This window comes from Paenibacillus polygoni, assembly GCF_030263935.1.
GTDB lineage: Bacteria > Bacillota > Bacilli > Paenibacillales > Paenibacillaceae > Paenibacillus > Paenibacillus polygoni.
The window spans coordinates 200,001-257,671 of sequence record NZ_CP127162.1; the positions used below are offsets into that span (position 1 = coordinate 200,001).

A 57,671-nucleotide genomic window follows, 5' to 3' on the forward strand; every position below is an offset into this window, starting at 1 on the left:
AGGCTTATCTCCCCCAAGAGTCCACATCGACGGGGAGGTTTGGCACCTCGATGTCGGCTCATCGCATCCTGGGGCTGAAGTAGGTCCCAAGGGTTGGGCTGTTCGCCCATTAAAGCGGTACGCGAGCTGGGTTCAGAACGTCGTGAGACAGTTCGGTCCCTATCTGTCGTGGGCGTAGGAAATTTGAGAGGAGCTGTCCTTAGTACGAGAGGACCGGGATGGACATACCGCTGGTGTACCAGTTGTTCCGCCAGGAGCATCGCTGGGTAGCTATGTATGGAAGGGATAAGCGCTGAAAGCATCTAAGCGCGAAGCCCACCTCAAGATGAGATTTCCCAACTAGTAAGACCCCTTGAAGACGACGAGGTAGATAGGCTGGGGGTGGAAGTGCAGCAATGCATGGAGCTGACCAGTACTAATCGGTCGAGGGCTTATCCTACAAGCTTTCTGAAGGAAAGCTACTTCGGAAGCATAAGCTAATTAAATCGCAAAGATTGTTTCGTATCTAGTTTTCAGGGAGCAAATCCTTGAATACCGCATTTGTAAAAATGCTCGTTTGGTGGCGATAGCGGAGGGGTTCCACACGTACCCATCCCGAACACGACCGTTAAGCCCTCCAGCGCCGATGGTACTTGGACCGCAGGGTCCTGGGAGAGTAGGACGTCGCCAAGCGAAAACCCTTTTGGGTTATTTTTTTTGCCCTAATGGGTTTGATTAACGATGAGGGCCCTTAGCTCAGCTGGTTAGAGCGCACCCCTGATAAGGGTGAGGTCGGTGGTTCGAGTCCACTAGGGCCCACCATGTAACTTTATAATTCGATTATGGGGCCATAGCTCAGCTGGGAGAGCGCCTGCCTTGCACGCAGGAGGTCAGCGGTTCGATCCCGCTTGGCTCCACCACTATTCCCTGATAGCTCAGTTGGTAGAGCACTCGACTGTTAATCGAGTTGTCACAGGTTCGAGCCCTGTTCGGGGAGCCACTTTTGGAGAAGTGTCCGAGCTGGCCGAAGGAGCACGATTGGAAATCGTGTAGGCGTCACAAGCGTCTCGAGGGTTCGAATCCCTCTTTCTCCGTTGCGAACTTTTTGGAATATTTAATACAGCAAGGCCCGTTGGTCAAGGGGTTAAGACACCTCCCTTTCACGGAGGTAACAGGGGTTCGAATCCCCTACGGGTCACTTTATATGGAGATTTAGCTCAGCTGGGAGAGCATCTGCCTTACAAGCAGAGGGTCGGGGGTTCGATCCCCTCAATCTCCACCATATAACTATCGCGGGATGGAGCAGCTCGGTAGCTTGCTTAGCTCATAACCCGAAGGTTGCAGGTGCAAATCTTGCCTCGCAATTGTAAACCTTGGAACTGTGGTGTAGAGGCCTAACATGCCTGCCTGTCACGCAGGAGATCGCGGGTTCGAATCCCGTCAGTTCCGCCACTTTTATCTTAACTTCAGTAAAATGGAGTACGATATATCGTAATCAATTAGCCGGTGTAGCTCAACTGGTAGAGCAACTGACTTGTAATCAGTAGGTTGGGGGTTCAAGTCCTCTCGCCGGCACCAGTTTTCATTATGGAGAATTAGCAAAGTGGCCCAAATGTATTAGACTGTAAATCTGCTCTTTTATGGGTTCGGTAGTTCAATGCCATCTTCCTTTACCAGTTTCTTAGGGGCATAGTTTAAAGGTAGAACAGCGGTCTCCAAAACCGTTAGTGTGGGTTCAATTCCTGCTGCCCCTGCCATAATCTTATTTGTTTCAGTAAAAGATAAGATGGCGGTCGTGGCGAAGGGGTTAACGCACCGGATTGTGGCTCCGGCATTCGTGGGTTCAAGTCCCATCGATCGCCCATTTATACACCTTATCACTGTTGGGGATTAGCCAAGCGGTAAGGCAACGGACTTTGACTCCGTCATGCATAGGTTCAAATCCTATATCCCCAGCCATTTTAGTAAGAGCCATTAGCTCAGTTGGTAGAGCACCTGACTTTTAATCAGGGTGTCGAAGGTTCGAGCCCTTCATGGCTCACCATATATTTACATGCGCGTGTGGCGGAATTGGCAGACGCACTAGACTTAGGATCTAGCGTCTTTGACGTGGGGGTTCGAGTCCCTTCACGCGCATCCTTTAATTGCGGACGTGGCTCAGCGGTAGAGCATCGCCTTGCCAAGGCGAGGGTCGCGGGTTCGATTCCCGTCGTCCGCTTTTATATATATGCGCCCTTAGCTCAGCTGGATAGAGCGTTTGACTACGAATCAAAAGGTCAGGAGTTCGAATCTCTTAGGGCGCGCCATTTTAATTAAATAAGCCGGTGTGGCGGAATTGGCAGACGCGCGCGACTCAAAATCGTGAGGGAAACCGTGGGGGTTCGAGTCCCTTCACCGGCATAATATATATTACGGGATGTAGCTCAGCTTGGTAGAGCACCTGGTTTGGGACCAGGGGGTCGCATGTTCAAATCGTGTCATCCCGATACTTAATATGCGGGTGTAGTTCAATGGTAGAACTTCAGCCTTCCAAGCTGATAGCGTGGGTTCGATTCCCATCACCCGCTCCAATATTTTATTCAAGTCTAGTTATATAACTAGGCTTTTTTTTGTATATAAAGATAGAAGTTTCGATGTTTTGATTATCTATTTTAGGGACTAGAAGCATAAGGATCTTACATGACGCGCTCTATGAAGGTGCGGGGATTTTAGTGTTTGATTCTCTGGTACACTGTCTTACATCTGAATAGACGAAGTTGCTACCAATTACGGGAGAGGATTTACTTTTGATATTTCAGTAGTTGGGAGTCATAAGAATACAAAATTAATGAACTAGGCGAACTTTCTTAAGAAAAAGGGATGCTCGCTTTGTTTTTAACATCCATATCAGACATCATTTGTATTTGCTTAGGTTTTAAAACTACACTATAATATTAGGCTAATCTACACATAGTCAGGAGGAAACAATGGAATTTATCAGAAATCAGTTAGACGGATATGGAATGAGCGAAGCTGCGGTTGGTTATCTTTCCAACTTGACCATGGCTGTATTTATAGCGTTGGTCTGCATTCTAGCTAATTTTTTAACCAAAAAAATCGTGCTGAAGACGATTATTCATATCATTAATAACAATCGGTATACATGGGACAATATTATTTTGGAGAAAAAAGTGTTTCATAAGCTGTCGCATCTCGTGCCAGCCATCATTATCTATTCTTCTGCACCCATCTTTCCGTCATATGAAATTTTGATTAAAAAGCTGGCAATCATTTATATGATTATCGTAACCACTATGGTGTTTAGTGCGCTACTTAATGCTGTTGAAGCGATATATCGTACATTTGAGGTTTCTAAGATCAGACCGATCAAAGGATACATTCAGGTGGCAAAGATCTTACTATACATCATCGCTACCATTTTAGTGATATCTAGCCTCATTGGTCAGAATCCTTTGATCATTCTCAGCGGGTTTGGTGCCTTATCGGCTGTTCTGATGTTAGTTTTTAAGGACTCCATCTTAGGTCTCGTGGCAGGCGTGCAATTATCCTCGAATGATATGGTACGTGTAGGCGACTGGATTGAAATGCCTAAGTATGATGCGAACGGTGACGTAATTGATATTACACTCAATACGGTAATGGTCATGAACTTTGATAAGACAATCACGATGATTCCGAGCTACGCCCTTATTTCAGACTCATTCAAAAATTGGAGAGGCATGCAAGCATCCGGTGGCAGAAGGATTAAGCGAAGTATTAATATTGATACAAGCAGTATTTCTTTTTGTACAGAGGAAATGATTGAGGAACTTCAGAAGATACACTATCTCACTGATTATGTCACGACGAGATTAAATGAAATTAATATTTATAATATGGAACACGAGATTAATACGGAGAGCAAGGTGAACGGTAGGCAGCTTACGAATATAGGTATATTCCGAGAATACATTCATCAATATCTGAGGAATCACCCTAAAATTCACAAGGATATGACACTAATTGTTAGACAGTTAGCTCCTGGCGATAACGGGCTGCCGCTGGAAATTTACGCGTTTAGCAACGATACCAACTGGGCGGTGTATGAATCAGTTCAGGCTGATATCTTCGATCATATCTTTGCAGTTGCGCCGACCTTTGGGCTTCGTGCCTTCCAAAATCCTACGGGCCATGATATCGTTCATTTAAAAGAAAGTAAAGAATATTCGCGAGAATACTCAAGCTATAATTAGGGAGTTGTTGAAGCAAGATCTGGCTTTATTGAATACTAATTTCATTCGCAATGGCTATATACAGTTTGATGTCGATAATTTAAAACCACCTCAGAGGTGGTTTTTTCGTTTTTATAGAGCATCTTATCAGTGATAAACGAGAATCACTTAAGTGTGATCTCGGCTTGGGTTAAATCGTTATAATTTATAGTGCTTACCGAATTAATAATTTTAACAATTTCACTAGGGGATTCAGGTAAATCATTTTCTAACCATGTTTGAACAATGGCAATACAGCCGCAAACAATGTATCTCATATAATAATGGGAATAAGACTTACTAAATTCCTCAGAAATCTGTTCAAGATCAGCTTTACTCGCTATAACAATAAGTTTATCTAGCAGCTTATTGTCCCTCTGTCTGCAGAATAAAATCTTACACAAAGCCCTGTTTTCTGAGATTAATTCAAGTACATTCAATAGTAGTGAATCTGAATACTCGTTCACAGGCGTTTCATCAATATATTTCACGATTTTATGGAATAGCTCATCTTCCATCGTCTGGAGCAAATCATGTGGATCTTTGTAATGTGCATAAAACGTTCCTCTATTCACATCTGCTCTTTTACATATATCAGTAACCGTAATCTGGTGAATTTCTTTCTCTTCAAGCAGGGTAAGGATACTGTCTTTAATAGCCTTCTTCGTGTACACAACTCTTCGATTCCCTTTAATGCCTACCATAACGAATCTCCTTATAAAAATTTGAAATTATCTAACTAAATCAATTTCATAACTCATTAAAAGGTATTATGAACTTGATCTAACTCTGCAATTGTTATCAATTGAACAAACTTGTTCAATATGTTCATTTCATAACACAAAGAAAATATGTGGTCGTTGTTATTGGATTTTTGCTAATTTATAATATTAACGTACTATTAAACAAACAAGTTGTCTATTTAATGACGATATGAATTGAATACTCATTAATTCGGTAGCATATAAAACAAGCCTGGCAGCTAATGGAGGAATACAATGTCATATATCAAAATTCAGGATGTATATAAAAAATATAAAGTAGGAGATACCGTAGTTGTCGCTAATAATGGGATCTCTTTTTCTATCGAAAAGGGAGAATTCGTTGTTATATTAGGTCCAAGCGGAGCGGGAAAGTCAACGGTACTTAATATCCTTGGAGGAATGGACAGCTGTGATTCAGGAGAAATCATCGTGGACGGGCTTACTATATCTACATTTAATAATAAGCAGCTTACGAAATATAGAAGAGATGATGTAGGTTTTGTATTTCAGTTTTATAATTTGGTACAAAACTTAACAGCCAAGGAAAACGTAGAACTTGCTACACAAATCACCAAGAATGCGTTAGATGTAGATCAAACGCTTGAACTAGTAGGTCTTGATCATAGAAAAGATAATTTCCCATCACAGTTATCTGGGGGTGAGCAGCAAAGAGTATCGATTGCAAGAGCTGTAGCCAAAAATCCTAAATTATTGCTTTGTGATGAGCCAACGGGTGCTCTCGATTACAATACTGGAAAGCAGGTCTTACAAACCCTTCAAGATACATGCAGGAAAATGGGAACAACCGTTATCGTGATCACGCATAACTCGGCAATTGCACAGATGGCAGATCGAGTGATTAAAATCAATGATGCGAAGGTTCGAAGTGTAGAAGTGAATAAGAATCCGATTCCCATTGAAAATATTGAGTGGTAGGGGTACATGATGAAACTTAAGTCATATACGAAATTAACGATTAGAGAAATTTTATCTTCTAAGGCCAGATTCATTTCGATATTGATCATTATTCTTTTAGGAGTTGCTTTTTATTCAGGTATAAAGTCGTCAGGACCCGATATGAACAAGGCGATTAATCATCTTTTTAATGAATATCATTTGATGGATAGTAAAGTTGTTTCGAATTTTGGATTAGATGATGATGATATTGATGTGCTTAGAAATGATGATCGCATTTTGGATTTTTACGCTGCGCATAACATAGATGTAAATCTTACAAACGCCAGTAATGTAGTTAGATTCATGGAATACGATAAGGAAAGTAATATCAATGATTTTATTATTGTAGAAGGTCGACTACCTGAGAACAGTGGGGAAATTGCATTAGATGAAGAAGCTTTAAAACTCAATAAGGACATACAGATCGGACAAGAATATACAATCAAGACTGACGATGAAACAATGAAGAATTTTAAGGAGTCAACGTTCACGGTCGTAGGTATTGTAAGAAGCCCAATGTATATTGAAAAAGGATCTAGAGGCATTACATCTGTGGGAAAAGGAAGTATTGATTACTTTGCCGTACTGAACCGTTCTGATCTAACCATGGATGTATACACTGAGCTATATGTAAGATTTAAAAATGTACAAGGCCTTGATGGATATAGTGATGAGTATCAAGATGTAATGGATGAAAATACTGAATATCTTGAAAAACTATTCGCTGCCAGAAAGGAAGAAAGAATAGAAGAATTAAAGGCAGCATTGCAAAAACAATTTTCTCAAAGTACGGGGAATATAAATCAATCGAATCAAATGAATCAACCATCTACAAATGAACTGGCACAGAGTACGATGGATGTAGATCAGTTAACGTATTATGTATCCGATCGAACGGATAACCCGGGGTATTTAGGATATAAAGATTCCATTCATAGTTTAGATAGTATTGCTTCCGTGTTACCGGTGTTTTTCTTTCTATTAGCAGTAATGATCTGTTTAACAACGATGACGAGAATGGTCGAAGAAAATAGAACCGAGATTGGTACGTTAAAAGCTTTAGGATATGGCAATTTTGAAATAGCGAAGAAATATATGATTTATGCGTCTTTAGCAAGTATTTTAGGAGCTGTGTTAGGAATACTCATTGGAGCGAGTATACTCCCAGGCATTATCAGTAATGCACATGAAAGTTTATATAGCCTACCTAAAGTCAGCATTGTTTATTATCCGTCCTATATCGCTCAATCGCTGTTCATCTCTATATTATGTACGGTAGGAGCTAGTTTATTTGTCTTAAGAGTTGAATTAAGAAATAAGCCAGCTAATCTAATGAAGGTAAAAGCTCCGAAGGTGGGTAAAAAGATACTCTTAGAGAGAGTCACGCCGATATGGAGAAGATTCAATTTTAATTATAAGGTGACATTTCGAAATATTTTTAGATATAAACAACGTATGTTGATGACGATCTTCGGTATATCAGGTTGTATGGCGCTACTTGTTACCGGATTTGGACTTAAAGATTCAAATATAGGTATGGTTGACAGGCAGTTTGGACAGTTGTGGAATTATGAGGCGATGGTCATTCTAGGTGACGATTCTACAGATGAAGAAATGAAAGAATATGATAGTACACTGAATATGTTAACTGGATATGAAGATAAGTTAGATCTGCACCAAGAAGCTGTTGTATTTAGTAAGGAAGATGTGAATAATCAAGAAGCTACCTTGTATGTGCCGCAATCTACAGAACACATAGATGACTATATCATTTTGGGTAATCGTGAATCTGGAGATAAGTATAAATTATCAGATGATGGTGTCGTGATAACCGAAAAATTAGCCAAACTCCTAGACGTTTCTGTTGGAGATACGGTATCGATGACAGATGATGATAATCATACGTATGACACTCGGGTAGATGCGATCGCTGAAAACTACGTTAAACATTATATCTATATGTCACCTGCGTATTATGAAAAGGTATTTGAAAAGAAGCCTGTATATCAAACGCAGCTACTCAATTTCAATCGAGATCTAGCTGATGAAGATGAGATCTCCTCTAAGCTGATGGATCATGAAAATGTGATAAATGTGACGTTAACATCCAACATTCAAGAAGCTAGCGAAGACTCTGTTGCAAATATGAACCTAGTGATGATCGTCATCATTATTTCTGCTGGATGCTTGGCCTTTGTGGTTCTATATAATCTGAACAACATCAATGTATCAGAGCGTATAAGGGAATTATCTACCATAAAAGTGCTAGGGTTCTATGACAATGAGGTAACGATGTATATCGTAAGAGAAAATGTCATACTTACCTTATTAGGAGTGTTTACGGGGTCGTTTTTGGGAAATGGATTACACATGTTTATCATTTATACAGCAGAAACAGATACGATGATGATGTATCCGGATGTATCTATTCTTAGTCATATCTTATCTGCAGCAATAACAATATTCTTTTCAACTATCGTTATGATGATCATGCATGCGAAGCTCAAAAAAGTGAACATGATTGATGCATTAAAATCTAACGAATAGTGTAGAGTACGAATATTATCAATTCAATTTGCCTATCATAAAGAGATAACTCGCAAACTATGTGAGTTATCTCTTATCTTTTGTATTCAGATTTAACCATCCCAAACTTCCATAAATAGTAGAATCTACTTCGTTAAATCCTTACGTATTTTATCTCTCATAGACAATCCATTCTGAAGAAGACAATCAGACTGATCTTAGCGGTAGCCGATTGTGGTGCGTCGGCCTTGGTGACATCATACCTGTAACTGCACCCGTAGAAGCTTGCGTTGTTGTTATCTTTGGACAGGTGTTCGACTCCCGCCAACTTCATTTTGCGTTTGATGAAGTTTTAGAGGGGATTTCGGTTAGGAAGCCGTCAATATAACGACTAACTAGTGTAAGAGGCCAAGATCTTCGTTGTTGCCTTCCTAACTTTCTAATTAATGTATACGGAATTGTTTTTGGTCCTTTACTTGAAAGCTACACTATGATGGGCCTATTTTAGTGTGAAGTCTATCACCGCGGATATTCTCCAGGCTTTTCCTCGTTAAGAAAGATCGCTCGCCTTAATTGGATAGTGGTCTTTTGTGTTTTTACTATATCTAAGCTAATTTTGCTCTAAGCACCTAGATCTTTGGCATTATATTAGATAGTAATTTCCTGTATAGTAGTTATAATAATTTATAGGTAAAAATTGGGTTGTTATATATGAGGAAACATTTTCGAAAATAAAATAATTGAACAGGGGAGATAGTGTTGGCTAGAAGAAGTGGTTTAATGGCTACAATAGCAAGAGAAGCTGCAAGACAGGCAAGAATAAGTGAGGCAGAGAGGAAAAGATATGAACGCGAACAAATTAGAATTGCAAAAGAACAGCAAAGACAACATATTCAAAATGAAAAGGATGCAAAATTACGTTATATAGAAAGCAGAATAGAGGAAACAGATGATCTGAATTATGAGCTTGCTGAACGTATTAAAGATTTATACGGTATATTAGATCACACGTTACAAGTGAATGATATGGTTTCTTTTAACTCTTTGAAGATTAACGAAAAGTTTAGAGATTTCATCGTGCCTACTAGTATTTCTGTTCCGTTAACTAAACCTCAACTAGATGATTATATTAATAAGATAAAGTCCCCAAATCTTTTTACAAAGTTAATCCCTGGTTTTGAAAAGAAATATCAGAGTGCATTAATTGAAGCAAAACAACAATACGAGAATGGCCTTGTTCTGTACGAGGCAAAAGAAAATGAAAGATTAGTTGCAAAGGACAGGTTAAAGTCAGAATACGATCAAGAAAAGTATATGTTTGAGATAAAAGTTAGAGATAGAAATCTAGAAATCGATGCCTTTGAGGAAAGTTATCGAAATGGTGAAAGAGAAGCAATTATTGATTATAATGCTATGGTACTTGAACGTTCTGAATACCCTGCTGGATTTCCTCAAATTTTTCGATTAGCATATATATCAGATTCTAAAGAACTAGTGATTGATTACGAGCTTCCAAATAAGGATATTGTCCCAACAACGATGGAATATAGATATGTTAAAACAAAAGATGAGATAAGTGAGAAATTCAGAAAAATTCAAGAGATTAAAAATATGTATTCAGATGTTGTAGCGGGTGTGACCCTTCGAACCATTCATGAGGTATTAGAGGCAGATCAGGGGAATGTTATAGATGTTGTGGTTTTTAGTGCGTATGTGCATTCGGTCGATCCTGCTACGGGTAAAGATAGTATGCCGTACCTCATTTCAATTAGGGTTACGAAAGAAAAATTTGAGGGGCTTGATTTAAATCGCGTGGAAAAATCAGTATGTTTAAGGAATTTGGGAGCACAGGTATCTCCTCGACCCACTGAATTGCAAGCTGTAAAACCAATTTTGGAGTTTGATATGGTTGACAAACGTTTTGTTGAACATGAAGATATGCTTGGATCATTGCAAGGGCTTCCTAATTTAATGGAACTAAACCCATATGAGTTTGAGATGTTAGTTACAGATTTGTTCGCAAGAATGGGATTAGATGCAAAATTGACCCGTTCATCAAAAGATGGTGGTGTTGATTGCGTTGCCTTCGATACCCGGCCTATAGTGGGCGGTAAAGTAGTTATTCAGGCAAAACGTTATAAAAATACTGTAGGTGTTTCAGCTGTAAGAGACTTGTACGGGACAATGTTAAATGAGGGAGCAAACAAAGGAATTTTAGTTACAACAAAAAGTTATGGTCCAGATGCCTATGAATTTGCAAAAGATAAGCCGATTGAGTTAATTGATGGCGGAGGATTACTCTACTTGTTAGAAAAGAATGGAATTAATGCACGAATCATTTTTGAATGATGTAACTACGATAAAATCAGAGGACAGGATCTAGAAAGAAATTGTCGTTCGTACCAAAGTGGTTATCGGTTGAAATGTCCAGAATCGCCGTCCTCCGCAAAATGTATGTCGTAATTCAGTTGCTTGCTGATTTCAAAGCAGGTGTTAAAAATGAGAAGAAATTTCTGGATTCTGGTGAAAGATAAATCATTAGATAAGATTGTGGATTTTGTTTTATCGAAGCACCTTCCGTAAACGGTTGGTGTTTTTTATTTTAATGATATCTTTCGTAAGGTTAAAGGGTCTTTAACTATTCAAAAAATATCCTGATTAATGAAAAATAATCTGTACTTAGTTTTGAGTTTCTCGTTTTGTTTTGCCATCGTGAGTGATTATAGAGGAGGTTGATCCGTCATATGATAACAGAAGTTTCAATCTTACGCATTCAATCGGTCTATTCTATTGATAATCACAATATTACTGCCACCGTTTTACATTAAGAACCTATAATAATAAAATTTGATTATGTACTTAAGCAATGAAGAGTGTTAGATATTTATTGATTCTGCTGCATCACGTCTTAAAAAATTGAAACACGCGAATAAAGAAGAGAGTCAGATTTGGTCATAGCCCCGTCAAGTAGACATTAAAAAAAGAGGATTTTCCATTTACGCGGCGACTTTTTCCCGGAATTCGATTGGGGAGAGGTCGCCGAGTTTGTTTTGGAAACGTTCCTTATTGTAAAATGAAATATACTCCGTAATTTGGCTTCTTGCTTGTTCCAGATTATTAGGCTTTTCCAAATACAGCTTTTCCGTCTTTAAGTGGGAAAAGAACGACTCGATACAAGCATTGTCATAGCAGTTTCCACGTCGGGAATGACTCCCTGTCAACTGCTTCTCTTCAAGCAACTTAGCATAGCTTTTCGAGGTATACTGAAACCCTTGGTCCGAATGGAGCAAAGAGGGTCCATCTTTTAGTTGCTGCACAGTGTCCATAACGAGTTTTAGGTCATTGCGCTCGGAGAGTTCCCAGGCTACTATTTCGTTGTTATATAAATCCATTACAGCCGAGAGATAAGCAAATTCATGCCCAATCCGGACATATGTAATATCTGTCACAAGCTTCTGCACAGGAGCAGTCGCAGAGAATTCCCGATTTAAGACATTAGGGAACAAGGCCGATGGTTTGCGGCCACAAAACGGACGTTTCTTGCGAATAACAGAACGAATCTGAAGTTCTCTCATTAAGCGACGGACCTTCTTGTGATTCACAACGAAGCCTTCTTTTCCTAAAGCAGTACGCATTCGCTTGTAACCGAAATACGGACGAATTCGATGAATGCTCAAGATGTGTGCCTTTAGATCTGCATCACGATTTGCTCGTTTCTCTCGATGAACTAAATTCTTCTTCCATTTATAGTAGCCTGCACGTGATATTTCAGCGATTCTACATAGCCAAACTACGGGAGCCACTTTGCTTATTTCTCGAATGGACTGGCACCGGGCTTCGAAATCCAGCTTCCCTCCCCGTGCAAGTTTGGATTTAGCTTTTTTAGATATTCTACCTGCGCTTTCAGATATGCATTTTCTTCTTCCGCACTACTAAAATGCTTCTTCGCCCAACGTCCCCGGTAATCCTCAAACCCCTCACCATTTTGGCATTTACGAACCCATGTGATAATCTGGCTCTCACTTTTGATTCCAAACTTCTCCATGATTCGACTGTACGTCCACCCTTCTTCTACTCGCAAACGGACAGCCTCTTTCTTCGTTTCTTCACTATATCGATTAAAAGTTTGACCTTTCTTCGCTGACATAACAAAAATCCCCTCCGGTTTTCCAGTGTTTGAGTTCATTGTAACATGTTCTCTTTTTTCACTGTCTACCATGAGGGGATAATACCAATTTGAACGAGCAACGGTATGTTTTTTTGAAAAAATCCAAAAAGTTAGGGACCGAATATCCCAGCTTAATGCATGTACCTATTATACATGACACATGAGGAAGGACTATAAGTGGTACACTAGGAGCCTGACAAGTGATTTTTATGGTCTTTAATAACCCTTCCAATCAAGACAATCGAATAAGTACATTAATCATATATTTAAATGATGTAGAAGAATCGATATTCCAAACAACTGCGACGCTATTATATTTTTTTGTAAGCATTCTACTTTTGGTGACATTAGACTATTTTCATTCTTGTAGTTGACTATACTATTAAATTCGATTAAACTAAATATGTAATCGGTTACATGAAATTAGGAAGGATGCTTTTAGTGGCTACTATTAAACAGGTTGCAGAAAGAGCTGGAGTTTCTGTTGCGACAGTTTCTCGAGTCTTGAATGACAATGGGTATGTACAATTAGATACTAGAAAAAAAGTGGAAGAGGCGATCGATCAGCTTGGGTATATCCCTAATGAAGTGGCGCGTTCTTTATATAAAAAAGAATCCCGTTTTATTGGTTTGCTGCTGCCGGATATTACAAACCCCTTTTTTCCAGAGATGGCTCGTGGTGTTGAGGATGAGCTTCAGGAAGAAGGATTCTATTTGCTTTTTGGTAACAGTGATGAGAGCTTAGAACGAGAGCTAAAGTATATTCAAACTTTTGTACAAAATAATGTGGTCGGTCTTATATCTGCAACAAACTTAGCAGATAAAGCCAATTACGATAATTTACCCATACCAACCGTGTTTTTGGACCGTGGTTCCCAAAGCGAATATTCTGTTTACTCCGATGGTGTAGAAGGCGGCAGAATAGCGGCCAGTGAAATGATTAAGCGAGGCAGCCGTAAAATAACAGTTCTCAAAGGTCCGGCGCATGTCATGCCGGTTCAAGAGCGTTTTCAAGGAACTATTGAAGTTTTAGTCCAAGCCAATGTCGATTTTCAAGTGATTTCGTTGGAGTCTCTTTCTTTCCAAGAAGGAATGAGACGAGCATATGAAATTTTTGAGAAGTTTCCTGAGACAGATGGAATTATTGCAAGTAATGATACGACAGCTACAGCCATACTGCATGAAGCTTTGAGTCGTGGGAAATCTATTCCCGATGAGGTCCAAATTATTGGATTTGACGATATTCAGCAAAGCAGCCTGGTGTTTCCATCCTTATCTACGATTAGACAACCGATTTATGATATGGGAAGAGAAGCGGCTAAATTACTAATAAAATTAATTAAGAAGCAAGCGGTTGAACAACCGCATATTAAATTAGATGTATCATACGTAAATCGCAATACAACTAGGAAGGTGAAATAAACGTGGTGAATGTAACGGTTATTGGAAGTTCTTCTATGGACTTCGTTGTAACGACACGGGTACGTCCAGGTGTAGGAGAGACAGTCATGGGTGAATCCTTTAAGGTTGTTCCCGGAGGGAAAGGAGCAAATCAAGCAGTGGCTGCAGCACGATTGGGAGCTAATGTTTCTATGATTGGCTGCGTCGGCGATGACTATTATGGTCAAGTTATTCTGGATAATTTCGAAAAGAATGGTGTTGTGACTCGTAATGTGAAACCGGTTACAGGTGTGCCAAGCGGAACAGCTCATATTATGATAACGGATGGCGATAACAACATTGTGGTAGTGAAGGGAGCAAATAATCATGTCACACCTGCTACTATCGAAAAAGCTTTGGAGGTAATCCAGACATCAGATATTGTTCTTATTCAGCATGAGATTCCGATGGAGACAGTAGAATATGTCAGCCAAATGTGCGAAAAATATGGTGTACCATTACTTTTAAATCCAGCACCGGCTGCGCCGTTGTCGGAAGATATTTTGAGCAGAGTAACATTTTTGACACCTAATGAACATGAAGCAGCTGAATTATTTAAAGAGAAACATTTATCGGAAGTATTGAAGCATTATCCGAATAAGTTATTTATCACAGAAGGGAAAAACGGCGTTCGCTATTTTAATGGAAATGAAGAGGTAGTAGTCCCTGCTTATCCAGTTGAAGCAGTTGATACGACTGGAGCTGGAGATACATTTAATGCGGCATTTGCTGTAGCCCTAGCAGAAGGAAAAGAAACTATAGAAGCATTGAAATTTGCAAATCGCGCTGCTTCTTTATCAGTAACAAAATTCGGTGCTCAAGGAGGAATGCCTAAACGCGAGCAATTAGAAGAGTATCTTAATTAGGTAAGGGTTAAGGGTTAACAGGACAGAGTATAATAGAGGTGTTTATGTTAGAAATCAGATGTATCAATGTGTAACCGATTACACATTCTTGTCAATCTCATTTTAAAATCTTGAGGAGGAACATTACCATGAGAAAAATTCCAATTATTATTGACACAGATCCAGGTATTGATGATGCAGCAGCGATTGGTTTGGCTTTTCATAGAGACGAATTAGACGTGAAATTAATAACTACAGTAGCCGGAAATGTTGATATTACTAATATCACAGCGAATGCCCTGAAGCTTGTATCTTTCTTTGATCAAGATGTTCCTGTTGCGAGAGGTATGGAGACCCCGTTACTCAAACCTTATGAAGGAAGCTGTGTACATGGGGAGACAGGCATGGACGGTTATGATTTTCCAGAACCTACTCAAGAGATTATAAAGCTGCATGCTGTTGAAGCGATTCGTTCCTTACTGGAGGAATCAGAAGAGAAAATAACGATTGTTCCTATTGGTCCATTAACGAATATTGCGGTACTGCTGTTAATGTATCCGCATGTGAAACACAAAATTGAGCGAATTGTACTTATGGGCGGCTCCTTATCTGGAGGAAACATGAATGGTCCAGCCGAGTTTAATATGTGGGCTGATCCTCATGCAGCGAAGATTGTACTTGAATCGGATGTAGAGGTAGTGATGATTGGTCTTGACGTAACATTGAAAGCGCTTATCGGCGAGAAAGAACTAGCTCAATGTCAAAACAAGTCTGCTGAGATGTTTAATGCAATCTTCCATCATTATAGAGATGGTGATATGGATCATGGTGTTGTTATGCATGACTCCTGTGCTATTGCATATTTAACGAAACCCGAATTGTTTACCATCGAACGCAGACATATTCAGGTTATCACCGAAGGACCAGCAAGCGGTATGACAATGGAGAAGTTTGAAGAAGAGACAACGAATATGAATGTTGCTGTTGGTATTGATTCGGAAGCTTTTCAGGTTTGGTTTCTTGAAACCCTACATCGAATGAAATAAAGGTTCAGACTATTAAAGTTATTTGCTGCATTAGTTTAGAAAGTTCAGACATTTTAACCTTCTAGCAGAAAAGGGGATTGTCATGAAGTACCTAATTTTCATCCTATGCTTAATTGCAATTTTTCTACTAGCATATTTAGTGAGTTTCGATAGGAAAATGGTTAAGAAAAAGCTCAAAACCATTGCTATCATTCTAGGTATTCAAATTCTATTGGCTTATGTTTTCCTGCATACAACGATTGGTATCAAGATAATTGGTGGTGCTTCCAAATTATTTGAGAAGCTATTAGGCTACGCTAATGTAGGGATTGAATTTGTATTCGGGGGTATGATCGAGGGTGGTTACGCCACTTTCTTATTAACCGCATTATTCCCTATTGTATTTATCTGTGCGTTACTTGGTATTTTACAATACTTCAAGATCCTTCCTTGGTTCATTAAAATTATGGGGACAGGATTGAACAAAATCAGCAGGCTTGGCAAGCTAGAATCCTATAGTGCAGTAAGTGCCGTTATTATCGGTATGACAGCTGTATTCGTCTCCATTAAAGATCTTTTGCCAAAACTCAACAAACAACAAATGTATACAATTGCTGCTTGTTCGATATCAACGGTTGATTTAAGTATTGTTGGCGCTTATATGAATATGATTGATCCTAAGTTTGTGATTTTAGCAATTATTCTTAACCTGTTTAGTGTATTTGTCATTCTATCCATTGTTAACCCATATAATCCAGATGAGGAAAATGAAGCACTGACAGTGATTAGCCAGCCAGCGGAAAAAGACGAACGCGGATTCTTTGAAATACTCTCTGATTACATGATGGACGGATTCAATCTGGTATTGGCTATTGTTGCTATGCTGCTAGGATTTGTAGCATTGGTTGCTTTCCTAAATGGTATTTTTGACGGTATTTTTGGTGTGGATTTCCAAACTATATTGGGCTATATTTTTGCTCCTTTTGCTTTCTTAATGGGTGTGCCTTGGGACGAAGCGGTTCGCTTCGGTGGATTAATTGCAACTAAGCTGCTGTCTAACGAATTCGTGGCAATGACAAGCTTTATAGAAATGGAAGGATTATCAGAAAGATCTACAGGTATTATTTCGGTATTCCTTGTATCGTTTGCTAACTTTGGTTCAATCGGTATGATCATTGGTGCCTTGAAAGGTCTTTGTCCGGATCAAAGTAAAGTCGTTGCTGGTTTTAGTCTTCGTTTGCTCTATGGAGCGACCCTTGTTAGCTTTTTATCCGCGGCAGTAGTCGGTCTAATTTTATAAGATAGAAGTGGAAAACGGTATCCTTTTAACAAGAAATATGTAAAGTAACTCGATCAGGAGGCAGCTAGAGATTGGGCAAATGTTTGAGACATCCTCTGTTTATTATTGGTGCTAGTATATTAGCTGTTATCGTAGGTATAATTATGAAAGCCCCTTTACTTGATACGGTGGTTTCTGTACTAGGCATGGTACATGTATGGCTACTGATGAAAGAAAAGATGCTTAATTTTATTTTTGGTATTATTGCTTTTGGCTGTTACGTATATATTTATGTTTCTTCCGGATTATATGCTATGGCTGTCGTTGCTTTTGTACAAACTATGTTTCTATGCTATGGCTGGTTTTTCTGGAATAAACAAAAGCAAGGTGATGAAGTTCCCCGAACAAACCGTTTTACACGTAAACAATTACAATTTTGGATACTGGGAATGGTTGCAGCTTGGTTCATTTGGGGACTACTTGAGAAAAATGTATTTGGCGGATCTCTGCCTTTTCTGAATAGTCTAACAGCTGTTATTGGATTAGTAGCTGAATTTTGGCTCAGCCGCAAGTATCTAGAGAATTGGCATCTCTTCATTCTTTCTGATGCTTTAGCTGTATGTACAGTTCTCTTAAGTGGTTTGTACCCAATGGCAATTCTTTATGGTATCAATACGCTGCTCTCGGTCCAAGGTTTACGGGAATGGAAGGCTAATGAGCATAATAAAAAGATTAAAAAAATGAATATAGCTTAAATTTGTATGACTTATTAAAAAGAAAAAACTTTAATTATTCTAATGAGGCTTTGCATAACCTACAAACCCAGTCACTTATAAGACTGCGTTTCAGATTGTAGACAAAAGGCATTCGGAATGTATTCATTCTGAATGCTTTTTGTCATTTCTACTTCTTTTTTTCCTGTGGCTTTACGCCGGGATTGGGCTGTTACACGACCATCTGATAATTTTCTTTAAATTTATGATCATCCTGGTCTTGGTTAATTTTCTTTTCCAGTTTACGTGGGTAAGCTCTTGTTTTTTTGCGTACAAACTTCTTTTTGAATTTTCGTTTGTTCGCACTCGCTTTACGTGTGTAGAATCAATGAAAACATGCTCTGTACTGAGTAAGTGTTTCTCAGCTGCAGTCCGTAAAAAACGGTAGAAAATCTGTTCAAATAGTTCTGTATCTTTAAAACGACGTTCATAGTTATTTTCAAAAGTGAAGAAATGCTTAACTTAATCATAAAAGTCCATAGCTCAAAAAAACCAACGATCCTCCATATTGGTCTGTACTTCTTCGATCGTTTTTCGCATGGAACGAATAACAAAGGTATATCGAATAAGAGGAAATTTAATTAAGATGACCGGATCGATGCTAGGTCGTCCAATTTCCGAATGATGATCCTGATCCAAGTCGTAGATGAAAGAAAAGTCGATCGCCGATTCTATTTTGCAAACCAAATGATCTTCTAGAACCAGTCTGCATCATTCATAAACGGATGATGTTTTTATTTAATGAAGATATTAGAATCCTTTATAAGGTTTAGGGGACCTTTTTTCAGTGGAAAATAGTCTAAAGAATATGTGTTGAAGTATATTCCTATACGTGAGCTGTTTCTATAATATATTTGAAATAAATGTAAATTGTTATTGTTTAGTATAGGTTCTCATTTTTGGTCATTGTAAGTGATAATAGAGAGGTTGATTCAATTATGACAAAGGAAGTTTCGATCTTACCCATTCAATCCGTCTATTCTATTAATAATCACATGATTACTGCCACCGTTCTACATGAAGAACCTTTAGTAATGAAATTTGATCAGGTATTAAATGATGAGGAATGTCAGATGTTTATTGATTCTGCTGCCTTACGTCTTACAAAATCAAAACTCGCGAATAAAGAAGAGAGTCAAATAAGGACGAGCAGTGGCATGTTTTTTGAAGAAAATGAAAGCCCTTTAATAATAGAAATTGAAAATCGCATTTCAAATTTAATGCATGTACCCATCTCACATGCGGAAGGACTACAAGTATTGCATTATGAACCTGGGCAAGAGTTTAAAGAACATTATGATTTTTTTGGGGCCAGTAGTCCTTCTAGCCATAACAATCGAATCAGTACATTAATTATATATTTAAATGAGGTAGAAGAAGGAGGGGAAACAACCCTTCCGAGGTTAGGCATTACCATGAAACCAGTGAAAGGTTCTGCGATTTACTTCGAATATTTCTATAACAATGAGGAGTTAAACGAATTAACTTTGCATAGTGGAAAGCCTGTGATCCGCGGTGAAAAATGGGTAGCGACTCAGTGGATGCGTAAACAACGAATTCGAGAAGGATACTAAAGTCAGAGAGACCACGATTGCGGTGGTCTTTTTTATTGTTTCTATACTCATTCACAGAATTAACCAATGATGGTAAAATTGAATGATTAGTAGTTTTAATACATAGCTACGCATTAAGGAGAATCATAGAATGAATACCATTGAATCCTTGGACACTCTGATTACCATGATTCCAATCTTAAAGGCAGCAGTTCCTGCTGAACTATCGATTGCCATTTGTGATACAGAGAAATTTATTGCCTATTGGCCTGGAGAAGATATTAATTTGGAGATCCATGTCGGCCAACCTTTGCACCACGAAGAACCGTTAACGCAGGCAATTCGGGATAATATAGCATTAAAAGCAGAGGTGCCTGCCTCATTTTATGGTTTTGAATTTATAGGGACGGCTACACCGCTTCACAATACAAGTGGTCATGTCATTGGCGGTATAGCCATTCAGTTACGCAAGCAAAGTGAGCTAATAGCCATAGCGGATCAAATTTCGCTCTCACTAACACAAGCCAACAAACAGATCTCAGAGGTGGCAGAAGATTCATCAAAATTAGCCGATTCTGCTCAGCAGCTACTTACGTTCGCCCATCAGACGGTAGAACAGGTGAAAGAAACAGATAAAGTTGTAACAATTGTCAAAAGAGTGGCGGATCAGACGAATTTATTAGGAATTAATGCGGCAATTGAAGCAGCTCATGCAGGAGATCTAGGAAGAGGATTCGGTGTTGTAGCGAGTGAGATACGGAAATTATCCAAGGAGTCGCTTAACTCTACGAATGTGATTCAAACTACACTGAAAACATTTGAAGAGGCAATTAGCGAAATGCGCGTATCCATTGAACAAATGACCGCGATTGTTGAACGACAGGCAACATCGTCCCGCCAGGTTTCCGATTTTATCGAAGAAGTGGATCGGATGTCAGAACAGTTGAATGAATTTGCAAAGAAATTATAACTTAGCTTTACTTAGCTTCTAACAATCATAGATCAGTGGGATCAATGGCTCTAAGAGACGACTATAGAATCCATTTGATGCTCAGTAAAAAGAACCAAGCGGATGCTTGGTCCTTTTTTTTGTATACACTCATAGGTTCTTGACTAGTGATAGCTTTCCTTATGCTTACCGTTGTCATCATGTTGCGATTGTTTCCGGCGATCATTACGGGCCTGCTGTTGTTGCTGAGCATCTAGGCTGTTTACAGGTGTTGATTCCAAATCATTTACTTCGTTGACCAGGTTTTTGTCAGGTTGGTTAGGGCTCAATGAATGGTCCTCCTCATGAATCGGATTAGTGATTAAGAGTATAATGTGCTGGATACTGTGTAACTATTCGTTTAGAAAAATGTAACAACCGTTTCCCGGGGTATACCCAGAAAACGGTTGCTGTTAAAAAACTTATTTTGTTTTCAATAGTTATATGATCAATGATTATTCTTATTTCCCGATTGTATCCAAAACCATCGTAGTTAGTTCATTCACGGTATTCTTATGTATTGGTCTTTGAATTTCGTATATATCCATATTGCTGGCTAAGCGGGCTGTCGTGTCAAAATGCCATTTTGCTAACCCACTGTCTTGTATAAGGGATTTACGGTATGTATGACGATATAGAAGCGGTAACCGTTCTAACTTCTGAATCGCTCTTATTTGGGGATTAACACAATCTGTTTTAATGAGCTCAAATATACCGGCTAGCGGAAGGGTATCGGAGGAGAAATGAGATTCCACAGGAACGGCGTATTTGTTTTCACGTTCGAATAGGGGGCGAAATTGATTTGAATTCATGCCCAAAGTATCTAAGCTTTCTTGCCATAGCTTTTGCTGCGGGTAGGCCGGTGTTACATAAGGAATATTCTGATGATCCAGCGTTACTGCTATGACATCATCTGTTAATAGTTGATACCCTTGTTGCAGAAGAGCCGAAGCGAGTGTGGATTTACCGTGTCCGGAATGTCCAACGAATGCGTAAGCTTTGCCGTTAATGACTATCGCACTACCATGTAAGGGAAGGACTTTTCGCTGCATTAAAATAGCACCCATGCATGTTCCAAGTATATACAAACGTATTTTATCTTCATCGGCACCATTCTCAGGGGAGATAGAGATGGTTTTTCCGTCCTCTATAGCGAAAACAGCCAGATCAGCGACCCTGAACATGACTATGTTCTCCATACATACGGATGTTTTCGATGTAATCGAGAGCTTTGACCATTGTTCTGTTAAGTCAGCGTAGCGAATGACAATATCGACATTGTGATTGGGATCATCTAGTTGTTGCACCTCAGGCAAGGCAATATCGCTATGTATGGAATACCCGAAGGCCGTGTATAGGTTTTTGTTAAGGATTTGAGTCACTGTCCTCACTCCATTGATTGAAATACGAATATAAAAAAGGATAGCCCATATACCCAGTTAGGCGTATAAGGGCTGGACTTATTAGGAAATGATAGCTCTTTACTTAGACTTAGCTGAAGTGAACAGTTTCATCTGGGTCGGGTTGAACTCCATCTGGAATTAGACCACCAGGACCAGCCATCGTCATATTAACATCAAGAACTTCCAAAGCGGGAATGCTCCATTCTTTTTTCATATGTATGTTTCACCTCCTTTCAAAAGTTTTTTGAAGAAACCGGTACAAAATTAAACTACGCATTAATAATTTGATGGACGGATTGTAGGCTTGATTGGGTTCAAGGCCGTGACGGGCTTCTGTAATGGTATCTTTGATAACAGGCATGTTTAGAATTTGCTGCATTCGAGCATCGTTACTCATATGGTCAAGTTCATCAATAAAATCAGGCCAGTCCTTTCGCATTCTATGGATAGAATCAGCTGCTTGTATCCCTCTCGTTCGTTGATTAAGCCTTACGAAATCAGGAAGGAAGCCTTGTGTAGATCTACGAATTAATGCACGATCCATGCCATCCTGAACGAATTGTTCCATAGGAGATGACAGGCAGTAGCGAATAACTCGTAGATCATTGGTTGGGTCATGACTCCATACTGAATAACGAAGAGAGAGCTTGCACCCACTTGTCCCTGTAATGTTCCAAATGTCTACTCGATCAAAATGCTGTCTTCTTGCTTCTAGTGGATCTGCAGGTATATCCGCTGTTGTTCCAATTCCAATAAATTTAGGATCGCTAAGTTTACTGTAAATACCGGTTCGCTTAGCAAAATCGGTATTTATTAATTGTGGAATCTTTGCAAACGATGGTGAAGGATTTAGCCGCTCGATTACAGGGAATGCTTTACGGCCAATCATGGAATAGAGTCGTTTCCGCCCTACGCCTACATTTCTGCTGTATTGGTTTACTTCCTTTGTTAGTTGAAGAAAACTGAACTTCTTTATGAGTTTGGAGTAATAATCGACGGCAGATCCCCAAGAGATGCTGTAATTTCCTCTGGCTCCGTTAAGAAGAATACCAATTCCAAGCAGCTGAGCCTGTTCGTATATCCCTCGTAACCAGAATGAATTATCAAAAAATTTATAAGGTGACTCCATGATATCGATCCAATCATCGATTTCTGAAAAAGAGCTTCTTCCATTGAAGTTCAAGTAATGTTCGTGAATATTTCCTACATACTGAACTGTCTGCTGGATAAGTGGTCTCTCATCTGCGAGCCTCCGCTTGGGTGTCCAGTCCTCAAATCCATCCTCTGGTACATAGCTGAAGGTATGAAGTCTGCGATTATCCTTCTGCAAGGATCTTGCAGCGAAGCTAGCAACAGATCCTGAGTCCAAACCGCCGCTAAGATGTGCTCCCACATTCTGGTCCGTTCGTCCAATCCTCACTGTGACGGCCTTATTGAATACTTCCTGAAATCCCTCCACATATTCTTGCGTTGAAGAAAGCTTCAAAGGAACTACATTTGAAAGGCTATGGTATCTGGTGATGGATACTCGATCATTCTTAATTGTTATTCTATGAGATGGTGGTAGCTGCTCAATATGTTTATAACTCGTAGTTGATGCATCTGGCGGTTCAAAAACACCGCTGATTGCGAGGAATTCAGCTAGCCAAAGTTCGTTTAATTCTTTATGTATATAAGGTAAAGATAATAAAGGGTTGATGACTGTGCAGAAGGAGAAAAACTCCTCATTACGGTGATAGTAAAGTGTTCGTGCACCAGAGAAATCCCTTGCTCCGAAAAGGGTCTGCTTACGCTCATCCCAAATGACAAAGGCGAAATCACCGACAAGCCTTTCTGGCATTTGTTCGGACCAGCGTTCATAAGCTAGTAGGAGAAGCTCACTGTCTGTCATCTTAGATCTTAGGTTTCTGGGAACCTGCAATTGCTCCATCAATTCTTCCCGGTTGTCGATTATAGCATCTGCCGTTATGGCAAGCCCTCGGATCGGATCATAGGCAGGTAAGATTTCGTTAGTGGATTGTTTCGTGATCCACTGAGCATGACAGCCCAGCATGATGCGGTCCTTGTGCCAAGTCGCGCTTTGATTAGCCGGATATTGCTTTAACGTTTCCATTACAAGTCGGCCGTGCTCCATGTAAACGGGTGCTCCATTAAAACCATAAATACCAGCAATTGCACTCATTATATTTCCTCCGTTGTACCTATTGTGCAAATTAAATTGTTAACCGATTAGTTCTATAGTCATTATATCAGAGATACGAATAGTAGCAATTGTTATTTTAAATAAATTACTTAATAGTGTTAAACGGCCAAGGCAATTGCTTGAGTTTCTTAAACATTTTTTGTTTAAGAAGATTAATATAATAAATGCAAGAGTGGTGCCCAAGGAATACTAATTACAGCATAAACCCGTCCACCTTTAAATTAGAATAACTAGAGAATTTAATGAGATTTGAATGACTAAAAGAAAGAAGGGATTTGATATTTACCAGGGATAGGTTTAATTAAGAGAGAAAGAAGAATATGATTTTGTAGAATTAATCCCCATGTAGATTAAACACATTGAAGATGTGCATGGGAAAGGTTCATATCATTCTAAACATGCCGCGTACGTAATATGTTGAAAGTGCTTCTAACATACAAAAAAAGAAACTATAAAAATATCAGTATAATAAATACATTTTATAACTTATGTAGAAGTGCTAATTCGAATATATCCTTGACAAAATATGAAATGTATCATAGATTTGGGATGTAAAATATACAATATGTATCATTGGGTTTTGTTGCAGGATTACCGTCTTGATAATTATTGAGAGTTAAAGTATATAGTCATCTTCTATGGTAGAAAATAAAATGGGAATTGTAAATGTATGAAGCCTGTCTATCGAATCCTCAGCTATTATGAATAAAGTCGTTGAAAACTATACTGATTTTGGTAAAAGTGCTGAGGAATTAACTTCAAGTCTATCGATAACACCACCGAACAATTCACAGGTTAAGAAATTAGTCTATCAAGATACCTCAAATTACAGCAGTTAATTGCTCGAATTTTGGGTATTGTGATTAATAGAGTTTTGTAAAATTACTGCTGATATTATGAATAGATCATTATTACAATGACAATAAACCAATCGGAAGTAAAGGTAATGTCTACCTCTAGAGAGGGATTTCGTAAGAATAGTAGTTGTTTGACTAATAAGGTGGGACTTTGAAATTACGTGATTTTTTTGTTTCTGTGAAGATTGGACTTCTAATTTAATTATTGCTGCTAGTTCGGGTTTTGCTTAAATGGTGGTTTTGATTCTGTGGACAGAGTTAATAAGAACAAAAGTATCAGGAATAGTTGCTTGTTCTTATTGTTGAAATTAAGATTAATCTGAGAGAGGTAATTTAATGAAAACTGCACCCATAATTGACACTACTGGTTTCCCGAAGGAGTTAATATTACTGTTGAAAATTTTAGGCTCTCATTCTTTGGATGAGAGCCATTTTGTCGATGTGGACTGGAATAAATTTCTTGATCTGGCTTTTCACCATCGTGTTTATCCGATCTTGTATGTGAGATTAAAAGAGTATACCAATACTAGTATACCTCACACTGTAATAAAGGCTCTACATTCTAAGTATTCCACCAATGTAATCAACATGTTACGTCTAAGCTCGGAATTAGAGAAGATTAATAAGGAGTTCTTGGATCTTAATATTCAATCCTTATTATTAAAGGGGCCAGTATTAGCATTGAAGCTTTATGGTGATTTATCACTTAGAACTTCAAAGGATTTGGATATTCTGGTTTCACCCCATCATGTAACACAAGCGGAAGAAATTTTGGTCAGACTTGGATATGAGACTGAAGAAAAAGATCAAGATGCAATCAATATACGGAAAAGAAAGCAATATCATATTTCATATGTTCATCCGCTACGTTTAACCCAAGTTGAACTACATTGGCATATGAGTCTTGAATTACCGGGTCCTTCTTTTGAAGATCTGTGGGAACGCAGAATTACAGCAACCGTATCAAGCAGCCCAATAAATTATTTAGGCAATGAAGATTTACTTGTGTATCTTGTTTCTCATGGATCAAAGCATGGATGGTTCCGTTTGCGTTGGCTCTATGATATTGATCAAATGATGAGTAAAGATATGATCAATATTGAGAAGTTGAAGCAAATCTACAAAAGCGATGGAGGCCAACACCTAGCTGGCCAATCTCTTTTATTAACCTCTAAACTTTTCTCAACAAGATTGCCAAATCAACTTGAAATATTAACACATAATAAACGCTCGCAGAAGTTGGCTTACTCTGCACTTTTCTTTATAAAAAATAAAGTAGATCTATCTCCAGATGGGGATAAACATATCTTAGGTCTACATAAACATTATCTATATTCACTTATGACATGGAAACAAAAATTGTCGCAAATAATTGTTTACCTTTATCCTAGTCCTAAGGATGTATTGCTTCTCCCATTGCCGAAATCACTTCACTTTCTGTATTTCCCTCTTCGACCATTCCTTTGGCTATGGAGGAGTTTAAGAAAAGAGTCTGAATCAGAAGGAAAGTTATTTAAGTTGGGGAGATAATGTTCCTGTAATGCAAATCGACACTTCCCACAATCTCATAACTTCGTATAAATCATGTATACTAAATGGCACGTCATTGCTATAATTGATACAGAATGTATCAGTTATTTTTAAGGGAGGTTCTTTCCATGAGCGTTGAATTCATCACAGCGGATGATCATATCGTACAATCCGAAGGTTTCCTGGTTAGTGATATGGATGGCGAAAAGGTGATGCTGAGCATCGAGAACGGTAAGTATTATAATCTGGGTCTGATCGGCGGCCGGATCTGGGAACTGGCCGCTTCACCTGTGACCATCGCTGGCATGGTTGAGCAACTAGTAACCGAGTATGAGATCGAACCTGAGGTGTGCGAGCAGCAAGTACATACATTCCTGAAGCAGCTCATCTCTGAGGGGCTTGTGCAGGTGAAACAGCAGTAATGCGTCTCTATAAAAAAGCACGCAAGTTTATGTCTTATCCACCCGATATGAAGCGGATGTTCTTTGAAGCTTATTTTTACCTTGCCTGGGGGAGAGTGTTTAAGCTGCTTCCCTTTTCCAAGGTAGCTCCCTCTTTAGGGGCGCATATGAAGGAAACCCCTTCAACAGGCTATACGGAACAGGATCTTTTGCTATTGCGTAAGATCTCCAGGACAGTCCATGTCATGAGCCGTCTTACTTTATGGGAGAGTCAGTGTTTAGTTAAGGCGGTCGCTGCGATGAAGATGCTTGAACGAAGAGGAATTTCGTGCACACTTTATCTGGGGAGTGGCCGGGATGAGAAGGGGCAGATGGCTGCTCACGCTTGGCTACGCAGCGGTCCATATATTGTAACTGGTAAAGAAGGCCATGAAAGGTACGCTGTTGTAGGGATTTTTGGGAAGGAAGTAAAGGGAGCAACTTTATCGCCCATGAAGCGGTGATCCGTCATCCGCACAAGGAGTTATGTATATTGAAGGATCTATTTTATTTTATTCGTAAAATGCACCATTTCGCAGGTATGAAGTTATACATAAATATGTCCATGACATTGTTCATCAGTTTACTAGATGGAATAGGAATCTATCTGATCGTTCCTCTCCTCAGCATTATAGGTATATTTAACACCAATTTGGATGGGATACCGCTTATCTCCTTACTACAAGACTTCATCAATTCATGGTCATTCGAACTGAATTTACCGATGGTGCTGGCGCTATATGTCATGATTGTTGGGGGACAGGCACTGCTTCAGCGGAGTCAGACCTTATTGAATGCAAAGATTCTACAGGGTTTTATTCGCAGACTTCGGGTGGAGACGTACCAGGGATTGCTGCAGGCGAAGTGGGAGTTCTTCTTACGGAGACGGAAGTCGGATTTTAATCATGTGATGTCTAATGAGCTCGGGCGTGTGAATTACGGAACATCTTTATTCTTGCAAATGATTACTTCCGTTCTGTTCACGATAATACAGATTGGCCTTGCTCTATGGTTGTCACCTATGTTAACACTCGTTGTTCTCATTAGCGGCGGGCTGCTTGCTCTATTCGGGCGTAGGTTTATTAAGAAGTCCAAGCGTATTGGGGAGGAGACAACAGAGCTGTCTAAGTATTACTTTGCGGGAATTAATGATCATTTCAATGGAATTAAGGATATTAAAAGCAATCGGTTAGAGCAGTCTCATATTCACTGGTTCAAAAATTTATCTCGAAGAATGGAAGATAACTTTATCCAATTTGGAAAAATGAATTCTTTGTCCCAGCTCATTTATCGTCTCTCCTCGGTTGTTCTTGTTGCGGGCTTCGTGTATTTGGCGCTTGAGGTATTCCATACGCCACCAGAGGAATTGATTGTGGTTATTCTCATTTTCTCGCGTTTATGGCCAAGGTTTATTAGTATTCAATCGAATACAGAGCAGCTTGCTTCCAATTTCCCTGCGTTCCGAGCTATGCGTAAGTTACAGATGGAATATGAGGCAGATCAGGAACTTGAAGATGTAACTGCCGTTATTAAACCACATGAGTTCCAAATGAAATATGGAATTGAATGCCGGGATGTTGATTATCGGTATGATTCGAATTCATCTGTGTATGCTTTAACGGATATTAATGTTCATATTCCTGCTAATCGTATGACAGCAATTGTAGGGAAATCCGGTGCCGGCAAGAGCACGCTTATTGATATGCTCATGGGGTTAATTCAACCGGAAAATGGGGAAGTCTTGATCGACGGGGTATCACTTCGAGATGATCAGCAGCTTCTTGGACTGCGCGGAGCCATTGGTTATGTAGCGCAGGATCCATTTCTTTTCAATGAGAGTATTCGGGACAACTTGAAACTCGTTGCTCCTAATGCAGACGATGCTGAGCTATGGGAAGCGTTGAAGTTCTCTGCCGCGGATGAATTTATTCGTAAGTCTCCGCAAGGGTTAGACACAATTATCGGTGACCGCGGAATCCGCTTATCGGGAGGAGAACGTCAGCGGCTCGTTCTTGCAAGGGCTATCTTGAAACGTCCATCAATTCTTGTATTAGATGAAGCAACAAGTGCGCTAGACAGTGAAAATGAACGACTTATCCAAGAAGCGCTGGAGCTTCTTAAGGGAAAAATGACGATTATCGTTATTGCACACCGGCTGTCCACCATCCGAAATGCTGATCAGGTCATTGTGATGGAAGAGGGTAACGTAATTCAACAAGGTGGATACCAGCAATTGTCGCAGGAAAGTAAAGGTACCTTCAGACAGTTGCTCAATTACCAGACGGGTGTTCAGGCGTAGTGATTAGCTAGCCTTTGAATCTGCGCAGGCAGCTGTTCCTTAGGATTGAGAGGACAGCTGCCTTTTTTGTGTTATTTAGAATAGGATAAAAATGATATTATCACTTAAATTTTGTGCCTCAGATATAAAGGATTTGGTTTTATCGAGGTCGAAGGCGGCTGCAAATCATAGGATGAAGGCGATCGAGTCGAGTTCAATATCGTTGAAGGCAGCTCAAATTTAGAGGAGGTTTAACGCTTTATCAGCATTTAATGTGTTTTTTAGTTGTTGGAATATCATATTTTTTTATTAAGAGTAGCTTTTTAGATGGAATTGTGCTATACTAAGTTTATTGAATTGTTGACCTGAAAAAATCCGCATAGCGTAGAGGGTTATTCTTCTAAATAATAACCTTGTCCCCTATGTGTATTTTTATTTAAGGTAAGAATTTCATGTAAATTTAAAAATTAGGTGGTAATAACAATGGAAACAGGAACAGTAAAATGGTTTAACGCAGAAAAAGGATTTGGCTTTATCGAAGTTGAAGGCGGAGACGATGTATTCGTACATTTCAGCGCAATCACTGGCGAAGGTTTCAAATCTTTGGACGAAGGACAACGTGTTGAATTCAACATCGTTCAAGGCCAACGTGGCGCACAAGCTGAAAATGTTGTAAAACTATAATTTTAGCTTTAAAAAGCTCCAAACCTTAGGTTTGGGGCTTTTTTTTATTTTAAATTATATATAAGACTCTCCAGTGAAAGGTTGTGGGTGGGATCTATGTAATTTAGATTTCTTCACAAAAACCCCGCTTCCTGATGAAACAGGGAACGAGGTTTTATATAAAGAACAGCTTTTTACCAGCTCACTACTCCGTTTACGAAGATTCAAATAGATGAGCCAGTAAAGTCTGGGTTTATTGTTATCGGCTATTACTGTCACCAACGGATAGATCTAGGTTATCTTATCTCCAAGTGGTTACCGTCTCCACAGGCAGGCGATACGATTCGAATCCTTCGCTGGCTGCTTTGCCAATCGTAATGAGCATAATCGGTACATAACGATCTTTATCAAGGCCGTACACTTCAGCGATTTGAACCTTCTCATAACCACCAATCGCATTGGTGTCATAACCGTGTGCACGTGCAACAAGCATAAGCTGCATGGATACCAGACCAGCATCTAGTATGTTGGTTTCTCTTAGTGTTGATTCCGGCATCACTTTATAAAATTGTCCAATGGCGTTCATCTGTTGCTCTTTCACTTCGCTAGGCATATATCCCAGCTCAACCGCTCTTTCATAAATTTCTTCCGCATAATCAAAGTTATCCATATCGGCAAAAACAGCGATTACCGCTGATGAGCTCATGACTTTATCTTTGTTGAATCTGGCAAGATGGCTAAGTGTTTCTTTTCCTTCTTCGCTATCGATGACTACAAAACGCCAAGGTTGCAAATTGACGGATGAGGGAGCACGTGAGGCCTTCGCTATTATTTTTTTGCAAATACATAAAATGACATCACTAAAAATGGCCCTGAAAATAAAGGATTCTCCTCAATAAGGAAGATAAGCATTAGATCAATTTCCCGAAATGTCATATTTCTTTAGAGACAAAATCCATTTAATTATATTAAAGAGTAGCTTTTTAGCTCACGCTGTGCTATAATAAGTTTATTGAAGTATTGACCTAGCGAATTCACATAGGGGACAAGGTTATTCTTTAAAAATAATAACCTTGTCCCCTATGTGTATTTTTATTAAGGTAAGAATTTCATGTAAATTTAAAAATTAGGTGGTAATAACAATGGAAACAGGAACAGTAAAATGGTTTAACGCAGAAAAAGGATTTGGCTTTATCGAAGTTGAAGGCGGAGACGATGTATTCGTACATTTCAGCGCAATCACTGGCGAAGGTTTCAAATCTTTGGACGAAGGTCAACGTGTTGAATTCAACATCGTTCAAGGCCAACGTGGCGCACAAGCTGAAAATGTTGTAAAACTATAATTTTAGCTTTAAAAAGCTCCAAACCTTAGGTTTGGGGCTTTTTTTTATTTGCGATTTAAGTTTAGTTCAGTCTAGATAGATGAGGTGGATCAGCGAAACTTTGGTCTAGTCCTAGCGTTTTTTGTTAGTACATGAATAGTCGTTAAAACATATGTGAAAACTCTTTTGAGAGGATATTTGTCAAAAGAAGTGGTCTGTGTTCAAATAAAGGCATAATGATAACGGAGGAGCTATCGAATAAAAATGGCTAAATCCATCGTAGAAAAATTAAATTTACATAAATACAATGAAGTCGCTGTTTTGGATGCCCCAGAAGGCTCGAATTACTTAGCTGAATTAACAGGTTATGATACAGAGCTTATAGACCATCATGCATATGATCTCATATTTGCTTTTGTACTGAATATGGATTCGTTAAAAGCTCTGGTAGATCGTGTGATTGTGAATCAGCATCTTCAGACAGGTGGATATCTCTTTGCAGCGTATCCTAAAAAGGGAAACAAAGTCTATCCCACATTTATTCACCGTGACGAATTGTTAGAAGGGCTTGGCAGTGACGAGAATGGTTATGTCGGGACAAGTAATATTAAATTTGCGCGAATGGTGGGATTGGACTCCATCTTTACCGTAGTTGGACTAAAAGAAGACGCGAAGAACAAGCAGAAAGCTTCTTCTAAACCAAGCGGGTATGTAGATGATTATATTTCATTTATACCAAGTGTCGAAAAGGATCTCTATGATACGCCGGATTTACTCGCCTTCTACCAATCACTAACCCCTGGCTATCGCAAAGACTGGGCACGTTATGTCTACAGTGCAAAACAAGAGCAAACGAGAGAAAAAAGGCGTGAGGAGATGAAAATGATCCTTCGCAAAGGGTATAAAAGTCGTGAACTATATCGCCGGGATCAATCATAGAAAGTCGTATAAAAATAAAGCGAAGGTCCACTCATATAAATGAGTGGCACCGCTTATTCAGGCGAAGAACCAATGAGAAATAGCTCCCATCTAAATCACTTCCACATTATACCTGAACGTTTAAGTAGCTAATTTCTCTGTGATGTGCTATAATTAGTTTATTGAAGTAATTGACCTAGAGAAATCCGCATAGCGTAGAGGGTTATTCTTTAAATAATAACCTTGTCCCCTATGTGTATTTTTATTTAAGGTAAGAATTTCATGTAAATTTAAAAATTAGGTGGTAATAACAATGGAAACAGGAACAGTAAAATGGTTTAACGCAGAAAAAGGATTTGGCTTTATCGAGGTTGAAGGCGGAAGCGACGTATTCGTACACTTCAGCGCAATCACTGGCGAAGGTTTCAAATCTTTGGACGAAGGTCAACGTGTTGAATTCAACATCACACAAGGCCAACGTGGTCCACAAGCTGAGAATGTTGTAAAACTGTAGTATTCAGTTTTCAAAAGACCCAAACGTTAGGTTTGGGTCTCAGATTGTAGACAAAAGGCATTCGGAATGTATTCATTCTGAGTGCCTTTTGTCATTTCTACTTCTTTTCATGAATAAATCAGGTGGAAACCCGCCTGATTTACGCTGGAATTGGTCTGTTCCACGACCATCTGGCGATTTTCTTCAAATTCATGGCAGCAAACGTAAGCATCGCCTGCATGGACAATTTTTTTAGCCCTCGCAGGGTTGTCCATCGCATGCCATGCTTTTCTTTTGCATCTGCAAATACCCGTTCCACCGTTTCTTTTCGTTTCGCATAGATTTGCTTTACATGCTGGTACTGTCTTAGATGTTCTACTTCTTCTAAGTGGTTTTGCCATACATGTCGCGTCACTACTTTTTGGTGGTTCTTGCTCCCTGTACACATGGATAAATAACGACACGATTTACAAATTTCTTTTGGAGATTTGTATTCTCGGTATCCTTCTTTATTGGTGGTCGAGTAAGGTAATACCACGTCAGCAGGACATAAATAGGCGTCAAAATATTCATCATACACGTAGTCATCTTTTCGAAAACCTTCTTTTTGAGAACGCGGACGTGTATAAGGCAGCGCCGGAGTAACCCCTTGCTCCAACAAATATTTGCTAATCCAAGGTGTTTTGTAGGCAGCATCGGCTGCTACTGCTACAGGTTTCCCAATCTTTTCTTTTACCATTTCTACGAGGGGTGCAAGCAAGTGGCTGTCATGTTCATTTCCGGGAGTGACGATGTTACCGAGTACAAATCCGTTTCGGTCTACTGCTGCGTGAAACGAATAAGCAAATTGTTTGGTCCGTTCATCTTTGACATAGTAGCCGCTATCGGGATCTGTAGTGCTTTGTTTAATTTCCTTTTCTTCTTCTTTTTTAAAAGAGTCCGGAGGAAACGGCTTTTTATCATGGTCGTCCCGATCTTGGTTAATTTCCTCTTCCAGTTTGCGTTGATATGCTCTTGTTTCTTTGCGTACAACCTTCTTTTCGAATTTCCGTTTATTCGCACTCGCTTTTACGTGTGTAGAATCGATGAAAACATGCTCCGCGCTGAGTAAATGTTTCTCAGCTGCAGTCCGCAAAATACGGTAGAAAATCTGTTCGAATAGATCTGTATCTTTAAAACGACGTTCGTAGTTCTTTCCAAAGGTAGAGAAATGCGGAACTTTATCATAAAATCCATAGCCCAGAAACCAACGATACGCCATGTTGGTTTGAACTTCTTCGATCGTTTTTCGCATGGAACGAATACCAAAGGTATATTGAATAAGAGGTAATTTAATTAAGATGACCGGATCGATGCTAGGTCGTCCAATTTCCGAATAATGATCCTGAACCAAGTCGTAGATGAAAGAAAAGTCGATCGCCGATTCGATTTTGCGAACCAAATGATCTTCTGGAACGAGTTGATCTAGAGCAACCATTTCAAGTTGGTCACGTTGAGTGGAGGATTGTTTCGTTAGCAAGATTGTCACCTCAAATAAAATAGTTGCTTCTATTGTAAAATAAAAAAGACTGCAGGCAAACTAGTTTAAGCTAGTTTGTCTACAGTCTGAGACCCAAACGTTAGGTTTGGGTCTTTTTTTATTTCTACTCTTTTATTCGAATAACAATAGAGCCAAGCCATATTATATAATGGCTTGGCTCTATTGTTGTTTATACGTTCTCAAAGGAACAATACACTTTCTTTGAAGCGTCATAAATTCCATGTATGTTATCGTCTGTTATTTCTTAACGAGGAACAACTGAATTAGCATTTCGTAAGAATAAATTAGCATTGTATTCACATCAAAATCATAATCTGTCATTTCCGATTCAAAGGCATGATTTATAACCGAGGACAGAATAAAGATTAATAGTTCTACGGTTTGATCTTTACCCACTGGTGTAGGTGTATTCGGAATAATGGGACATTGAGGAATGAAAACCCCTTTTTCTACTCCCTCTCGATAGATGTCTCGAACACATTCTCTTCGATTTTCACTAAATGCTCTAAACTTCTCCCAATCTTCCGGAAAATACTTTTTCAATTCATTCAGATGTCTTTTGCGAAGTGTTTGAATGTTGTATAGATAAAAAACAGCGCGCAGTTTTTCGACATAATCATGTTTCTCATGAATGATTCGGTTCAGTTCCTCTCGGTCATTAGCGATAAACGAATCACAGATCGAGCTGATTAGATGATTTTTGTCTTTAAAATGGAGATAGATGGTTTTCTTACTGATCCGCAGGTTATCTGCCAGTTCATGCATCGTGAATTTACGGAATCCATACTGGTCGATTAACTTTTTTCCTTCTTCAATAATTCGTTGTTCTGTATTCATATCAGCACCTCCTCTGTGAAGTTTATATATTTAAGGAAAATATAAATACCGAGATACCTTATTATACAGATTAAAGTCTTCGGTAAAAATGTAAAAAACAAACCTATTTTCGAATTTTCTTATTTATAGGACTCTGCTAAAGAATGAACCGTTTGTTTCAAGTTTATGCAAAACGGCACGATACTCGCAGCGACCAAGCAAATGCTCATGGCAATATAGGCAGTAACAAAAGAACCTCCGGATTCAGTGACAAGATTGCCAATGAGAATAGGTGCAATGATTCCTCCCATAAAGGCACCAATATTAATGACAGAAAAGGAGGCACCAATGACCTGATTGGATACTAAACGATATGGCAGCACCATATAAGCGGTGAAGGCAAACATAAGTAAGACGGATATAGCATACAGCAATAAAACGGTAATGACAAAATGAGTCGAATAGATAAAACCGATTAGGCAAGTTGCAGCAGCCAGAGAAGAGAGAGTGATGAATGTTTTCTCTTTCTGTTTAAAATATTTGTTGATTAAGATGCCAGCCGCCATCGTGGCAACGGCCATAAGTATCGAATTACTCGTTAGTAGATATCCGATTTTTGTATTGTCCATCATATGAAAATTCGCTTTTAAAACGGACGGCAGCCAGGAGATGACGCCTGTAGCAACTAAGTTCGTAAATAACATACCGATTGCGATACAGAGTACATTTTTTTCTTTCCACGCATCAAAAAGAGATACTGACTCTCTGGATTTTGTCGTTTTCGGGGAGTGTTCTTTCTCTTTCACAAATATAAACATCATCAACCATAAGGCGATGTAAAAAATAGTGATTAACCAGTATGCAACTCGCCAGTTACTATTAATGATTTGTGTTCCAATAGTGAATGCGAGAACACCGCCGACTCCAGCTGTAGCAAGTACTTTCGACTGAATGGAAGCATGCTGCTCGCCGCCGAAATTTGTACTTATGATCTTAGGTGAACCTGTTGTGTAACTTGCATGCCCCAGTCCAACGCCCATCCGCATCATAGCCAGTGCAAGTAATGAGCTGGATAAACTAAAGAAGATCGTAAAGAGAATGAGGACAAACAATGAAGATAAAATAAATTTACGATAACCGAATCGGTCCACCAGCCATCCTCCTGGAATCGTAATTAAAGTAAAACCGATATAGTAGACACTCAGAATCATCCCCGTTTGATTCGGCAACCAGTGGAATTGATCACCCAAGGCCAGTACAGTCATCGAAATCATATTTTTATCCATAGAGATAAAACTGCCCATAATTAAAACAGTTATCGCAATTTTCCATTGTTCTTTTGTCAGTATCACGGTGTGCACCTCATATGCTGTAAACTTTATCGATCATTATGAAGATCAGCTCTATTAAAAAAGCTAACTACAACCAATGAATATTGGTGAAACGTTGTAGTTAGCTTTTATATTTATCAATTATCTGAAAAGGGAGGAAAAGGTTGGTCTTGCTACATATAATCCTGATTAAGCGTTATTTCCGACTACTTGATCTGGTTGTGGCAAAGACGCAGATTCATATTTAGGTTTCGTTTTAGCTGCAAGGAAGTACAAAGCAGCACTTACACAGGAAAGTACAATCAGCACAGTTAAAACGAGACCATAAGAATTATTGATACCATATACAACGCCACCGAATACGGCACTAAGTGCAGTACCTAAGGAAGAGAACATCGAAACTGTACCAAAGATGGAACTGAAATCTTTTTCGCCAAACAGGTAAGCCGTAATGTAGGATGGAGCAATCGTAAGTGCAGTTGCACCAAATCCAGTGAATGTTGCATAAAGAATACCTGCAATTTGTCCATCTGCATGTCTTAGGAATACGAAGCTGAGTACGTTACATAGTCCTAAGAAGATGATCATGATAGTGAGTCCCATTTTATCAAACATTCTGCCAACGAGCAGCTTACCGACAATAACCATTGCGGATCCCAAGGATAATAGGAAGGCAGCTCTTGATGAAGTAGCACCGATATCTGTCAAGAATGGAGCAAGGTTGATAATCATGGTATTTGCGACGATCCCTGTTACGATAATAGCTGCGCACAAGATCCAAAACGATGGTGTTCTTAATACATCTTTTTGGTTCATACCGGATAACACTTGATTTTTATCTTTAGTAGGCGCTTGACCAAGCGGTGTCAAACCCATATCGGATGGGTGGAATCTGACAACAAATGCAGTCAGCGGAACAATGGTAACAGCAATCACAATACCAATGATCAGGTAGGTTGTTCTCCAGCCCACGGAATTAATCAAGGAACTAACGACTGGACTTAGGATAATACCGCCTAAACCACTGCCTGATAAGGCAATACCGAGTGCTAAACCGCGTTTCTCATTAAACCAGTTGGTAATCAGCACGGAAGAGGGAACGATTGACCCTGCAATGAGCGAAATACCTTGAAGAACAGATAGTGCATAGAAAACATAGATATTACTTGCAAAAGAAAATCCAACAAAGGATAGTGCACCTAGAAGGGTACATACCGTCATAAAAACTCGAATATTTACTTTTTTAAGTATTTTACCTGCAATTGGAGCGACTACTAAACCAACTAAGGTAACGATCGTAAAGTATAGACTAAACTGAGATCTCTCAATACCGAGCTCCTGTGATACAGGGTCTGTAAAAAATGAAATCAAGTTAACAATGGGCGTGAAAAGGAATGTCATTGACATAAAGGCTGTGATTACGATCCACCAGCCATAGAACATTTTGTTGTTTTTAGCCATGAGTTGCACCTTCCCGAGTTTGATATGAATAATCTATTTTTGTCCCAATAAATCTAAGATTAATTGAACTTCGACTTTTGTACCGTTAACTAAAGCTTCTTCCATGACTCTGAATTTCGGATGGTGGTTCATATAACCGCATCCTTCTTCTTCTAAGCCGGCGCCTAATAACATGAAGCAACCTGGAACAACTTTGGTATAAGCGGAGAAATCTTCACTCGCCATTAGCATAGGAGATTCGTAGACTAAATCTTTACCAAGTACTTTTGTAGCCGATTCAAAAGCGAATTCAGCAAGTTCAGGTGTGCTGTACACAGCTGAGTAACCGCGGACATAATCGAGTTCAACCGTAGCACCGTATGCAGCAGCTACATATTCAATCACTTCTCTAACCCGTTTTTCCATGAGGTTGCGAATTTCTTCATTAGTCGTACGGATGGAGCAGCTTAGGGTAGCTGTATCTGCAATAATATTAGGAGCTTGGCCGCTGTGGAATTCACCAATGCTAAGAATCGCCATTTCGCTTGCTGGAACATTACGAGATACAATACTTTGGAGTGCCATAACCATATGGCTGCCGACTACGATTGGATCAATGGACAATTCTGGTGTAGAAGCGTGAGATCCTTTCCCTTGGATTTTTAAGAAAAATCCGTCAGCAGCAGTGGTTGTATACCCAGGTACAATACCGAGAGAGCCTGTTTTTAATCTTGGGATAATGTGAATACCGAAGATTTGATCTACGTCCTTCAGTACGCCTGCATCAACGAGTTCTTGAGCACCGCCAGGAACTTGTTCTTCTGCATGTTGAAAAATAAACTTAACGGTTCCAGCTAGTTTGTCTTTCATACCGGATAGTACACTTGCTGCTCCAAGCAACATCGCAACATGGGTATCATGTCCGCAAGCGTGCATAACACCGTCATTTACCGATTTGAAATCTAAAGTCGTTTCCTCCTGAATTGGCAAAGCATCCATATCTGCACGAAGTGCAATTGTTTTACCCTCGCCAGCAGCGCCGACTAAGGTAGCAACTACACTGGTTGGAGTAGGACGTGTTAATTCAAGGTTAGGAAAAGTAGATAAGATATCGTAAATATATTGTGAAGTTTTAAATTCTTTAAATGAGAGTTCAGGATGTTTATGTAGATGTTGTCTCCATTCTGAAATCTTCTCTACAGGTATTTGATCAAACCAGTCCATCATCGTAAAAACTCCCTTCTCGTTATAGAAATAATATTGTGAAACAATTCACAGATTCTATTAAATATAAAAATAGAAAGTTGATTCTAAGAGAAATATAGTTGAACGTTCTTTCTTGGGTACCAGCAACAAAGGACTGTTCTTGTTTATGAATCTAGAATAGCACGAAACTAAAAAACTTTCTAGAGTTTCCTAGTGTTTAATTTGTGAACGGTATTTTCTGTAGATTTCGCAGAATATTATGTAGATATGTGAGTCTATGAAGAACGACAACGCGTTGTTATATTCACTAAAAGGACCATTTTTCTATATAATTCAGGTCGCAAGTATGTGTATTTAAAAATTATTAAATTTTTTGGTTATTGTAAAAATTATCACTGATGGACAATAAATTTTCTGTTCATTGGTGTCATTCAAAAGAGACGCATAGAAAAAACCGTAAAAAATAGAAGTTTTTAATTTCTCAGAAATCTGTTACTATAAAAACAAGTAAACGTATTCAAAAAAATGTGTAAGCAAATTCACCGAGAGAGTACTAGATTTTAAAGTCGTGCCCAATCAACCACAATACATATTCCTATTACTAGAATAGGTAGATCAGGAGGAAATCATTTGAGTTCAGATCTTATTGGCGTTCCATTGGAAGGGTTTGCAGAATTCAGTAGAAAAGTCGCAGCAGAAGGTGCAGTTCTCTTAAAAAATGAGGAAAAAGTTCTTCCTATACAGGTTTCCGAAAACGTTTCAGTTTTTGGGCGCACCCAGGTAAATTACTATCGCAGCGGTACAGGATCGGGCGGAAGCGTAAACGTTGTATACACAACCAATCTGCTGGATGGACTCCGTGCAAAGGCACAATTTAGTATTAATGAAGAACTGGCATCCGTATACGAGAAATGGATTGAAAAGAATCCGTTTGATAATGGTGGAGGAGGCTGGGCTGCAGAGCCTTGGCATCAACAAGAAATGCCTTTAACGGATGACCTCGTCGCTGCTGCAAGACAGAAATCAGCGAAAGCAATTATCGTCATCGGTCGTACCGCTGGGGAAGATCAAGATAATGCAGACGAGCAAGGAAGCTATCAGCTGACAGATGATGAGAAAGCAATGCTAAAGATCGTTACAACCCATTTCGAGCAGACGATTGTGGTACTGAACGTATCCAATATTATTGATATGAGCTGGCTGAATGAGAAGACTTTAGTTCATCCGATCTCAAGTGTGATTTACGCTTGGCAGGGCGGAATGGAAGGCGGAAATGCAATTGCGGATGTGCTGGTTGGTGAAGTGACACCAAGCGGGAAATTAACGGATACGATTGCTTATTCTATTGAAGATTACCCCTCCACAAAGAATTACGGCAATGAATTTAAGAACCTCTATGAAGAAGATATTTATGTAGGTTACCGCTACTTTGAGACGTTCTGTCCAGATAAGGTTCAATTTGAATTTGGGTATGGCCTGTCTTATACCACTTTCGAAGTAAAGCCTGAAGAAGCTAAGCAGATCACCAAAGACGGATCGAAGTATATTGAGCTTGAGGTAACTGTAACTAATACCGGGGATACTTATGCAGGCAAAGAGACAGTACAAGTCTACTATGAAGCGCCTCAAGGGAAACTCGGAAAGCCGGCCAAAGCGCTTGCTGCTTTTGCAAAAACAAAAATTGTTCAGCCGGGTGAATCCGAACGTTTGACGTTGCAATTCCCTGTGAACTCAATGGCTTCGTATGATGACAGCGGGGTAACAGGATTTCCATCTGCTTATGTTTTAGAAGAAGGAAGTTATTTATTTTATGTTGGCACAAGTGTAAAACAGGTAGAAAAAGTATCGGTGGATGGACAGAATGGCTACTATACCGAGGAACTTATTGTCGTTGAACAGCTGCAAGAAGCGATGGCACCAACAGAGAAATTCAATAGAATGAAGCCAGGCGTTCGTAAAGAAAATGGGATTTATGAATTGGCAGAGGCTGAAGTTCCTACACGCCAAATTTCGTTAGCAGATCGAATTGAAGCCAATTTACCGAAGACACTGGATCAAACAGGAGACAAAGGTTACAAGCTGAGTGACGTACATGAGCAGAAAGTCAACATGGAAGCTTTTATCGCTCAACTTAGTGATCAAGATTTAGCAGCGATTATTAGAGGAGAAGGCATGAGCAGCCCGCTCGTTACACCAGGAACAGCATCTGCTTTTGGCGGTGTAAGCGACAGTCTTCTGAGCTATGGTATTCCAGTCGGCTGTACCTCTGACGGCCCTTCGGGGATTCGAATGGATAGTGGGCAGCAGGCAACTCAGGTTGCGATTGGGACATTGCTTGCCGCAACATGGGATACGGACCTGGTAGAAGAATTATATGTTTTGGAAGGTAAGGAGCTGGTGCGTAACAATATTGATACGTTGCTCGGACCAGGACTTAATATTCGTCGTAGTCCGCTAAATGGACGTAACTTTGAATATTTCTCAGAAGATCCACTGGTCTCCGGCTTGTTTGCATCAGCTTGTACCCGCGGGCTTCGCAAGGGTGGTTCGCAGGCAACGCTGAAACACTTTGCCTGCAACAACCAGGAGAAATACCGTACGAAAGTGGATGCAGTTGTATCTGAGCGTGCTTTGCGAGAAATCTATCTTAAAGGATTTGAAATCGCTGTAAAAGAAGGCGGAGCAAATTCCATTATGACTTCGTATAATCCGGTCAACGGACATTGGGCAGCATCGAATTATGATCTGAATACAACGATTCTTCGCGGTGAGTGGGGTTTCAAAGGAATCGTAATGACGGACTGGTGGGCTGTAATGAACGATGTCGTAAACGGCGGACCGGCTGATCGTAAATATACCAATCACATGGCGCGTGCTCAAAACGATCTATATATGGTCGTTAGTAATTATGGAGCTGAAACAAATGCCTGGGGAGACAACACAATAGAGTCACTTGATAATGGTACTCTTACCCGCGGTGAGTTACAGCGTAATGCAATGAATATCTGTGGTTTCTTAATGCAAGCACTTGTATTTTCTAGAGAGCAAGTTATTCAGGAGAAGATTGAAACATGTAAGGCAGATGCTTCTCTGCAAGCAGAAGAGGCTCAAGTGATCGGGCAAGATGAGCAGATAAAAGTGAATGTATCCGGCTCAACCATCATCAAAGTGAATGAGTCAGGCGTATATCGTATGTTTGCCGGCCTTATGTCTCCAGATGGGGTGCTGTCACAAAGTGCCTGCAATCTGATTCTGAATGATCAGGTAGCAGCGACCCTTCAGACGAATGGTACAGAAGGCAGATGGATCAAGCTGAAACAAGCTAAGGTAGAGCTGGAAGCAGGACTTTACGAGATGAAGTTTGAACATATCAAGCCTGGAATGCAGATCGACTGGATTGAATTCAAACAAGTATAATTAACGGCGAATACCTTTTTTTAGCTAAAAGAACCTGAAAGAAGCTAAAAGTCTGTAGATAGGGTCCTTCTTGAACAAAGAGGATCTCTACAGACTTTTTTCTATATAGATGAAGAAAGGGATGGGCAGCCATATTACCATATTATACAATTATAATATATGTGGCTAAATGTTCGGAAATATGCTATACTAAGTTTATTGAAGCATTGACCTAACGAATCCACATAGCGTAGAGGGTTATTCTTTAATAATAACCTTGTACCCTATGTGTATTTTTATTTTAAGGTAAGAATTTCATGTAAATTTAAAATTAGGTGGTAATAACAATGGAAACAGGAACAGTAAAATGGTTTAACGCAGAAAAAGGATTTGGCTTCATCGAGGTTGAAGGCGGAAGCGACGTATTCGTACACTTCAGCGCAATCACAGGCGAAGGATTTAAATCTTTGGACGAAGGTCAACGTGTTGAGTTCAACATCGTACAAGGCCAACGCGGTCCACAAGCTGAAAATGTTGTAAAACTCTAATTAAGAGTCTTATGCCTCAAACGTATCGTTTGGGGCATTTTTATTTATATAACCTATTCAGATACAGAAAGAGGGATACGAATGTATAATTCTCGAAGAAAGCCAATGGAAGATGTACCGATGGAGTTAACGGCAATATGGTCTTGTTCAAACGACGAATGCAAAGGATGGATGAGAGATAACTTCGTATTCGCCGAGGTTCCCGTATGCCCTCAGTGTCAGTCTAGCATGATAAAAGATGAGAAAATGCTTGCAGCTGTGACGAACACGAGTCCTAACCAGAATAAAAAATAAGGGGAGGAGAGTTTTACTCTCTATTCCTATATAAAGGCACCGATTTCTTTGCTTCGGTGTTCTTTTTTTTATGCGGTGTCAGACGGATAGAAAGGGATGAAAGGTATGCACTTGTTTCAGGATTATAATTTAAAAGTGAAAAAGACATTCAATGCAACGAACACCGAAGAGGTACTTACGGTTTCAGAGGCGGGAAATCTACTGGGTTTATCCAAAGATCAAATGAAAGTGTATGTAGATAAACATAAATTAACCAAGGTACCGATTAATCGAAGTGTGCATCGATATCTTTTACTAAAAGAAGAAATCGATAAAATAGTGAAGACGTAATGAACACCAACGATATGGTGTTTTTTTTATTGGGTAAAATATGTAGATGACAGTAAAAAATAAGAAGGGTGCTTTCAGCGAACTCATTAGATTGAAACCTTCGTATTCTTTTTTATGTATTATAGAGTAAAGATTCTTTCCAAAAGGAGGAGATATTTATCAGTATCCTATCTAGATTCAGAGACGTGATGAAAGCGAATATGCATGACTTGGTTACCAAAGCAGAAGATCCTGAGAAAATGATGAATAACTATATGAAGCAACTGAACATAGACATAGGTAAAGTGAAATCAGAAACAGCGTCGGTAGCAGCGGAAGAGAAAAGGGCAAAGAGAGCGCTGGATGAGGCAAAAGCAGAAGTAAATAAACTGCAGCGATATGCTGAGAAAGCAGTGGGGTCCGGGAATGAGGAGCAAGCATTGCAGTTTCTAGAACGTAAGGCAGCACAAGCAGAGAAATTAGGTGAGCTGGAATCTGCATATGAACGTGCTTTATCTAACAAGAAAAGTATGAAGCAGATGCACGATAAACTGATCTCTGATTTTAACGTTCTAGAGAATAGACACGCAGAATTAAACGGAAAGATAGCTGCAACGGCTGCTCAGCAGAAAATAAATACGATGGGCTCAAATGTGGATGTTAGCGGCTCTGTGTTCGATGTAATCGAAGAAAAGGTTAATAAAGCGTATGATGAAGCCATGGCTATTGCTGAACTTAGAGAGCAACCGGAGGACGATCTCGATGAACTTATTGCTCAGTTGGAGAGGGAGAACAATACGAGTTCGATTAGGAATGCAGAAGAGGAGCTTGCCATGATTAAAGATAAACTCAACAACAAGAAGTCATAAATTCTTGGATGGGTAGTGAGGTGAACATATGCCAGTCATCGAATATAAATGTCCGAACTGCGGAACCAGCATGGTGTTTGACAGTGAGTCAGGGATGCTGCATTGTCCGAGTTGCGGCCGTGACGATAATATTGAGGAAATCCCGGATCCTTTAACCAGGAATGTGTTTACCGAAAATGAAGTGAGTGAATACCACTGTACCAGTTGCGGGGCAGTCATCATGACAGAGGCAGAAACAGTAGCTACGGTATGTAGTTTCTGTGGTTCCTCTGTTGTGCTCGGCGACCGGCTTACTGGAGAACTAGCTCCAGCAAAAATCATTCCATTTTCGATTAGCAAAGAAGAAGCAATACAAGCTTTTCGAAAATGGTGCCGGAATGGACTGCTTACGCCAAGTGGTTTTATGACGGCGGACCGAATTAAAGGAATTACCGGAATCTACGTGCCTTTCTGGTTATATGGATTACATAATCACATTGAAGTCCGTGGACTGGGTACAAAAGTGAGGAGTTACACAAGAGGAGATTATCATTATACGGAAACGATGCATTATGAGGTTTATCGTAAGATCCGGCTCAATTACGAGAATGTACCGATTGACGCGGCAGAGAAAATGAATGATGAACTGATGGATAAGCTCGAACCTTTCCCATATGGTCAGCTAAAAAGCTTTAAATCCCCTTATCTTGCCGGGTTTATTGCCGAAAAATACAGCTACGATGAATCAGAGCTGCTGCCGCGGGCAAAGGAAAAGATTCGCCAGTATATCGATTCTTACATTCAGTCTTCGGCTTCTGGTTATGCCACAGTAAGTTTCACAGATAAGCAGATCGATACAACCTTAGCACGAGCCGATTATGTCCTGCTACCGGTATGGATGGTGCAATATGATTATAATAAGGCAGAGCATACATTTGCGATGAACGGACAGACAGGTAAAGTGGTGGGCAAACCTCCGATTAGCAAAGGGAAAATAAGTGCTTGGTTTGCTGGAATCTCGGGTATTTCCTTTTTATCACTGAAACTGATTTCCTGGATGATGGGAGGAGGATTTTGGTGAAAAAAATAAAATCGATCCTATCTTTTCTCCTGATTTTTTCCGTTATTTTCGTTATTACTCCTCCTAACCTAGCGGGTGCAGCCGAATCCAGTTCTATAGCTGCGGAGAAACAGTTAATCTTTGATGAAGCAGGGTTATTAACTCAGGCACAAGCAGACAGACTTAATACCATGGCCAATGCGTATGGGGCCGAGCGAAACACGGATATTATCATCTATACGACATTAAATGAAGAAGATATAGATGCTATGATTTTGACGGAAGACTTCTATGATGAGCATGCTCCCGGATATGATCGGCCGCATGGGAATGCCGTTATTTTGACACTGGATATGAACAATACAGAAGTATATATCGCTGGATTTTATAAAGGGCTGGATTATCTTAATGACAGAAGGCTAGACCAAATCCGAACCAAGATCAGTCCTGATCTAAGCTATGGTAATTATGAACTGGCATTTGAAGATTATATTCTAACCGTCTATGAGTTTATGGAACACCGCCCAGGAGTTTTATTTAATATTTGGTTTCAATTGGCCGTCTCTTTGGGGATTGGCGCTCTAGTCGTCGGGGTGATGGCTTACCGCTCTGGGGGACGTATCACGGTGAACCGGCAGACATATGAAGATGCAAATGCATCAGGCATACTGGATCGACAAGATCGGTATCTGAGAACAACAGTGACCAAACGCAAGATTGAACGGAATAATAATAATGGCGGTCCTGGCGGCGGTGGCGGCGGAGGAATCAGCAAAGGCGGCCACTCGCATAGCGGAAGCAGAGGATCGTTCTAAACGGAAGGAATGAGAATACATGTCTTTTTTCAAAAACCAATTTGCAAACGTAGTCGAGTGGGAAGAGTTCAGAGATGATATGATTTTCTGGAAATGGAGCAATAGAGAGATTAAAAAAGGAAGTAAGCTCCTGATCCGTTCCGGGCAAGATGCGATCTTTATTCATAACGGAAAAATTGAAGGGATTTTTGAAGAAGAAGGCGAGTATAGCATTGAATCCGACATTGTTCCATTCCTGTCTACACTGAAAGGGTTTAAGTTTGGCTTTAACAGTGGAATGAGAGTGGAAGTGCTCTTCGTCAATACAAAAGAGTTCACTGTCAGATGGGGGACACAGAATCCTATTCTAATTCCAACCTCGCAGTTACCGGGCGGAATGCCGATCCGTGCGAACGGTACGTTCAATTTCAAAGTAAATGATTATGTGACACTGATTGATAAAATCGCCGGGGTGAAGAACAGTTATCTTGTAGAGGACGTTAAGATTCGAATTACTTCTGTGCTGGATCAGCTCTTAATGAAATGGATTAGCCGCGAAGGTAAGGATATGTTTAACTTGCAGGCCAATGCATCCGAAATTGCCAGAGGAATTCAGGAAGACCTCGATATGCAAGTGATGAATAATGGGATGACGATTACCGGGTTTCAGGTGATGAGTTTTAATTATCCAAAAGAAATTCAAGACATGATTACGAAGACGGCTTCTCATGAAATGATCGGTAATCTGCAAAAATATCAGCAGGTTAGCATCACCGATGGGATTGCGTCCGGCAACCTCAAAGGCGGCAGTACAGCTGCTGACATGATTGGAATCCAAGTGGGAATGAATGCAGCAAATCAGATGATGAAAAATATAGAATCTAACGAGAAGTCCGCTGCTTCTGAAAGTTCAAACGCTAAGCCTGCAGCATCTTCCTCGGCAGATCAAGGCCAGAAAAAACCGAATTTCTGCCCGAACTGCGGTACGAAGACAGAAGGAGCTAACTTTTGTCCAAACTGTGGTCAAAAATTGACCTAATAGACAGCCTCATGTAATGCGACTTCATCAGAAGACCCTAAAGAGACACCGCTAAGGTGTCTTTTTTTATATTGTTTCCCTATAGATATGCCTCTTTATATATGAAAAAAGTGTAGCAACGAAATATTATTTATATTTTTCGTTTATTGGCAGCTATGATACCATATGTGTGGAAAAGAGGGTGAGGATATGATGAATGCTTCTTATTGGTTAACGAATGTAAGATTAGAACAGGGATATGTCGTGGAAGATGGACAAGTAGTGGGTACGAAGACAGGGATTTGTCACGTCCGGATTGAAGACAGTGTAATTAAGGAAGTTGTGGAAGCAGGTACAGAGATCGTGAGTCCTCTTCCCAAATACGACGGCAAGCAATTATTAATGCTTCCTTCCTTTGAGGAAGCGCATATTCATTTGGATAAAACGTATTATGGTGGTCCTTGGCAAGCGGTACGAAAGGTAACCAGTATCTTTGAAAGGATTGAGGAAGAGAAGCGTTTATTACCAAAGCTCCTGCCGGCAGCAAGACAACAAGCGGAGCGCATTTTGGAACTTATACAGGGATATGGTTCTACATATGTTCGAAGTCATTGTAATATTGAACCGGTGAGCGGATTACATAGGTTAGAAGCAACAAAGCAAGCTTTAGATACTTTTTCAGGAAAAATCTCCTCAGAGATTGTAGCTTTTCCGCAGCATGGATTGCTTAGATCTGATTCTGTACAGTTGGTAAAGCAGTCAATAGCTGAGGGAGCAACTCATGTAGGCGGGGTAGATCCATACACGGTGGATGGAGATATCGAGAAGTCACTGCAGGCAATGGTAGAGATAGCTGTAGCGGGTAAAGCGGGAATTGATATTCACCTGCATGATAGAAATGAAGCGGGTAAGCAAACATTAACGAGACTTGCTGATCTGACGGAAGAAGCAGGATTGCAAGGGAGGGTTACGGTGAGTCATGCTTTCTGGTTTGCCAGCGCTGAAGCACAGGAAGCTGAGGAGTTAGCAGCTCGAATGGCTTCACTAGGCATGTCAATCACATCGACTGTACCGATTGGAAGATCAACAATGCCTCTTCCGATGTTACATAAGATGGGAGTTAACGTTAAACTGTCAACGGACAGCCTAACCGATCACTGGTCTCCTTTTGGTAACGGTGATCAGCTTGAAAAGGCAGGGCGCTATGCAGAATTATACGGATGTGATGATGAGTTCTCTTTATCTCAGTCTCTTGGTTTCATTACAGGCGGAATAACACCGCTTAGTTCCAAAGGTGAACAAGTGTGGCCAAAAGCAGGGGATACAGCAAGTTTTGTGTTAGTGCATGCGAGCTGTGCGGCTGAAGCCGTTGCCAGAAGATCAGAGCGAGCAGCAGTATGGTACAAAGGGCGTCTTGTGAGCGGGACTCTATTATAATTGCAATCCGTTCAATTAGTGGATAACAAAAAGAGGTTTCCTTCTAGGAAACCTCCCAGACTGCAGACAAACTAGCTTAAACTAGTTTGCCCGCAGTCTTTTTTATTTTATCCGAAAGAGGATTAGTTAAACGCACCTGCTTTTTCAAGCTTTTTCTTCCCGTTAAACGCGAGGATAATCATGATGATATTTATAACCATCATACAAGCAATGCCGATTAACACAGGCGTGTAAGAACCCGTTGCATCGTAAATATATCCATATCCAGGCAAGGCAACAATTCCTGCTACAGCGAGTCCTAGAGCTACGATTGCATAGATCTGACTGTATTCTTTATTACCGAACAAAGCCGATGTCAGCAGGGGTCCAAGTGTTCCAATCGATGAAACCACAAATCCAAAAATCACCATTGCGATAGAGAACATCACAGAGTTCTCAGCAGATGTTAATAGAATGGTTACAGGAACTAGTCCTAGGATCATAGCAAAAATAGCTGTGTTTCTCGCACCAATCTTATCAGTTAAGAATCCGAAAGCTAAAGCACCAAGTAATGCTCCGACCATCCATCCTGCCATCGCGTTACTTGCAAATATTCCATCATAACCAAGTTGTTTTACTGCAAAGGTTGGAACGTGTTGAGCAAAACATCCAATGGCAGTAATAAAGAATAAGAAGGCAATTAATGCATAGAGTGCAGAGGATTTCTTCGCTACTCCAAATGAAACTCCTTTTTCAAGTACAGGTGTTTTCGATTCATCTTCTTCAGTAACTTCATCTGCGCCATAAGGCTGCAGACCTTTTTCTTTTGGAGACATTCGAAGTGCAAAAAATACAACAGGAATGACGATGATGATGATAGCCACACCAATGATAATGTAAGTATTTCTCCAGCCTTCATTAGCTATTAAGTTACCAATGATAGGTTGAAGCGCTGCGCCTAAACCGCCGGATACAGCCATCATAATACCGATCATCAGACCTTTATTCTTCTTAAACCAATTGTTAATAAGTACGGGGCCTGCCATCTGAGTAAGAAAAACAGCGCCAATAGCCATAGGAATTGAGAACAAATACCAACCCCATACAGAGCTCATGAACCCGAACATTGCAAATGAACCAGCTTGTAGTACAACCGAAATTATGAGTAGACTGCGAAGATTGTACTTAGCCATCATCTTACCAGCGAAGGGCAAGAAGACCATAGTAACAATGGAAGCAATACTAAAGTAGATGTTTAAGTCTCCCATACGAATACCTAAATCCTGTGTAACGGGTGTCAGGAATAATCCGCCTGAGCTATTGAGGCCGCCTCTTGTTAATCCGACCATGATTGATACGCCGACAAGTACCCACCAAGCAAAGTGGGTTTTTTTCTTATTTTTATTCATGCTGTCTCCTTAATCCCCTCTTAGGGTATGTATAAGTCTGATTTTTTTATGTGGTTTTGTGAAAAGATGCATTACGAGATAAAAAGCAGCTTGAATTAAAAACAAATACTAACTCTGATTATTCAGCGACTTTTATCACAATTACAAAAAAGTTTTTAAAGTCCTAATAAATCATCGTGAGGCTATAATGCTGGTTAGTACTATAGGGTGCTTTTTAGATAAACAAGCTTTTTAGTTCTGCGTTTTTAATACTAACTTACTAGAGATATTGACAATGTACCTTCTAGTTACTTCATTTGGTTCGATACCCTTCGTCTAATAGCTGATGTAAGCGGTTTTAAAACTATTTCAGAATTCATGCTGTCTTTCCGTTGTATTAAACCTTGTATTTTCTAATGTGACGAACCAATAAGTTTCTATAGCTACACCCCTTACTTATAATAGATTTTAGGTAACTTTTTATATACGAGTTACTTTACATAACCATATTAACCCCTCACTAAATCTGTGTCAATCTTGTGAACCTAAATAAAAAGCAATATTTGTCAAGATTTTAGTGTTGAAAAAAATGTGGTAGAATAATATAAATAGGTTATTTAATGTTACTTAGTTATATATTCTCATATAAGGGAATAAAAGTAATATGAGTACTTGGAGGTGCATGTTGTGACTGGGCGAAATGATACACAGGAGACATGTAATAAAGTCGAAGAAGGGTATAATTTTTTAGGTAAGAAATGGGTAGGGATTATTATTCATACCTTATCGAAAGAGCCAAAGAGATTTAGTGAAATCTTAGGGGCTATTCCTGACCTAAGTAAGCGGATGTTGAATGAACGCATGAAAGAACTAGAGGATTATGGTATTGTAATTCGAAACGTGATAACAGATCGCCCTGTTAGAACAGAATATTCATTAACCCGAAAGGGAAACGAGCTGGGAGTTACACTTCGAGTGTTCGAAAAATGGGCTGAGAAATGGATGTAAACTTAGACTTTTTGGATATCTAAAAAAACAAACCCGAGGTCTCCTAGAGACTTCGGGTTTATTTAGAGAGTACGAACTCTCTCTGGTATTATGGTTAATAATAATATCCGTAATTTAAAGAATAAAGATTTTACAATGTTTATCCTTAAGCTCTTCTTGTACTGCGAAGAATAAGACTAAGAATAGCAACAAGAACGATCGCGCCAATCAGTGCAGGGAAGATGTGGAATCCACCTGTTTCAGGTCCCCATTCTCCAAGTAGAAGGCCACCAAGCCAAGCCCCTATGAAACCAGCGATAATATTACCAACAATACCGAATGGAATATCCTTGCCGACGATTAGACCTGCTAACCAACCAATAATACCACCAATAATTAATGCCCATAACCAACCCATATTTAACATCACCTTTCCATTGTTTTTTCGTTTGCTGTTGAATTTATAACCGCATAATCGAAGTTCTAATCATAAACAGAGAAATATTTTAAATTTTGGGCGGTGTCTTAGTAAGGGGTTAGTGGCATTAAACGATCGTTTTTCTGTGGTACAATAACAAAATGTGAGGATATGGAACGGATTGCTAGATCGGATTTGGAGAGTGATGGAACATCATGCAGGAGTCTTTGTTAATGTTGCTTCAGCTGTTAGAACGCGCAGCGCTTTTGCTGATGTGTTTATTTGTGTTGACACGAATACCAGGATGTAAAGCTTTTTTTGAGCAGAGGGAAAAAACAGGATATGAACTGATTTTAGCAACCATCATTTTCAGCGGGTTTGCCTTATTTGGTACCTACAGTGGTATTAACGTAGAAGGTTCCCTAGTGAATGTCCGAATTATTGCTATCTTATCGGGCGGGATCTTATTTGGCCCTTGGGTCGGTCTTGCAACAGGGGTTATCTCCGGAATTCATCGTTTTTTAATTGATATCGGGGGCGTTACTTCCTTGCCTTGTCTGATTACGAGTATTACAGCCGGATTTGTGTCAGGACAAATATACCGTATGACATCTGGGGAACGCAGATGGAAGATGGGGATCATCGCAGGTATGGCATGTGAAGCATTAACGATGATTTTAATTATCGTATTCGCTGAGCCCACCTCACTTGGTGTGGTTATCGTTTCTCGAATTGGTCTTCCCATGATCATCAGCCAAGTCAGCGTGGGTCTTATTGTCATGCTCGTACAGAGTGTTGAAGGGGAGAAGGAGCTAGTGGCAGCCAAGCAGGCCAAACTATCCCTCGATATAGCGAACAAAACCCTGCCTTATTTTCGAAGCATCACTCCGGATTCGCTTCATACCATTTGCCGCATTATCAAGGATGAGATTGGCGCAGACGCCGTGTCGATCACCGATACGAAGCAGATTTTGGCTTATATTGGTGTGGGTGAGGAGCACTATAAAGAGCAGCATGCCATTATTAGCGAGGAAACGAAGAATACGCTGAAAAGCGGGGAAATCATGATTCGTAATAATGATACAGAGCATACGAACCCTTTTATTCAATCCCTGATTATTATTCCGCTGATAGAAAAGGGAGAGGTAACCGGAGCCCTCAAGATTTATTATGCGAAAGCACATAAAATTACGGATTCCTTACAAGCGCTGGCAGTAGGATTGTCACAGATGATCTCTACACTCATGGAAGTGTCACGAGTAGAGGGAATTAAAGCAATGGCCAATAAAGCAGAGCTGAAAGCACTTCAGACGAAGATTAATCCTCACTTTTTATTTAATGCGCTGAATGCCATCGCTTCTTCTATCCGGACGAATCCTGATAAGGCGAGAGAATTAATTGTAAATTTGTCTGGTTATATGCGTTTTAACCTGGAGCTTAGTGATGAGATGATTGATATTCGCAAAGAACTTGAGCAAGTAAAGCATTATGTAGAGATTGAGAAAGCTAGATTCGGTAATCGGCTTGAAGTGGAATATGATATAGACGAAGTAGAAGTGTGCATCCCGAGCCTTATTATTCAGCCGCTTGTTGAGAACGCAATAGTCCATGGTATTCTGAAGGTTAAGGGGCCGGGGAAAGTGACGATTTCGGTCAAAGATTACGGAGAAAACGTAAGGATTATCATCACAGACACAGGAGCGGGAATAGCACCGGAAGTTATCCGAAAAGTGTACAGTGACAATATGCCTGATAACAAAATCGGGCTATATAATGTTCATCAGCGCGTGAAGCTGATCTATGGAGAAGGTCTTCGGATTCGCCAGTTGGATCAGGGGACAAGCATTGATTTTAATGTAACAAAAAGAGGTGTTAAGTAGAATGAGAGCAATCATTGTGGAAGATGAAATATTAGCGAGGGAAGAGCTGCGTTATCTAATTGAAACACATAGCAAGATCAAGGTAGAGGCTGAGTTTGAGGATGGTCTGGATGCTCTAAAATTTTTGCAGAGTCAAGAGGTTGACGTCTTGTTCTTAGATATCAATATTCCTTCAATTGACGGGGTATTGCTTGCCCATAACATCAGTAAATTTGCTGTTAAACCTTACATCGTCTTTATTACAGCATATAAGGAACACGCGGTGGAAGCATTCGAAGTAGAGGCCTTTGACTATATTCTCAAACCCTACAGTGAGTCCCGCATCACTTCTATGCTGGAGAAACTGGAAACGACATATATAGGACAGCGCAGAGCGATGCCGGAACAACATACGCCTTCCATTACCAAGGTGAATCTATATAAAAATGAAAAAATCATGGTTGTTGATGCAAACGATATTTATTATGCGGTAGCCCAAGAGAAGACAACAGAGGTCGTGACAAAGACTGAGAAATACATAATGCAGCTCAGTATCAGCGAATTTTATGAGCGCCTTCCTAAAGAGGTCTTTTTCCGCTGTCATCGTTCCTATCTTGTGAACACAGAGAAAATTAAGGAGATTGTCCCATGGTTTAATAATACATATTTACTTCGGTTAAGTGAGCTTGATGCCGAAATCCCTGTCAGCCGCAGTAAAGCTAAAGAGTTCAGGCAACTTATGCGACTATAGAGGCATTTCATTCCGAATTCAGGTTATTTCATTCCTGTTTTCGCTTTTTTCTTAAATGTAAGCGCTACAATAAGGGTGTGTTAAGAGCTCAAGTACACTTACATTAGACAAAAGAAAGAAGGAAAACAACATGAATGGAAAACCTGTAAATCGCCTTCTTATTGTTCTTGGTACCGTTATTATGCAGATGGGGCTTGGCACCATCTATACATGGAGTCTATTTAATTCACCGCTTGTTGACAAATTCGGTTGGGAGCTTAGTTCGGTTTCCATTACATTTTCAATTACCAGCTTTGCACTCGCCTTCTCCACTCTCTTTGCAGGGAAAATACAAGAGAAAATCGGTCTTCGCAAATTGACAGCTGCCGCTGGTATTCTGCTTGGTATTGGGTTAATCCTTAGTTCACAAGCAAGTTCACTGGCTTCTCTGTATATTTTAGCTGGTGTGATTGTCGGATTCGCCGACGGTACGGCATATATAACTTCTTTATCCAATCTTATGAAATGGTTTCCTGATCGAAAAGGGCTGATCTCTGGTATCTCCGTTGGGGCATACGGCACAGGGAGTCTTGTCTTTAAATATGTTAATGGCGGTTTGATTCATTCCGTTGGTGTTTCTCAAGCATTCCTGTTTTGGGGACTCATTGTCATGGCTATGATTTTGGTGGGTTCATTGCTCGTCAGAGAAGCATCGGTAGAATCCGAAGAAGCTAAAGCGGACTCTAAAACGCAGACAACAACCTCGAATGCAGCAGTTTCTGTGCAGGTGAATTATACCGTGGGAGAGATGCTTCGCACGAAACAAGCATATCTGCTGTTTGTTATCTTCTTCACTGCTTGTATGAGCGGATTGTATTTAATTGGTATTGTAAAAGATATCGGTGTTCAGCTAGCCCATCTTGATGCAGCGACGGCAGCTAATGCTGTAGCGCTTGTGGCTATCTTTAATACAGCAGGGCGGCTTATTCTTGGAGCAATGTCTGATAAAGTCAGCCGCTTAAAACTTGTGGGCTGTACACTGGCCGTAACGGCAGCATCCGCGGTCGTACTTAGCGTAGTTCCATTAAACTTTGGACTGTTCTTCGCTTGTGTAGCAGCAATTGCATTCTGTTTTGGAGGTAATATTACCGTATTTCCAGCGATAGTAAGTGACTTCTTTGGACTGAAAAATCAAACCAAAAACTACGGCATTATCTATCAAGGTTTTGGTATTGGTGCACTGTCCGGTTCGTTTATCGCTGCAATGATGGGCGGTTTTCAGTCAACCTTTATCGTTATCGGCGGACTATGTGTAATCTCCGTTCTGATTGCTATGACAATGAACCCTCCACTGAGCAAGAAAGCAGAGAAAGAGACAGCATTCAAAGCTTACAAACGTACAGCTTAAAAAAATACGATAACAAATAAACATCCCCGATGGTAACAACGCTGGGGGATGTTTATTTGTTTTTTCACCATTTTTAGTGCTTTTACAGAAGGGTTACATGGTCTTGCTCATTCGCTTCGAACGTCTCTCTGCCAACAGGGTGAAGAGCAGAATTATTGCATAATAAATTAGATGAAAGCTGATCATTCCGGTGGTTTCATAAGATGTGTTTACAAATAATCGGCTGAATCCAACAAGGGTGCCATAGAAGGGGAATAATAGAATAAAAGTGGAAGTGGAGTCTTGATTATAGGTGTAAAGCAGCAAGAAAAATGCCAGTCCGCCAAGCCAGTAGATAGAAGTTATAATCATGAAATCGATCCGACGATTTCTCATCGATATCGAATAGAGCAGCCAAGTAAGCAAGAAGAGAACTGTAAAGACATAGATTCCAGCACTGTTTTCCCCGTAGGAAATGGACCAGAGAATATTCATCCCTCCAAAGCAGAAATGGATCATAAACATAAACATGAGATGCATAGGATACATAGCCCATCGTTCTGAGGGACTCATTTTCATCGTAATTCCCACCCTTACTAGTTACTTATATTCACTTCTTCACTTAACTTATAAACAACAGTAATGAGCAGGAAGTTGCATTAGATATGAAAAAGGAGAGGCTTCAGCCTTTTTCAGGCAAGAAGTCTCTCCTTTGATTTGTTTTACACAAGCCCATTGATGAATGGGGCTGTTACCAATTTTTTTCGCCAGACAGATATTTCTCTGTAAGGACAGTCAGAAGCTGAATGCCGACCTGGTTATGACCACCCTCAGGGATAATAATGTCAGCATACTTCTTAGAAGGCTCAATAAATGCTTCATGCATCGGTTTTACCGTTGCGAGGTACTGCTGATGAATGGACTGAATGGTCCGTCCACGTTCCTCAATATCACGCACAACACGGCGCAGAATCCGTACATCGGGATCAGAGTCTACGAATACCTTAATGTCCAGCATCGCACGCAGGTTTTCATCTGAAAGAACATGTAATCCTTCGATAATGATGATATTGTTTGGTTTTAGCTGGACTGTCTCTGATGCAGAACGTGCATGTATTGTAAAATCATAAACAGGAGCAAGGGCAGTTTGTCCATTTTTAAGAGCATTTAAATGCTGAATTAACAGCTCATTATCAAACGCAAACGGATGGTCATAGTTGGTGAGCTCACGCTCAGCCAGACTAAGATGAGCCTGATCTTTATAGTAGTTGTCCTGAGATATAAAAGTCACTTTACTCGAACCTAGACGTTCAATAACGGAACGAGCTACTGTTGTTTTACCTGAACCGGTTCCCCCGGCAATACCAATAATCAGCATGTGATACCATAAACCTCCCTAGAATAATTGCCAGAGCAATTTCAGTATTGTAGCATAGAAGGTCCTTTTTTTCATCTACTAGGTGCATAAAGGGAAGATTAGGCAGTTCTTATGCCCTTATATCTTTGCCCGATGATATCGGAATTATGTCTCTTGCACAAAGATAGATTTAGTTGCTGAATTTCATATAGTACTGATATAAGATTTGCGTTCCTTTATCGTCGTATCCAAGATCTGATAATTCTTCATACAAAGACTTGGCCAAAGCAAGACCCGGTGTCTGCAGTCCCATCTCTTCTGCCGAAGATAGAGCAATCCCCATATCTTTAATAAAATGCTTAACGAAAAATCCAGGTTCATAATCGCCTGCAATCATTCGCGGACCAAGATTACTGAGTGACCAGCTTCCTGCGGCTCCTGTCTCAATACTTTTCAATACGGTCTCTGGATCGAGTCCTGAAGTTTTTGCATACGCTAGCGCTTCGCAGACACCCATCATATTGGATGCGATCGCGATCTGGTTACACATTTTTGTATGTTGACCAGCTCCTGCAGATCCTTGGTATACAATATTTTCGCCCATCAGCCCAAAGATGGGGCTAACTGTTTCATAATCTGCTTTCTCTCCGCCGACCATGATGGATAGTTTGGCATTCTTTGCCCCAATATCTCCACCCGATACTGGCGCATCAAGAGCATGCAGCCCTGATTTCAAAGCTTCTTCATGGATTCGCGCAGCGAGCTGTGGACTAGATGTCGTCATATCAATGAGATAAGCACCCGAAGGAGCATTTGCTATGATTCCATTTTCTCCAAGATAAATTTCTTCCACGTCTTTGGGGTACCCTACCATA

General features: G+C 39.9%; 48 protein-coding genes, 18 tRNA genes, 2 rRNA genes and 2 pseudogenes (2 of these 70 cut by a window edge). 52 read left to right on the plus strand and 18 right to left on the minus strand.

Annotation, left to right across the window (positions count from 1 at the left end):
- The 21 genes from QPK24_RS00950 to QPK24_RS01050 form a co-directional block, all read left to right on the plus strand.
- Positions 1-439 (plus strand): 23S ribosomal RNA (locus QPK24_RS00950) (it extends 2,490 nt beyond the left edge of the window).
- A 116-nt stretch (positions 440-555) separates the two neighbouring features.
- Positions 556-672, plus strand: a 5S ribosomal RNA gene (gene rrf / locus QPK24_RS00955).
- A gap of 52 nt (positions 673-724) precedes the next feature.
- Positions 725-801 (plus strand) — tRNA-Ile (locus QPK24_RS00960).
- A 22-nt stretch (positions 802-823) separates the two neighbouring features.
- Positions 824-899: transfer RNA gene (locus QPK24_RS00965), tRNA-Ala, on the plus strand.
- A gap of 4 nt (positions 900-903) precedes the next feature.
- A tRNA-Asn gene (locus QPK24_RS00970) sits at positions 904-979 on the plus strand.
- Positions 980-984: 5 nt separating this feature from the next.
- A tRNA-Ser gene (locus tag QPK24_RS00975) sits at positions 985-1,073 on the plus strand.
- Positions 1,074-1,105: 32 nt separating this feature from the next.
- Positions 1,106-1,177: transfer RNA gene (locus tag QPK24_RS00980), tRNA-Glu, on the plus strand.
- Between the two features lie 8 nt (positions 1,178-1,185).
- A tRNA-Val gene (locus QPK24_RS00985) sits at positions 1,186-1,261 on the plus strand.
- Between the two features lie 93 nt (positions 1,262-1,354).
- Positions 1,355-1,431 (plus strand) — tRNA-Asp (locus tag QPK24_RS00990).
- 50 nt (positions 1,432-1,481) lie between these two features.
- Positions 1,482-1,557, plus strand: a tRNA-Thr gene (locus QPK24_RS00995).
- Between the two features lie 105 nt (positions 1,558-1,662).
- Positions 1,663-1,736 (plus strand) — tRNA-Trp (locus QPK24_RS01000).
- 32 nt (positions 1,737-1,768) lie between these two features.
- Positions 1,769-1,841, plus strand: a tRNA-His gene (locus tag QPK24_RS01005).
- Positions 1,842-1,863: 22 nt separating this feature from the next.
- Positions 1,864-1,938 (plus strand) — tRNA-Gln (locus tag QPK24_RS01010).
- A gap of 9 nt (positions 1,939-1,947) precedes the next feature.
- A tRNA-Lys gene (locus tag QPK24_RS01015) sits at positions 1,948-2,023 on the plus strand.
- Between the two features lie 11 nt (positions 2,024-2,034).
- Positions 2,035-2,115, plus strand: a tRNA-Leu gene (locus QPK24_RS01020).
- A 10-nt stretch (positions 2,116-2,125) separates the two neighbouring features.
- Positions 2,126-2,197, plus strand: a tRNA-Gly gene (locus QPK24_RS01025).
- Between the two features lie 11 nt (positions 2,198-2,208).
- Positions 2,209-2,285: transfer RNA gene (locus QPK24_RS01030), tRNA-Arg, on the plus strand.
- Positions 2,286-2,299: 14 nt separating this feature from the next.
- Positions 2,300-2,379 (plus strand) — tRNA-Leu (locus QPK24_RS01035).
- Between the two features lie 12 nt (positions 2,380-2,391).
- Positions 2,392-2,465: transfer RNA gene (locus QPK24_RS01040), tRNA-Pro, on the plus strand.
- A 10-nt stretch (positions 2,466-2,475) separates the two neighbouring features.
- A tRNA-Gly gene (locus tag QPK24_RS01045) sits at positions 2,476-2,549 on the plus strand.
- Between the two features lie 396 nt (positions 2,550-2,945).
- Positions 2,946-4,211, plus strand: coding sequence for a mechanosensitive ion channel family protein (locus tag QPK24_RS01050; protein ID WP_285745461.1), 1,266 nt, complete (start codon positions 2,946-2,948; stop codon positions 4,209-4,211).
- 143 nt (positions 4,212-4,354) lie between these two features.
- On the opposite strand, the gene QPK24_RS01055 is transcribed toward QPK24_RS01050, so the two are convergent.
- Positions 4,355-4,933: a TetR/AcrR family transcriptional regulator gene (locus tag QPK24_RS01055; RefSeq protein WP_285745463.1), complete on the minus strand. Its 579-nt coding sequence runs from the start codon at positions 4,931-4,933 to the stop codon at positions 4,355-4,357.
- A gap of 294 nt (positions 4,934-5,227) precedes the next feature.
- On the opposite strand from QPK24_RS01055, the gene QPK24_RS01060 reads away from it, so the two are divergent.
- The 3 genes from QPK24_RS01060 (at position 5,228) to QPK24_RS01070 (ending at position 10,825) form a co-directional block, all read left to right on the plus strand.
- Positions 5,228-5,929 (plus strand): ABC transporter ATP-binding protein, encoded by a 702-nt coding sequence (locus QPK24_RS01060; RefSeq protein WP_213536163.1) that lies wholly within the window; start codon positions 5,228-5,230, stop codon positions 5,927-5,929.
- A gap of 6 nt (positions 5,930-5,935) precedes the next feature.
- A complete protein-coding gene (locus tag QPK24_RS01065; protein WP_285745467.1) occupies positions 5,936-8,497 on the plus strand; it encodes an ABC transporter permease in 2,562 nt (853 codons plus the stop codon).
- Between the two features lie 738 nt (positions 8,498-9,235).
- Positions 9,236-10,825, plus strand: a complete 1,590-nt coding sequence (locus tag QPK24_RS01070; RefSeq protein WP_285745469.1) for a restriction endonuclease — start codon at positions 9,236-9,238, stop codon at positions 10,823-10,825.
- 647 nt (positions 10,826-11,472) lie between these two features.
- Here QPK24_RS01070 and QPK24_RS01075 read toward each other — a convergent pair.
- Positions 11,473-12,623 (minus strand): IS3 family transposase gene (locus tag QPK24_RS01075; RefSeq protein WP_407082915.1). Its coding sequence is split into 2 segments (ribosomal slippage): positions 11,473-12,362 and positions 12,362-12,623, totalling 1,152 coding nucleotides; the frame shifts between segments, so codons are not numbered across the junction.
- A gap of 462 nt (positions 12,624-13,085) precedes the next feature.
- Between QPK24_RS01075 and QPK24_RS01080 the strand changes: the two genes are divergently transcribed.
- From QPK24_RS01080 to pnuC, 5 genes are all read left to right on the plus strand, one after another.
- On the plus strand, positions 13,086-14,066 hold the full coding sequence (locus QPK24_RS01080; protein WP_285745471.1) for a LacI family DNA-binding transcriptional regulator: 981 nt from the start codon (positions 13,086-13,088) through the stop codon (positions 14,064-14,066).
- 2 nt (positions 14,067-14,068) lie between these two features.
- Entirely contained in the window at positions 14,069-14,950 is an 882-nt protein-coding gene (gene rbsK / locus QPK24_RS01085; RefSeq protein ID WP_285745473.1) for a ribokinase, read from the plus strand.
- Between the two features lie 128 nt (positions 14,951-15,078).
- Positions 15,079-15,975 (plus strand): ribonucleoside hydrolase RihC, encoded by an 897-nt coding sequence (gene rihC / locus QPK24_RS01090; RefSeq protein WP_285745475.1) that lies wholly within the window; start codon positions 15,079-15,081, stop codon positions 15,973-15,975.
- A gap of 82 nt (positions 15,976-16,057) precedes the next feature.
- The gene (locus tag QPK24_RS01095; protein WP_285745477.1) at positions 16,058-17,254 is read left to right on the plus strand and encodes a NupC/NupG family nucleoside CNT transporter; all 1,197 of its coding nucleotides are present in this window, start codon (positions 16,058-16,060) and stop codon (positions 17,252-17,254) included.
- A gap of 71 nt (positions 17,255-17,325) precedes the next feature.
- On the plus strand, positions 17,326-17,988 hold the full coding sequence (gene pnuC / locus QPK24_RS01100) for a nicotinamide riboside transporter PnuC (protein ID WP_285745479.1): 663 nt from the start codon (positions 17,326-17,328) through the stop codon (positions 17,986-17,988).
- A gap of 223 nt (positions 17,989-18,211) precedes the next feature.
- Here pnuC and QPK24_RS23545 read toward each other — a convergent pair.
- Positions 18,212-18,711 (minus strand): annotated as a pseudogene (locus tag QPK24_RS23545) (transposase); the annotation flags it as partial.
- Between the two features lie 233 nt (positions 18,712-18,944).
- Between QPK24_RS23545 and QPK24_RS01110 the strand changes: the two are divergent.
- Together QPK24_RS01110 and QPK24_RS01115 are read left to right on the plus strand one after the other, a co-directional pair.
- Positions 18,945-19,580, plus strand: a complete 636-nt coding sequence (locus QPK24_RS01110; RefSeq protein ID WP_285745483.1) for a 2OG-Fe(II) oxygenase — start codon at positions 18,945-18,947, stop codon at positions 19,578-19,580.
- A 130-nt stretch (positions 19,581-19,710) separates the two neighbouring features.
- The gene (locus QPK24_RS01115; RefSeq protein ID WP_285745485.1) at positions 19,711-20,529 is read left to right on the plus strand and encodes a methyl-accepting chemotaxis protein; all 819 of its coding nucleotides are present in this window, start codon (positions 19,711-19,713) and stop codon (positions 20,527-20,529) included.
- Between the two features lie 143 nt (positions 20,530-20,672).
- Here the strand turns inward: QPK24_RS01115 and QPK24_RS01120 are convergent, their stop codons facing one another.
- The 4 genes from QPK24_RS01120 to QPK24_RS01135 form a co-directional block, all read right to left on the minus strand.
- On the minus strand, positions 20,673-20,837 hold the full coding sequence (locus QPK24_RS01120) for a hypothetical protein (RefSeq protein WP_201450759.1): 165 nt from the start codon (positions 20,835-20,837) through the stop codon (positions 20,673-20,675).
- A 171-nt stretch (positions 20,838-21,008) separates the two neighbouring features.
- Positions 21,009-21,929 (minus strand): phosphoenolpyruvate carboxykinase (ATP), encoded by a 921-nt coding sequence (locus QPK24_RS01125; protein ID WP_285745490.1) that lies wholly within the window; start codon positions 21,927-21,929, stop codon positions 21,009-21,011.
- A 109-nt stretch (positions 21,930-22,038) separates the two neighbouring features.
- Positions 22,039-22,164 carry a paeninodin family lasso peptide gene (locus QPK24_RS01130; RefSeq protein ID WP_285745492.1) on the minus strand — a complete coding sequence of 42 codons (126 nt, stop codon included), beginning with the start codon at positions 22,162-22,164 and terminating at the stop codon, positions 22,039-22,041.
- Between the two features lie 9 nt (positions 22,165-22,173).
- On the minus strand, positions 22,174-24,132 hold the full coding sequence (locus QPK24_RS01135; protein ID WP_285745494.1) for an asparagine synthase-related protein: 1,959 nt from the start codon (positions 24,130-24,132) through the stop codon (positions 22,174-22,176).
- Positions 24,133-25,346: 1,214 nt separating this feature from the next.
- Here QPK24_RS01135 and QPK24_RS01140 point away from each other — a divergent pair.
- The 5 genes from QPK24_RS01140 to QPK24_RS01160 all read left to right on the plus strand — a co-directional run bounded on the left by QPK24_RS01140 (position 25,347) and on the right by QPK24_RS01160 (position 29,942).
- Positions 25,347-26,540, plus strand: coding sequence for a nucleotidyltransferase domain-containing protein (locus tag QPK24_RS01140; RefSeq protein WP_285745496.1), 1,194 nt, complete (start codon positions 25,347-25,349; stop codon positions 26,538-26,540).
- Positions 26,541-26,668: 128 nt separating this feature from the next.
- A complete protein-coding gene (locus QPK24_RS01145) occupies positions 26,669-26,962 on the plus strand; it encodes a lasso peptide biosynthesis PqqD family chaperone (RefSeq protein WP_285745498.1) in 294 nt (97 codons plus the stop codon).
- Positions 26,962-27,444, plus strand: a complete 483-nt coding sequence (locus QPK24_RS01150) for a lasso peptide biosynthesis B2 protein (RefSeq protein ID WP_285745500.1) — start codon at positions 26,962-26,964, stop codon at positions 27,442-27,444. The genes QPK24_RS01145 and QPK24_RS01150 overlap by 1 nt, the downstream gene beginning before the upstream one ends.
- Before the next feature lie 29 nt (positions 27,445-27,473).
- On the plus strand, positions 27,474-29,279 hold the full coding sequence (locus QPK24_RS01155) for an ABC transporter ATP-binding protein (RefSeq protein ID WP_285745502.1): 1,806 nt from the start codon (positions 27,474-27,476) through the stop codon (positions 29,277-29,279).
- Between the two features lie 462 nt (positions 29,280-29,741).
- On the plus strand, positions 29,742-29,942 hold the full coding sequence (locus QPK24_RS01160) for a cold-shock protein (protein WP_213535621.1): 201 nt from the start codon (positions 29,742-29,744) through the stop codon (positions 29,940-29,942).
- Positions 29,943-30,222: 280 nt separating this feature from the next.
- Here the strand turns inward: QPK24_RS01160 and QPK24_RS01165 are convergent.
- A pseudogene (locus tag QPK24_RS01165) lies at positions 30,223-30,756 on the minus strand (nitroreductase family protein); the annotation flags it as partial.
- A gap of 307 nt (positions 30,757-31,063) precedes the next feature.
- Here QPK24_RS01165 and QPK24_RS01170 point away from each other — a divergent pair.
- From QPK24_RS01170 to QPK24_RS01180, 3 genes are all read left to right on the plus strand, one after another.
- Entirely contained in the window at positions 31,064-31,264 is a 201-nt protein-coding gene (locus QPK24_RS01170; protein ID WP_213535621.1) for a cold-shock protein, read from the plus strand.
- A gap of 243 nt (positions 31,265-31,507) precedes the next feature.
- Positions 31,508-32,182: a YdeI/OmpD-associated family protein gene (locus tag QPK24_RS01175; RefSeq protein ID WP_285745505.1), complete on the plus strand. Its 675-nt coding sequence runs from the start codon at positions 31,508-31,510 to the stop codon at positions 32,180-32,182.
- 292 nt (positions 32,183-32,474) lie between these two features.
- A complete protein-coding gene (locus QPK24_RS01180) occupies positions 32,475-32,675 on the plus strand; it encodes a cold-shock protein (protein ID WP_213535627.1) in 201 nt (66 codons plus the stop codon).
- Positions 32,676-32,814: 139 nt separating this feature from the next.
- Here the strand turns inward: QPK24_RS01180 and QPK24_RS01185 are convergent, their stop codons facing one another.
- The 5 genes from QPK24_RS01185 to QPK24_RS01205 form a co-directional block, all read right to left on the minus strand.
- Complete coding sequence (locus tag QPK24_RS01185) at positions 32,815-34,173, minus strand: IS1182 family transposase (protein WP_285745507.1); 1,359 nt, start codon at positions 34,171-34,173, stop codon at positions 32,815-32,817.
- Positions 34,174-34,431: 258 nt separating this feature from the next.
- Positions 34,432-35,031: a TetR/AcrR family transcriptional regulator gene (locus QPK24_RS01190; protein WP_285745509.1), complete on the minus strand. Its 600-nt coding sequence runs from the start codon at positions 35,029-35,031 to the stop codon at positions 34,432-34,434.
- A gap of 119 nt (positions 35,032-35,150) precedes the next feature.
- On the minus strand, positions 35,151-36,362 hold the full coding sequence (locus QPK24_RS01195; RefSeq protein WP_285745511.1) for an MFS transporter: 1,212 nt from the start codon (positions 36,360-36,362) through the stop codon (positions 35,151-35,153).
- A 168-nt stretch (positions 36,363-36,530) separates the two neighbouring features.
- Positions 36,531-37,802 (minus strand): MFS transporter, encoded by a 1,272-nt coding sequence (locus QPK24_RS01200; RefSeq protein WP_285745513.1) that lies wholly within the window; start codon positions 37,800-37,802, stop codon positions 36,531-36,533.
- A gap of 33 nt (positions 37,803-37,835) precedes the next feature.
- A complete protein-coding gene (locus tag QPK24_RS01205) occupies positions 37,836-39,008 on the minus strand; it encodes a M20 metallopeptidase family protein (protein WP_285745514.1) in 1,173 nt (390 codons plus the stop codon).
- A gap of 609 nt (positions 39,009-39,617) precedes the next feature.
- Between QPK24_RS01205 and QPK24_RS01210 the strand changes: the two genes are divergently transcribed.
- The 9 genes from QPK24_RS01210 (at position 39,618) to QPK24_RS01250 (ending at position 48,691) form a co-directional block, all read left to right on the plus strand.
- Positions 39,618-42,404 carry a glycoside hydrolase family 3 protein gene (locus tag QPK24_RS01210; RefSeq protein WP_285745517.1) on the plus strand — a complete coding sequence of 929 codons (2,787 nt, stop codon included), beginning with the start codon at positions 39,618-39,620 and terminating at the stop codon, positions 42,402-42,404.
- A gap of 326 nt (positions 42,405-42,730) precedes the next feature.
- Positions 42,731-42,931 carry a cold-shock protein gene (locus tag QPK24_RS01215; protein WP_285745519.1) on the plus strand — a complete coding sequence of 67 codons (201 nt, stop codon included), beginning with the start codon at positions 42,731-42,733 and terminating at the stop codon, positions 42,929-42,931.
- A gap of 81 nt (positions 42,932-43,012) precedes the next feature.
- Complete coding sequence (locus QPK24_RS01220; protein WP_285745521.1) at positions 43,013-43,225, plus strand: cold-shock protein; 213 nt, start codon at positions 43,013-43,015, stop codon at positions 43,223-43,225.
- A 105-nt stretch (positions 43,226-43,330) separates the two neighbouring features.
- Positions 43,331-43,555, plus strand: coding sequence for a MerR family transcriptional regulator (locus QPK24_RS01225; protein WP_285745523.1), 225 nt, complete (start codon positions 43,331-43,333; stop codon positions 43,553-43,555).
- A 158-nt stretch (positions 43,556-43,713) separates the two neighbouring features.
- Positions 43,714-44,403, plus strand: coding sequence for a PspA/IM30 family protein (locus tag QPK24_RS01230; protein WP_285748998.1), 690 nt, complete (start codon positions 43,714-43,716; stop codon positions 44,401-44,403).
- 28 nt (positions 44,404-44,431) lie between these two features.
- Complete coding sequence (locus QPK24_RS01235; protein ID WP_285745525.1) at positions 44,432-45,463, plus strand: TFIIB-type zinc ribbon-containing protein; 1,032 nt, start codon at positions 44,432-44,434, stop codon at positions 45,461-45,463.
- The gene (locus QPK24_RS01240; RefSeq protein WP_285745527.1) at positions 45,460-46,257 is read left to right on the plus strand and encodes a TPM domain-containing protein; all 798 of its coding nucleotides are present in this window, start codon (positions 45,460-45,462) and stop codon (positions 46,255-46,257) included. The genes QPK24_RS01235 and QPK24_RS01240 overlap by 4 nt, the downstream gene beginning before the upstream one ends.
- A 19-nt stretch (positions 46,258-46,276) precedes the next feature.
- Positions 46,277-47,275, plus strand: coding sequence for an SPFH domain-containing protein (locus QPK24_RS01245; protein ID WP_285745529.1), 999 nt, complete (start codon positions 46,277-46,279; stop codon positions 47,273-47,275).
- A gap of 192 nt (positions 47,276-47,467) precedes the next feature.
- Complete coding sequence (locus QPK24_RS01250; protein WP_285749000.1) at positions 47,468-48,691, plus strand: amidohydrolase; 1,224 nt, start codon at positions 47,468-47,470, stop codon at positions 48,689-48,691.
- A 122-nt stretch (positions 48,692-48,813) separates the two neighbouring features.
- Here QPK24_RS01250 and QPK24_RS01255 read toward each other — a convergent pair whose 3' ends face one another.
- A complete protein-coding gene (locus tag QPK24_RS01255; protein WP_285745531.1) occupies positions 48,814-50,079 on the minus strand; it encodes an MFS transporter in 1,266 nt (421 codons plus the stop codon).
- 666 nt (positions 50,080-50,745) lie between these two features.
- Between QPK24_RS01255 and QPK24_RS01260 the strand changes: the two genes are divergently transcribed.
- On the plus strand, positions 50,746-51,066 hold the full coding sequence (locus QPK24_RS01260) for a winged helix-turn-helix transcriptional regulator (RefSeq protein ID WP_285745533.1): 321 nt from the start codon (positions 50,746-50,748) through the stop codon (positions 51,064-51,066).
- Between the two features lie 145 nt (positions 51,067-51,211).
- Here QPK24_RS01260 and QPK24_RS01265 read toward each other — a convergent pair whose 3' ends face one another.
- Positions 51,212-51,463 carry a GlsB/YeaQ/YmgE family stress response membrane protein gene (locus QPK24_RS01265; RefSeq protein ID WP_285745535.1) on the minus strand — a complete coding sequence of 84 codons (252 nt, stop codon included), beginning with the start codon at positions 51,461-51,463 and terminating at the stop codon, positions 51,212-51,214.
- 215 nt (positions 51,464-51,678) lie between these two features.
- On the opposite strand from QPK24_RS01265, the gene QPK24_RS01270 reads away from it, so the two are divergent.
- The 3 genes from QPK24_RS01270 to QPK24_RS01280 all read left to right on the plus strand — a co-directional run bounded on the left by QPK24_RS01270 (position 51,679) and on the right by QPK24_RS01280 (position 55,460).
- Entirely contained in the window at positions 51,679-53,343 is a 1,665-nt protein-coding gene (locus QPK24_RS01270; RefSeq protein ID WP_285745537.1) for a sensor histidine kinase, read from the plus strand.
- A gap of 1 nt (position 53,344) precedes the next feature.
- Positions 53,345-54,073, plus strand: a complete 729-nt coding sequence (locus tag QPK24_RS01275; RefSeq protein ID WP_285745539.1) for a LytR/AlgR family response regulator transcription factor — start codon at positions 53,345-53,347, stop codon at positions 54,071-54,073.
- A 130-nt stretch (positions 54,074-54,203) separates the two neighbouring features.
- Positions 54,204-55,460 carry an L-lactate MFS transporter gene (locus tag QPK24_RS01280; protein WP_285745541.1) on the plus strand — a complete coding sequence of 419 codons (1,257 nt, stop codon included), beginning with the start codon at positions 54,204-54,206 and terminating at the stop codon, positions 55,458-55,460.
- Positions 55,461-55,553: 93 nt separating this feature from the next.
- On the opposite strand, the gene QPK24_RS01285 is transcribed toward QPK24_RS01280, so the two are convergent.
- The 3 genes from QPK24_RS01285 to QPK24_RS01295 form a co-directional block, all read right to left on the minus strand.
- Entirely contained in the window at positions 55,554-56,018 is a 465-nt protein-coding gene (locus QPK24_RS01285) for a hypothetical protein (protein WP_285745543.1), read from the minus strand.
- Between the two features lie 172 nt (positions 56,019-56,190).
- The gene (udk, locus tag QPK24_RS01290; protein ID WP_285745545.1) at positions 56,191-56,817 is read right to left on the minus strand and encodes a uridine kinase; all 627 of its coding nucleotides are present in this window, start codon (positions 56,815-56,817) and stop codon (positions 56,191-56,193) included.
- A 169-nt stretch (positions 56,818-56,986) separates the two neighbouring features.
- Positions 56,987-57,671, minus strand: partial view of an NAD(P)-dependent oxidoreductase gene (locus tag QPK24_RS01295; RefSeq protein WP_285745547.1) — the 3' portion only. Its footprint extends 206 nt past the window's final position; the window shows 685 of its 891 coding nt (coding positions 207-891); the start codon falls outside the window, past its right edge; the stop codon is at positions 56,987-56,989.

Bases quoted from the DNA above. Each gene is read 5' to 3' on its own strand.
- QPK24_RS01190 (WP_285745509.1), bottom strand. From the start codon at position 35,031: ATGAATACAGAACAACGAATTATTGAAGAAGGAAAAAAGTTAATCGAC.
- QPK24_RS01065 (WP_285745467.1), top strand. From the start codon at position 5,936: ATGATGAAACTTAAGTCATATACGAAATTAACGATTAGAGAAATTTTA.
- QPK24_RS01280 (WP_285745541.1), top strand. From the start codon at position 54,204: ATGAATGGAAAACCTGTAAATCGCCTTCTTATTGTTCTTGGTACCGTT.
- QPK24_RS01145 (WP_285745498.1), top strand. From the start codon at position 26,669: ATGAGCGTTGAATTCATCACAGCGGATGATCATATCGTACAATCCGAA.
- QPK24_RS01275 (WP_285745539.1), top strand. From the start codon at position 53,345: ATGAGAGCAATCATTGTGGAAGATGAAATATTAGCGAGGGAAGAGCTG.
- QPK24_RS01110 (WP_285745483.1), top strand. From the start codon at position 18,945: ATGACAAAGGAAGTTTCGATCTTACCCATTCAATCCGTCTATTCTATT.
- udk (WP_285745545.1), bottom strand. From the start codon at position 56,817: ATGCTGATTATTGGTATTGCCGGGGGAACCGGTTCAGGTAAAACAACA.
- QPK24_RS01060 (WP_213536163.1), top strand. From the start codon at position 5,228: ATGTCATATATCAAAATTCAGGATGTATATAAAAAATATAAAGTAGGA.
- QPK24_RS01245 (WP_285745529.1), top strand. From the start codon at position 46,277: ATGTCTTTTTTCAAAAACCAATTTGCAAACGTAGTCGAGTGGGAAGAG.
- QPK24_RS01135 (WP_285745494.1), bottom strand. From the start codon at position 24,132: ATGAGTGCAATTGCTGGTATTTATGGTTTTAATGGAGCACCCGTTTAC.
- QPK24_RS01055 (WP_285745463.1), bottom strand. From the start codon at position 4,933: ATGGTAGGCATTAAAGGGAATCGAAGAGTTGTGTACACGAAGAAGGCT.
- QPK24_RS01265 (WP_285745535.1), bottom strand. From the start codon at position 51,463: ATGGGTTGGTTATGGGCATTAATTATTGGTGGTATTATTGGTTGGTTA.
- QPK24_RS01170 (WP_213535621.1), top strand. From the start codon at position 31,064: ATGGAAACAGGAACAGTAAAATGGTTTAACGCAGAAAAAGGATTTGGC.
- QPK24_RS01215 (WP_285745519.1), top strand. From the start codon at position 42,731: ATGGAAACAGGAACAGTAAAATGGTTTAACGCAGAAAAAGGATTTGGC.
- QPK24_RS01095 (WP_285745477.1), top strand. From the start codon at position 16,058: ATGAAGTACCTAATTTTCATCCTATGCTTAATTGCAATTTTTCTACTA.
- QPK24_RS01235 (WP_285745525.1), top strand. From the start codon at position 44,432: ATGCCAGTCATCGAATATAAATGTCCGAACTGCGGAACCAGCATGGTG.
- QPK24_RS01115 (WP_285745485.1), top strand. From the start codon at position 19,711: ATGAATACCATTGAATCCTTGGACACTCTGATTACCATGATTCCAATC.
- QPK24_RS01160 (WP_213535621.1), top strand. From the start codon at position 29,742: ATGGAAACAGGAACAGTAAAATGGTTTAACGCAGAAAAAGGATTTGGC.
- QPK24_RS01180 (WP_213535627.1), top strand. From the start codon at position 32,475: ATGGAAACAGGAACAGTAAAATGGTTTAACGCAGAAAAAGGATTTGGC.
- QPK24_RS01150 (WP_285745500.1), top strand. From the start codon at position 26,962: ATGCGTCTCTATAAAAAAGCACGCAAGTTTATGTCTTATCCACCCGAT.
- QPK24_RS01130 (WP_285745492.1), bottom strand. From the start codon at position 22,164: ATGAAAAAAGAATGGAGCATTCCCGCTTTGGAAGTTCTTGATGTTAAT.
- QPK24_RS01225 (WP_285745523.1), top strand. From the start codon at position 43,331: ATGCACTTGTTTCAGGATTATAATTTAAAAGTGAAAAAGACATTCAAT.
- QPK24_RS01270 (WP_285745537.1), top strand. From the start codon at position 51,679: ATGCAGGAGTCTTTGTTAATGTTGCTTCAGCTGTTAGAACGCGCAGCG.
- QPK24_RS01255 (WP_285745531.1), bottom strand. From the start codon at position 50,079: ATGAATAAAAATAAGAAAAAAACCCACTTTGCTTGGTGGGTACTTGTC.
- QPK24_RS01050 (WP_285745461.1), top strand. From the start codon at position 2,946: ATGGAATTTATCAGAAATCAGTTAGACGGATATGGAATGAGCGAAGCT.
- rihC (WP_285745475.1), top strand. From the start codon at position 15,079: ATGAGAAAAATTCCAATTATTATTGACACAGATCCAGGTATTGATGAT.
- QPK24_RS01250 (WP_285749000.1), top strand. From the start codon at position 47,468: ATGAATGCTTCTTATTGGTTAACGAATGTAAGATTAGAACAGGGATAT.
- QPK24_RS01205 (WP_285745514.1), bottom strand. From the start codon at position 39,008: ATGATGGACTGGTTTGATCAAATACCTGTAGAGAAGATTTCAGAATGG.
- QPK24_RS01140 (WP_285745496.1), top strand. From the start codon at position 25,347: ATGAAAACTGCACCCATAATTGACACTACTGGTTTCCCGAAGGAGTTA.
- QPK24_RS01175 (WP_285745505.1), top strand. From the start codon at position 31,508: ATGGCTAAATCCATCGTAGAAAAATTAAATTTACATAAATACAATGAA.
- QPK24_RS01220 (WP_285745521.1), top strand. From the start codon at position 43,013: ATGTATAATTCTCGAAGAAAGCCAATGGAAGATGTACCGATGGAGTTA.
- QPK24_RS01285 (WP_285745543.1), bottom strand. From the start codon at position 56,018: ATGAAAATGAGTCCCTCAGAACGATGGGCTATGTATCCTATGCATCTC.
- QPK24_RS01200 (WP_285745513.1), bottom strand. From the start codon at position 37,802: ATGGCTAAAAACAACAAAATGTTCTATGGCTGGTGGATCGTAATCACA.